This window comes from Fibrobacter sp. UWH9 (genome assembly GCF_900129715.1).
In the GTDB taxonomy this organism is placed as follows: Bacteria; Fibrobacterota; Fibrobacteria; order Fibrobacterales; family Fibrobacteraceae; genus Fibrobacter.
In genome coordinates this window covers 1-57229 of sequence record NZ_FQWP01000008.1, presented here as the reverse complement: position 1 = coordinate 57229, position 57229 = coordinate 1, and the positions used below count along the sequence as shown (strand labels likewise).

At 49.9% G+C, this 57229-nt stretch carries 50 protein-coding genes, 1 tRNA gene and 2 pseudogenes (1 of these 53 cut by a window edge); 37 read left to right on the top strand and 16 right to left on the bottom strand.

Going from position 1 to position 57229, the window contains the following annotated elements; all coding sequences use genetic code 11:
• The 5 genes from BUB94_RS08615 to BUB94_RS08595 all read left to right on the top strand — a co-directional run.
• Positions 1-328: the 3' portion of a thioredoxin family protein gene (locus BUB94_RS08615; RefSeq protein WP_088658847.1), read on the top strand. It extends 137 nt beyond the left edge of the window; 328 of the gene's 465 nt are visible here — the last part of the coding sequence; the start codon falls outside the window, past its left edge; the stop codon is at positions 326-328.
• Complete coding sequence (locus tag BUB94_RS08610) at positions 313-1494, top strand: glycosyltransferase family 2 protein (RefSeq protein WP_249269377.1); 1182 nt, start codon at positions 313-315, stop codon at positions 1492-1494. The genes BUB94_RS08615 and BUB94_RS08610 overlap by 16 nt, the downstream gene beginning before the upstream one ends.
• Before the next feature lie 56 nt (positions 1495-1550).
• Positions 1551-2021 carry a hypothetical protein gene (locus BUB94_RS08605; RefSeq protein ID WP_073159769.1) on the top strand — a complete coding sequence of 157 codons (471 nt, stop codon included), beginning with the start codon at positions 1551-1553 and terminating at the stop codon, positions 2019-2021.
• 309 nt (positions 2022-2330) lie between these two features.
• The gene (locus BUB94_RS16435) at positions 2331-2579 is read left to right on the top strand and encodes a hypothetical protein (RefSeq protein ID WP_139258368.1); all 249 of its coding nucleotides are present in this window, start codon (positions 2331-2333) and stop codon (positions 2577-2579) included.
• Between the two features lie 362 nt (positions 2580-2941).
• Complete coding sequence (locus BUB94_RS08595; protein WP_073235998.1) at positions 2942-3463, top strand: hypothetical protein; 522 nt, start codon at positions 2942-2944, stop codon at positions 3461-3463.
• A gap of 82 nt (positions 3464-3545) precedes the next feature.
• Here the strand turns inward: BUB94_RS08595 and BUB94_RS08590 are convergent, their stop codons facing one another.
• Both BUB94_RS08590 and BUB94_RS08585 read right to left on the bottom strand, forming a co-directional pair.
• Entirely contained in the window at positions 3546-4619 is a 1074-nt protein-coding gene (locus BUB94_RS08590; protein ID WP_073235996.1) for a glycoside hydrolase family 5 protein, read from the bottom strand.
• Positions 4620-4673: 54 nt separating this feature from the next.
• On the bottom strand, positions 4674-4964 hold the full coding sequence (locus BUB94_RS08585; protein WP_073159777.1) for a hypothetical protein: 291 nt from the start codon (positions 4962-4964) through the stop codon (positions 4674-4676).
• 90 nt (positions 4965-5054) lie between these two features.
• On the opposite strand from BUB94_RS08585, the gene BUB94_RS08580 reads away from it, so the two are divergent.
• Entirely contained in the window at positions 5055-5879 is an 825-nt protein-coding gene (locus tag BUB94_RS08580; RefSeq protein WP_073159779.1) for a menaquinone biosynthetic enzyme MqnA/MqnD family protein, read from the top strand.
• 84 nt (positions 5880-5963) lie between these two features.
• Entirely contained in the window at positions 5964-6830 is an 867-nt protein-coding gene (locus tag BUB94_RS08575; RefSeq protein WP_073159781.1) for a GGDEF domain-containing response regulator, read from the top strand.
• A 212-nt stretch (positions 6831-7042) separates the two neighbouring features.
• Here the strand turns inward: BUB94_RS08575 and BUB94_RS08570 are convergent, their stop codons facing one another.
• The 4 genes from BUB94_RS08570 to BUB94_RS08555 all read right to left on the bottom strand — a co-directional run bounded on the left by BUB94_RS08570 (position 7043) and on the right by BUB94_RS08555 (position 13110).
• Positions 7043-7684: a bifunctional 4-hydroxy-2-oxoglutarate aldolase/2-dehydro-3-deoxy-phosphogluconate aldolase gene (locus tag BUB94_RS08570; protein ID WP_073235993.1), complete on the bottom strand. Its 642-nt coding sequence runs from the start codon at positions 7682-7684 to the stop codon at positions 7043-7045.
• A gap of 164 nt (positions 7685-7848) precedes the next feature.
• The gene (locus BUB94_RS08565; RefSeq protein WP_073235990.1) at positions 7849-11055 is read right to left on the bottom strand and encodes a glycoside hydrolase family 9 protein; all 3207 of its coding nucleotides are present in this window, start codon (positions 11053-11055) and stop codon (positions 7849-7851) included.
• A gap of 64 nt (positions 11056-11119) precedes the next feature.
• Positions 11120-12325, bottom strand: a complete 1206-nt coding sequence (locus BUB94_RS08560) for an ABC transporter permease (RefSeq protein ID WP_073159785.1) — start codon at positions 12323-12325, stop codon at positions 11120-11122.
• Positions 12325-13110: an ABC transporter ATP-binding protein gene (locus BUB94_RS08555; protein WP_073159787.1), complete on the bottom strand. Its 786-nt coding sequence runs from the start codon at positions 13108-13110 to the stop codon at positions 12325-12327. The genes BUB94_RS08560 and BUB94_RS08555 overlap by 1 nt, the downstream gene beginning before the upstream one ends.
• A gap of 151 nt (positions 13111-13261) precedes the next feature.
• On the opposite strand from BUB94_RS08555, the gene BUB94_RS17375 reads away from it, so the two are divergent.
• The gene (locus BUB94_RS17375; RefSeq protein WP_073235987.1) at positions 13262-13993 is read left to right on the top strand and encodes an OmpA family protein; all 732 of its coding nucleotides are present in this window, start codon (positions 13262-13264) and stop codon (positions 13991-13993) included.
• Here BUB94_RS17375 and BUB94_RS08545 read toward each other — a convergent pair.
• Positions 13980-14399: a GtrA family protein gene (locus BUB94_RS08545; RefSeq protein ID WP_073159790.1), complete on the bottom strand. Its 420-nt coding sequence runs from the start codon at positions 14397-14399 to the stop codon at positions 13980-13982. The two genes, BUB94_RS17375 and BUB94_RS08545, sit on opposite strands and share 14 nt — an antisense overlap.
• Positions 14400-14430: 31 nt before the next feature.
• On the opposite strand from BUB94_RS08545, the gene BUB94_RS08540 reads away from it, so the two are divergent.
• From BUB94_RS08540 to BUB94_RS16755, 12 genes are all read left to right on the top strand, one after another.
• The gene (locus BUB94_RS08540) at positions 14431-15918 is read left to right on the top strand and encodes an acetyl-CoA hydrolase/transferase family protein (RefSeq protein WP_254793710.1); all 1488 of its coding nucleotides are present in this window, start codon (positions 14431-14433) and stop codon (positions 15916-15918) included.
• Between the two features lie 107 nt (positions 15919-16025).
• Entirely contained in the window at positions 16026-18239 is a 2214-nt protein-coding gene (locus tag BUB94_RS08535) for a histidine phosphatase family protein (protein ID WP_073235984.1), read from the top strand.
• Positions 18240-18449: 210 nt separating this feature from the next.
• On the top strand, positions 18450-19289 hold the full coding sequence (locus BUB94_RS08530) for a hypothetical protein (RefSeq protein WP_073159795.1): 840 nt from the start codon (positions 18450-18452) through the stop codon (positions 19287-19289).
• A gap of 55 nt (positions 19290-19344) precedes the next feature.
• A complete protein-coding gene (locus BUB94_RS08525) occupies positions 19345-19716 on the top strand; it encodes an acyl-CoA carboxylase biotin carboxyl carrier protein subunit (protein ID WP_073159797.1) in 372 nt (123 codons plus the stop codon).
• A gap of 24 nt (positions 19717-19740) precedes the next feature.
• On the top strand, positions 19741-20901 hold the full coding sequence (locus BUB94_RS08520; protein ID WP_073159799.1) for a sodium ion-translocating decarboxylase subunit beta: 1161 nt from the start codon (positions 19741-19743) through the stop codon (positions 20899-20901).
• Between the two features lie 169 nt (positions 20902-21070).
• Positions 21071-21349 (top strand): hypothetical protein, encoded by a 279-nt coding sequence (locus BUB94_RS08515; protein WP_073235981.1) that lies wholly within the window; start codon positions 21071-21073, stop codon positions 21347-21349.
• Positions 21349-21618: a PIN domain-containing protein gene (locus BUB94_RS08510; protein WP_073159803.1), complete on the top strand. Its 270-nt coding sequence runs from the start codon at positions 21349-21351 to the stop codon at positions 21616-21618. Before BUB94_RS08515 ends, BUB94_RS08510 begins: the two co-directional genes overlap by 1 nt.
• 171 nt (positions 21619-21789) lie before the next feature.
• Positions 21790-22104: a hypothetical protein gene (locus tag BUB94_RS08505; protein ID WP_073159805.1), complete on the top strand. Its 315-nt coding sequence runs from the start codon at positions 21790-21792 to the stop codon at positions 22102-22104.
• 268 nt (positions 22105-22372) lie between these two features.
• Positions 22373-23671, top strand: coding sequence for a hypothetical protein (locus tag BUB94_RS08495; RefSeq protein ID WP_073235975.1), 1299 nt, complete (start codon positions 22373-22375; stop codon positions 23669-23671).
• A gap of 221 nt (positions 23672-23892) precedes the next feature.
• Entirely contained in the window at positions 23893-24726 is an 834-nt protein-coding gene (locus tag BUB94_RS08490) for a TIGR02147 family protein (protein ID WP_073235973.1), read from the top strand.
• Between the two features lie 10 nt (positions 24727-24736).
• Positions 24737-26434, top strand: a complete 1698-nt coding sequence (locus tag BUB94_RS08485) for an FISUMP domain-containing protein (protein ID WP_073235970.1) — start codon at positions 24737-24739, stop codon at positions 26432-26434.
• A 37-nt stretch (positions 26435-26471) separates the two neighbouring features.
• Positions 26472-26618, top strand: coding sequence for a hypothetical protein (locus tag BUB94_RS16755; protein ID WP_175547666.1), 147 nt, complete (start codon positions 26472-26474; stop codon positions 26616-26618).
• Positions 26619-26862: 244 nt separating this feature from the next.
• On the opposite strand, the gene BUB94_RS08480 is transcribed toward BUB94_RS16755, so the two are convergent.
• Both BUB94_RS08480 and BUB94_RS08475 read right to left on the bottom strand, forming a co-directional pair.
• A tRNA-His gene (locus BUB94_RS08480) sits at positions 26863-26936 on the bottom strand.
• 102 nt (positions 26937-27038) lie between these two features.
• The gene (locus BUB94_RS08475; protein ID WP_073159815.1) at positions 27039-27404 is read right to left on the bottom strand and encodes a hypothetical protein; all 366 of its coding nucleotides are present in this window, start codon (positions 27402-27404) and stop codon (positions 27039-27041) included.
• 110 nt (positions 27405-27514) lie between these two features.
• Between BUB94_RS08475 and BUB94_RS08470 the strand changes: the two genes are divergently transcribed.
• On the top strand, positions 27515-28645 hold the full coding sequence (locus BUB94_RS08470; RefSeq protein WP_073159817.1) for a ComEC/Rec2 family competence protein: 1131 nt from the start codon (positions 27515-27517) through the stop codon (positions 28643-28645).
• Between the two features lie 353 nt (positions 28646-28998).
• On the opposite strand, the gene BUB94_RS08465 is transcribed toward BUB94_RS08470, so the two are convergent.
• A complete protein-coding gene (locus BUB94_RS08465) occupies positions 28999-29955 on the bottom strand; it encodes an acyl-[acyl-carrier-protein] thioesterase (RefSeq protein ID WP_249269379.1) in 957 nt (318 codons plus the stop codon).
• A 92-nt stretch (positions 29956-30047) separates the two neighbouring features.
• Here BUB94_RS08465 and aroA point away from each other — a divergent pair, with 92 nt between their 5' ends.
• From aroA to dacB, 3 genes are read left to right on the top strand one after another with little or no spacing between them, the layout of a single operon-like run.
• Entirely contained in the window at positions 30048-31379 is a 1332-nt protein-coding gene (gene aroA, locus BUB94_RS08460; protein ID WP_073159818.1) for a 3-phosphoshikimate 1-carboxyvinyltransferase, read from the top strand.
• A 24-nt stretch (positions 31380-31403) separates the two neighbouring features.
• Positions 31404-32996, top strand: coding sequence for an extracellular solute-binding protein (locus BUB94_RS08455; protein WP_073235968.1), 1593 nt, complete (start codon positions 31404-31406; stop codon positions 32994-32996).
• 21 nt (positions 32997-33017) lie between these two features.
• Positions 33018-35222 carry a D-alanyl-D-alanine carboxypeptidase/D-alanyl-D-alanine endopeptidase gene (gene dacB, locus BUB94_RS08450; RefSeq protein WP_083538189.1) on the top strand — a complete coding sequence of 735 codons (2205 nt, stop codon included), beginning with the start codon at positions 33018-33020 and terminating at the stop codon, positions 35220-35222.
• On the opposite strand, the gene BUB94_RS08445 is transcribed toward dacB, so the two are convergent.
• The 3 genes from BUB94_RS08445 to BUB94_RS08435 all read right to left on the bottom strand — a co-directional run bounded on the left by BUB94_RS08445 (position 35209) and on the right by BUB94_RS08435 (position 38456).
• On the bottom strand, positions 35209-35988 hold the full coding sequence (locus BUB94_RS08445; protein WP_073235962.1) for a hypothetical protein: 780 nt from the start codon (positions 35986-35988) through the stop codon (positions 35209-35211). The two genes, dacB and BUB94_RS08445, sit on opposite strands and share 14 nt — an antisense overlap.
• A 138-nt stretch (positions 35989-36126) precedes the next feature.
• Positions 36127-36582 (bottom strand): hypothetical protein, encoded by a 456-nt coding sequence (locus BUB94_RS08440; protein ID WP_073235959.1) that lies wholly within the window; start codon positions 36580-36582, stop codon positions 36127-36129.
• An 83-nt stretch (positions 36583-36665) separates the two neighbouring features.
• Positions 36666-38456: a collagen-like domain-containing protein gene (locus tag BUB94_RS08435; RefSeq protein WP_217653116.1), complete on the bottom strand. Its 1791-nt coding sequence runs from the start codon at positions 38454-38456 to the stop codon at positions 36666-36668.
• Positions 38457-38659: 203 nt separating this feature from the next.
• Between BUB94_RS08435 and BUB94_RS08430 the strand changes: the two genes are divergently transcribed.
• From BUB94_RS08430 to BUB94_RS08385, 9 genes are all read left to right on the top strand, one after another.
• A complete protein-coding gene (locus BUB94_RS08430; RefSeq protein WP_073235952.1) occupies positions 38660-40165 on the top strand; it encodes a hypothetical protein in 1506 nt (501 codons plus the stop codon).
• 43 nt (positions 40166-40208) lie between these two features.
• A complete protein-coding gene (locus tag BUB94_RS08425) occupies positions 40209-42026 on the top strand; it encodes a PEGA domain-containing protein (protein ID WP_139260173.1) in 1818 nt (605 codons plus the stop codon).
• Between the two features lie 151 nt (positions 42027-42177).
• On the top strand, positions 42178-43272 hold the full coding sequence (locus tag BUB94_RS08420; RefSeq protein ID WP_139260172.1) for a hypothetical protein: 1095 nt from the start codon (positions 42178-42180) through the stop codon (positions 43270-43272).
• A gap of 8 nt (positions 43273-43280) precedes the next feature.
• The gene (locus BUB94_RS08415) at positions 43281-43907 is read left to right on the top strand and encodes a hypothetical protein (RefSeq protein WP_073235944.1); all 627 of its coding nucleotides are present in this window, start codon (positions 43281-43283) and stop codon (positions 43905-43907) included.
• 88 nt (positions 43908-43995) lie between these two features.
• A complete protein-coding gene (locus BUB94_RS08410) occupies positions 43996-45639 on the top strand; it encodes a glycosyl hydrolase family 8 (protein ID WP_073235941.1) in 1644 nt (547 codons plus the stop codon).
• 104 nt (positions 45640-45743) lie between these two features.
• On the top strand, positions 45744-46310 hold the full coding sequence (locus BUB94_RS08405; protein ID WP_139260171.1) for a hypothetical protein: 567 nt from the start codon (positions 45744-45746) through the stop codon (positions 46308-46310).
• A gap of 485 nt (positions 46311-46795) precedes the next feature.
• Positions 46796-48613 carry a S8 family serine peptidase gene (locus BUB94_RS08395; RefSeq protein WP_073235935.1) on the top strand — a complete coding sequence of 606 codons (1818 nt, stop codon included), beginning with the start codon at positions 46796-46798 and terminating at the stop codon, positions 48611-48613.
• A 129-nt stretch (positions 48614-48742) separates the two neighbouring features.
• Positions 48743-50647 carry a hypothetical protein gene (locus BUB94_RS08390; protein WP_073235932.1) on the top strand — a complete coding sequence of 635 codons (1905 nt, stop codon included), beginning with the start codon at positions 48743-48745 and terminating at the stop codon, positions 50645-50647.
• A 2-nt stretch (positions 50648-50649) separates the two neighbouring features.
• Entirely contained in the window at positions 50650-51936 is a 1287-nt protein-coding gene (locus BUB94_RS08385; RefSeq protein WP_139259216.1) for a hypothetical protein, read from the top strand.
• Between the two features lie 83 nt (positions 51937-52019).
• Here BUB94_RS08385 and BUB94_RS17495 read toward each other — a convergent pair whose 3' ends face one another.
• Positions 52020-52937 carry a TolB family protein gene (locus BUB94_RS17495; RefSeq protein WP_371328337.1) on the bottom strand — a complete coding sequence of 306 codons (918 nt, stop codon included), beginning with the start codon at positions 52935-52937 and terminating at the stop codon, positions 52020-52022.
• 300 nt (positions 52938-53237) lie between these two features.
• Positions 53238-53966, bottom strand: a pseudogene (locus BUB94_RS17490) (Gfo/Idh/MocA family protein); the annotation flags it as partial.
• A 160-nt stretch (positions 53967-54126) separates the two neighbouring features.
• On the opposite strand from BUB94_RS17490, the gene BUB94_RS08375 reads away from it, so the two are divergent.
• The 4 genes from BUB94_RS08375 to BUB94_RS08360 all read left to right on the top strand — a co-directional run bounded on the left by BUB94_RS08375 (position 54127) and on the right by BUB94_RS08360 (position 56621).
• On the top strand, positions 54127-54549 hold the full coding sequence (locus BUB94_RS08375; RefSeq protein WP_139258380.1) for a hypothetical protein: 423 nt from the start codon (positions 54127-54129) through the stop codon (positions 54547-54549).
• 113 nt (positions 54550-54662) lie between these two features.
• Positions 54663-55064, top strand: a complete 402-nt coding sequence (locus BUB94_RS08370) for a hypothetical protein (RefSeq protein ID WP_073235924.1) — start codon at positions 54663-54665, stop codon at positions 55062-55064.
• An 85-nt stretch (positions 55065-55149) separates the two neighbouring features.
• Positions 55150-56268 (top strand): GGDEF domain-containing protein, encoded by a 1119-nt coding sequence (locus BUB94_RS08365; RefSeq protein ID WP_175549697.1) that lies wholly within the window; start codon positions 55150-55152, stop codon positions 56266-56268.
• The gene (locus BUB94_RS08360) at positions 56268-56621 is read left to right on the top strand and encodes a hypothetical protein (RefSeq protein ID WP_073235919.1); all 354 of its coding nucleotides are present in this window, start codon (positions 56268-56270) and stop codon (positions 56619-56621) included. Before BUB94_RS08365 ends, BUB94_RS08360 begins: the two co-directional genes overlap by 1 nt.
• Positions 56622-56662: 41 nt before the next feature.
• Here the strand turns inward: BUB94_RS08360 and BUB94_RS16750 are convergent.
• Positions 56663-57229, bottom strand: a pseudogene (locus tag BUB94_RS16750) (hypothetical protein); the annotation flags it as partial.

Here is a 57229-nt window from a genome sequence, read left to right as displayed (position 1 = left end):
GGACTTATATGCGGACTGGTGCGTTCCCTGTCGTGTCATGGACAAGAACGTGTATATGAATCCTATGGTGGCTGATGCGCTGAACCGGTACTTCTACCCGGTGAAGCTTGATGCGGATTCCCAGGATTCCATTATGTGCGACGGTCAGAAGAATACCGTGCAACGTTGTTATTTTGATGTGTGGGAGCTGAACGCATTGCCCGCCTTTGTGTTGGTGGCTCCGAAAGGCATGAGCATTCTGACGGTGACGGATTCCATGTCGCCCCAGGAGATGCTTGAATTGCTTCTCAAGTTTCTAGAAAAAGAAAAGGAATGGATATCCCGATGAGCGAATTGATGGGTGAAAATTTCCTCTTTGGTGTTCAGATTGTCTTTTGGACGATGCTGGTGCTGTTGATCCACTGCTATCTGCTGTTCCCTGTAACGCTTCCTTTTGTCAGCGAGCTTTTCAAGCGCAAGAAGTCCTGCGATGCCTCTGACGGTGAGCTGCCTACGGTGTCTATCCTGATTTCTGCCTACAACGAAGAGGCTGTTATCGAACGCAAGATCCAGAACATTCTTGAGATTGATTACCCCAAGGAAAAGCTGGAAGTTCTGATCGGCGATGACGGTTCTGCGGACCGCACTGCAGAAATTGTCGCCCGCTATGCCGACCAGGGAATCACTTTGGTGAAGGCTCCCAAGAATGCAGGCAAGGCCGCCATGCTGAACCGTCTTAACGGAATCGCCAAGAATGACATCCTCTTGCTTTGCGATGCCAACACCATGTTTTTCCCTAACGTAGTCCGTAAACTTGTCCGCGCCTTCCAGGATGAAAAGATCGGCTGCGCCTGCGGTCACCTGATTCTTTCTGACAAGAGCGGAAGCGTTCTTGGCCGCGGCGAAAGCTCCTACTGGGATCTGGAATCTGAAATCAAGAAGTTCGAAGGTGTGCTGGACCGTCTGATTGGCGGCAACGGCGCTCTCTATGCCATCCGCCGTAAACTTTATACGGAACTGCCGGTGAAGAAGAGCGTCATGGATGACTTCTTTATTGCCACCAAGGTCTTGCAGAAGGGTTACTATTGCACCTTCGTTTCTAGTGCTATCGGCACGGAACAGACCTCCAAGGAATCTACAGGTGAATACCGCCGCAAGGTCCGTATCGGCCGCGCCAATTTCAACTTCCTGTTCTCCTACTTGCCTTTGCTGAACCCGTTCCGACCCCTGACCGCCTACCTCTTCTTTTCTCATAAAATTCTGCGTTGGTTCTCTGCGCACATCTTTATCTTGCTGTTTATCTCCAACGTTCTTCTGCTGACCAGCGGCCTGGTGTACCAGATTTTCTTTGGTGCCTTTGTCCTTGGACTTCTTGTGGCGATCTTCAAGATTGTTCCTAGCGGATACTATTTCCTCTTGATGAACTTCGCCATGCTTAAGGGATTCTTTATGGCCTTTGGTCGCGAGAAAAGTGGCGGCTGGGCACGCGAAGCCCGAAGCGATGATGAAGCCTAGTTTTTTGTGGAATCGCTAGATCGGAACGTCTGATTTTAAAACGAGAAGGAATTTGTATGAAACGTCTGCTTGCGAGTCTTGCCTTGGCGCTCACACTGGTTGCCGGATTTGGCGCAACTCCTGCCCGAGCCTTTACCATGGATGTGCAGGGCGGTGTGGTAAACGCCTGGAGCGACATTACCAGTTTTAACCTGAACATTTACGGCCATTTCTGGTTCCCCATCGATCAGATGCTTTTTGTGGGTGTCGGTAGCGGCTATCAGGAACTGGACAATGTGTCCCTTGTGCCGATTGCGGCCAGTGCCTGGGTGCGCTTGCCTATTGGCAGTCAGATGCTTCCTGTGGCAACGGGCGATTGGGGCTACCTGATCGGATCGGACCATCAGATGTTCTGGCGCGCAGGGGGTGGCGTTGACATCAAGAATGGGGACTATTCCTCTATCATGCTGATGGGCGGCTACCAATTCCTGGAACACGACGGCCACGGATACGTTTACGTGCAAGCCGGCATTCTCATTGAACTGTAAGCTGCGCTCCGCTAATCGGTAACGTTATTGCATTTAAAAAAGGGCTCCCGTGGGGGAGTCCTTTTTAAGTTTATAAATGCGTGTGAAAAATTGCACTATTGTAAACAACTTAAGAAAAATTGTGCTATATTCTTTGGGCCAAATGATAAGGAGAACAAAGAATAAAAAAAATAGTTTACTCTATTATGGCGTTATTGTGGTTATGATAGATATGGAAATTTTTCATGTGCAAAAACTTCCCATGAAACTGACCTGGACAAATGTTGTGATACGGAAGATATTACTGTAAGATGTAAAATTACACCTTTTGTGGAATTTTCAACGGGGGGCAGTCCTTCAAATCCGAATGAAGATTTAACTGGTTATAACCCGAATGCTAATACGCAATTGACTGGGAACGAAAAGAATACGAATTTTACTAAAGCATCTGAATACGGAGTGATTGGATTGCATTATGTAAAACATAAAGATTTGGAATTTAAGGCTAAAACAAGCAAGAATTTAACAAGCGAAACTCGTAAAGCGATTGTTTCAAAGTATACTCTTTCTTATCGCTGAATAATGTTGTGCTGGTGAGACTCTATGATGAAACCTATACAGATCTATTTTATGCTTTTGGTAGTTCTTTTTTTTCAAGGAATCTGCCTTGCGCAATTAATTAAAGTCGCTCCAAAAGAGGCTTCCGTGAAGTCGGATTCGTTGTCCGTAAATCTGTCTGGATTTTCTGATACGATAAAAGAATTTGTTTTTGATAGTTCTACGGTTATGGCTAATCAGCCCAAAAATGAAGCGAACTTATTACTACGCATGGGAATATGCGCGGCTTCGGCTTTTGCGTACAGGCCAGGAGGTACTCCAGCATTGTGTAACATAGTTCCGTCTTTAAAGCGTTAGTGGAAAAAATGAATAGGAGGTTGTTTATGAGGAAACTTGTTTTCTTGCTATCGGTTCTTGCCAGTTTGAGTTTTGCCGGAATTGAGGCTTCTCTCGGTTTTGGACCTTATCATGGAATAGTCGGTGTCGGGTACACCATGATGGATGATCATTTTTCTGCGAACATCCACTTGTCGAACTTTAGCACCGATTATGATTTTTTTGGTGGAATGGGTGTCGCCTATCGTTTCAGTGGACTGTCCGGCGCCTATGTATTCCATTCCTCCGATTGGATGACCGGTGAAGTGGAGGGCTTTAGGATTAGGTTGGAAGATGGTGAATTTGCCGATGTGGAGGAAACCTGCAGAAGGTTTGACTACTGGCGTCTGGTTTTCGGCCTGGGTTTTCAGTACCTGATAACAAAGCATCTGGGAGCCTATGTTGAAGTTGGGTTCCAGTTCCTTGCTGGAGATGGCGGCTACTATACAAATTTTGACGAGCTTTATGGCAGACTCGATAATGATAAACTTGTTTTCCCCGTGGGTCTAGGTATCGTTGCTGACTTTTAAAAAAAAGACTCCAGTTTAACTGGAGCCTTTTCTATGCGGCCTGGCGCCTGATACCTGATACCTAAATCCTGACGCCTGAATTCTAGCCCTTTGCCAGCAGTTCCATGAGTTCGCTGTCGAGGCGTTCCGGATTGTTGTACTGGGCCAGGTTGTTATGCAGGGATTCGCCCTTGGATACGATACCGAAGTCCAGGTTCTTGTAGTTCCAGTAGCTGTAGCCAACGTCGGCTTCGCGGAGGATGTCCATGAAGTCGCGCATCCAGGCCATCTGATACTGACGGGGCACCTGGACGTAGACGCCGAATTCGTTACAGGCGACGGGCAGGTTGTACTTGCGGCGGAAATCCAGGGCGTTCTGGATGCTTGCCTGCAGGCGGGCCTTGTCCCATTTGCCATATTCAACGTCGAGGCGGGTAGTGCCGTCGGCGCTGGGGGCGGCGTAGTCACCGGGCCAGGGGCGTTCCATGTGGAAGAACGGGTCCTTGATCCATGCGGCACCCTGGTGGGTGAATGTCACCGGAGTGTAGGTATGGAAGCTATAGATAGCGTTGTCGTCATCCAGCGGAGTCAGGAATTCAAATTCGCGGGCGCTGTTCCACTTGTTGGCACCGACCACGATGGTGTTCTTGGGGGCGTGCTTACGGATGGTCCAGAAGATTTCATCCTTCACCTTGTCCCAGACCTTGGAGTCGCCTGCTGCAGGTTCGTTCAGCAGTTCCATCATGACGCGGGATTCACCGCTGTAGCGTTCTGCCAGATAAGACCAGACCTTGTTGGTGTCCTTGCGGGCGTCGGCGCTGACAAAGAAAGCCTGTTCTTCGTAGCTGGCCAGGTGGAAGTCATGGCCGGGGCACTTGTGCAGGTCCAGGATGACATCCAGGTCTGCAGCCTGGATTTCCTTGAGGGCCTTGTCCAGCAGGGCGAACATTTCTTCGTTGGGCTTCAGTTGTTCGCCGTCGAACATGTTGAAATAGTCCACCGGCAGACGGACGTGGTTGAACCCAGCATTGCGGATGCGCTTGAAATCTTCCACACCGAGGAAGGTCTTTACGTGTTGGATGATCCCAGGGAAACCCACGGGATCTTTTTCCTGGATGCAGTCTACCTGACTGAACCAGCCGCCCAAATTAACTCCCCGCAGTCTTTCTTTAATCATGTTACCATCCCATTTAAGTTGTGGCCGTCGGAATTGACGGCCGATTGAGAAACTTTACTCGTTAACGATATTCAGGTCTTCGTCTGCAATGTTCAGACCGAGAACTACTTCCATGTCGTCGGGAAGTCCGTTAAAGTCAACGATCAGGCCAACCTTCTTTTCGTCGTCCTTCTGCTTTTCGAACAGGGCGACATCATAAATCTTCATCTTTACCACAGCTTCCTGGGTAACGGGAATTTCGATGGTCATCCCCTTGCTGATGGGGCCTTCAATAATCTTACCCTTGAACACCAGAGTATTCTGGTCTTCGCCAAGGGAGGTTTTCTTTACGTGAAATACAGCCATTGTACTTTAGCCACTATTTATACTTCAGTTAATCCTCAGTTTATTAAATCCAGCCTGTTGTAAGGCTTTGGGAAAAGTTAATTTTTTTATATGACTTTGCGAGTAGGACGAATTCCTTTTTTGGTCTGTGCACCCTTTTTTCACGACTTTTTGGGCCGCGAATCCGAATTTGGCGATGTAGATTTTGTGGATGGGCCACCTAGCGCCCATTGTGCGGGTCTAAAAGATGGATCTATCCACCTTTCCCCGGCATCTTCCATTACTTTTGCCCAGAAACCGGGGGCTTTTGTGCTGTCTCCGACGCTCTGCACTTCCTGCTCCTTTGAAGTCCGTTCCGTTAAGTTGTTTTCAAATCTGCCGGTCCAGGAACTGTCGGGGAAACGGGTGCGTATGACAGCCCAGAGCAAGACGTCCGTGACGCTTTTGCGGATCTTGCTGGAGACTCGCTTCGGTCTGCGTCCTGATTATGTGGATGGGGCGTATCAGCCTGGGGATGACGCCTGCCTGCTTATTGGCGATCAGGCCCTTGAAGAAAATGAACGTCGCCGGTTCGCCTACAGTTACGACCTTGGAACCTTGTGGCAGGACTGGCAGAAATTGCCCTTCGTCTTTGGCGCCTGGATTATTGCCAAGGAGGCTTTGTCCGACGAACTGCGCCCGACTCTCCTGCGGTACATGGATGCGACCAGGAACAGTATCGAAACATTTAGCGCTAGGCCTTCTGCGGCCCTAGATAAATGGCTTGCCCGTTATCCTGTCAACTTGCCCCGCCCCGTTATTGAAAGTTACTACTCGGCCCTGGATTACCGTTTTACCGAGGAACGCAAGGAGTCCCTGAACCTTTTCTTTAGGTATGCCGCAGATTTGGGGCTTGTTCAGGCCGCTCCGGTATTGGAATTTTTACAAGAACGGTGATGACTTTGGTCCCTTGAAAATCTATTTTTAGTATGTCTCTGTTGGTGTGTGTGTAAAAGGTTAAGAGACAAAGATAGGGATAAAATGGTCGAAGAAAAGATTCTCATCGTTGATGATAGTGCGGAAGTTCTTGAGCGTACCCGCAACCTTCTGACTCACGTGGGTTATAATGTTACTGCCTGTACCTCTGGCGAAGAGGCCCTGGAGTATTTGGAATTAAACTGCGTTGACCTGGTTCTTCTTGACATTAACATGCCTAGCATGAACGGGTACGAAGTCTGTCTTCGAATCCGTCAGCGTTATGCCTTGGATGATCTGCCGGTGATTTTCTTGACGAGCCGTGAAGATACCGAAAGCGTGACTAAGGGATTCCATTCAGGTGCGTCTGACTTTGTGAGCAAGAATGCCGTGGAAGACATTCTGTTGGCCCGCGTCAATGTGCATATTCGACTGTCCCGTTCCCTGCGCTATCTGCGCGATATTTCCCTGACGGACGACATGACCGGCTGCTACAACAGACGCCACGGCATGAATTCACTCCGCGAACTTTTCTCTCGCGCACGCCGTTATGGAACGCAGTTCTCCCTGATTTATTTTGACTTGAACGGACTTAAGCAGGTGAATGACCGCTATGGCCACCAGGCTGGCGATTTGATGCTCCGTTCCGTGGTGAATTCCGTCAAGGCTTTGCTCCGCGATTCCGACTTGTTCTTCCGCATGGGCGGTGACGAGTTTATGATCCTCTGCCCCGAAACCGATAAGAAGGGGGCCTTCATTTGTGTCGAACGTATGGAAAGGGCTGCAAACGCAATTACCATCGTCGATCAGAAGGTGACTTTCGCTTATGGTATCGCACACTCTTCTGAAGACTACTCCGAAATGGACGACATGCTTCACAGTGCAGATGTATCTATGTACGAATGTAAAAAGAAGATGAAAAGTGAAAAATAGCGGAGAGCTTATAGCTGACAGTTTAAAGAAGGACTCGGAGAAATCCGGGTCCTTTAATTGTGGGATGATATAACTAGATATGAGTTATGAGTTAAAGTAAGGCGCCGTTGGCGCGATTATCTAGCTCACTGCTCACTGCTCATAGCACACCGCTGAAAGGAGTCGCAGGCCCGAGCTCATACCTCATACCTGAAGCCTGAAAGCGCGCTCCCTCACTTAAGGGCTGCGCGTACAGCGTCCAGCAATTCTGTCAGGCGCTTGCCGATTTCTTCCCAGTTACCTTCTTTCATCAGCTTGGCGCTGAAGATGCTTCCGCCGAATGCCAGCAGGTTGGCGCCTGCCTTGATGTATTCACCGGCATTTTCGGCGTTCACGCCGCTACAGGCCAGCAGGGGTATGTCGCGGAAGGGACCGCGCAAAGCCTTGATGTACTTGGGACCGCCAACGCAATCTACCGGGAAAATCTTGACGGCCGTTGCGCCCAGGTCGTAGGCCTTCTGCACTTCGGTGGGGGTCAGTGCTCCGGGGATAATCGGGGTCTTGGAGCCTGCCGCCGTGCGGATGATGTTGCTACGGGTGTTTGGGGTTACGATGAAGTTGGCGCCTGCGTGCATGGCCCTTTCCAGGTCGCTATCATGGCGCACGGTGCCTGCGCCGACGGTAATGCCGTAGGGCTTGCAGGCGGCCTTCAGTGCCGTAATGATTTCTGCGGCATTGTCGGTGTTCATGGTGACTTCAATAGCCTTAAGACCGCACTTGGCCGCAGTCTGTGCACAGAGTTCTTCGGATCCCCGGGGGATATCGCGAAGGATGCCGATGACCGGCATGTCTTTCAAAAATTCAAGTAGTTCCATGGCAATAAATATAGTGCAAAAAAAATTGGATTGGATTTTTTGCATGAAAAATCTCACATGGGTCTAAGGGAATGTGGTTGTCGTTTTCTGCGACTTTTCCGCAAAATGAAAAACGCCGGCTTTTTTGTAGCCGACGTTCTTTACGCTTGATGTAATTTGATGGATTACTTCAGTTTGAATGCCTTGGTGGCAAGAACCTTCTCGCCGGACATGAGGCGTGCAACCATGGCGCTACGATGAGGAAACTTTGCGAGGCTGACCTGTGCGGAAGTCCCTTCGAAGGTCTGTGCCATGAGCTGGTTGCCCAGCATGTCGAAGACCTTCAGGGTCTTTGTGCCCTGTGCAGGTGCAACTACATAGAGGCCTCGGCCGTTGACGATCATCTTTGCATTTGCGGCAGGAGCGGCAATCTTGCGGACTCCTACGCGGTCGCTGGTTTCGTCTGCGGGACCATAACCCCAGATGAGTTTGCCCTGGCTGCGGAGTACGATGTAGGGTGCATCAGGCGCTTCCTGGACTTCGATGTAATCCTTATCCTTGTCGGAAATTCCTTCGTAGGCGGGCATGCTGTTGCTTGCGGTATGCGACTTGAAGCTCCAGCCCTTGGTGAAGTCTACCTTTGCGGGCTCAAGAGCGTATTCGCAGGCTCCGCTAACCTTTGTACCGGAGGTTACGCTAAGGTCGAGACGGACATATCGGCCGATGCCTAAGGAGTCCAGAACAATGGGAAGTGCCCAGGTGTAGGTCTTGGATTTCTTGTCGTAGGTATCCTTGATCTTCTGGGGATTGTTTTTTCTCAGTTCCTTGCGAATCTCGTCTTCGTTGCTGCAAGGCCTGTTGAATCCGCCCTGGTCGTAGGCCTGGCAGATTGACAGGTTGAACAGTACGTTGCAGTTTTCGACGTCATCTTCGGTTGCGTCAAAGTAGACGTATGTAACAACGCTGTCCATTCTCTTCAGGGTGCTGTTGCTGAAGCTGATGGTCAAGTAGTCCAGTTCGTTGAACTCGTAATGGTATGCACCGACGTGAATGTTGTCTGCCTGGAAAATGTCGGGATTCTTGTTGCAGTTGTCGCACTTCTTTTCAAAGTAGTCGTCGCCGCCGTTGCTGACGATTGTCAAGGCAGAGACAAGTGCAGCAGATCCATCGAGGCAAGTCTCGGAAAGATGATAGTCTTCCCAGCTCAATGCGCTAGGACTAATGGAATTTTCTGCACCAGGAATGATTCCTCCGAAAAGACCTCCAACGGGTCGTACGTACTTGTATGCGACGCTACCTCGTGCATTACGTCCTTCGGGGTTTGATATTCTGTGGTGGGGATGGTTGTCGTTCTTGTCGCCAACGCCGTAAATGAAGGAAACGTCCCAGGGGTTGACGCCTAGCATGTAGTTCAGCTGGTTGATACCCAACTGATGCAGTTTTTCGGAGTTCCAGTTCAAGGTGCCCAATGTCGGAAGCTTTACCTTTTCCAGGTCCTTGGCGATATCGGCAAGGGCGAGGACTTCAAAGATATTTCCCGCTTGATAGCGGTTATATATCCATGATTGATCCGTTTGCATGCTATACCATGCACCGTCATAGCTGATGGCTCCGGATTCGCTTGAGAGTAGGCTGACAGGAAGTTCGATGCTACTTGCGCCGGAGTTCGAAAGATTTTGCAGGTTGATGGCCATGGTGCTTGCCACCTTTTCTGCATATCCCAGACGTTTTTCATCGGAGATGCCGTACTTGGTTGCGGTCTTTGAATCCTTCAGCAACAGTTTGTAGAAAGCATAGAGTGTCAGCGTGTTGACGTTTGCCCAGCTGGTGTTCCTGCTGGACTTTAACATGCCGTTTCGACCATGGGCCATCCAGCCGCCATTGAAGGCGAAGCTTCTGCTCATCTGATCTGTCCCGATTTCCGTATCTTCGACGGCGTCGTTCAGGTAATCCATTTTGCCGGACTTTTCGTAAGTGGCATAGTGGAGGGCGATCGCTGCCAGGGCGAGATCGTCGTGATATTCATTATTGCCGTTGTAGGCTGGGGTACTCCATCCTGCGGCCATTGTGTTGTAAACAAACTTCTTCCCCTTGTCATAGGAGTCGTTGCCAAGTGCCAGGTTCTTGGCGAAGTCGTACATCTTTTCGGCGACCATCAGGCAGGAGTCGGCGAAGTCCTTGTCGTATTTGGCGTAGTCCTTGCTCAGGATGGCAAGGCCAGCCGCGATTTGACCGGAAATATTGGAACCCAGTTCGCCGAGACGGACGTCGCGATCTGCGGGACCGCCGCGCATCGAAATGACGATGTAGTCCTGAAGTTCAGGGCGAACCCATAAACCGTGATCGCTACCGAAGTTACCCACGGAAACGGCCATGTTGTCGACAACGCCATTGGCAGCCTTGAATGATCTCAGGAAGAAATCCGCACCGTGCTTTGCTTCGCGAAGAACGTCAGGAACGTTGTCGGTCTTTACGAATTCCCCGTGGTTGTATGCATAATGGTCAACGTCCTTGGAGGGGTTGGAGACCGCGGCGACGGCAAGATTTGCAAATGCGTAAGCCTGGGTCTGGGATTCCTTCAGGTAGTCACCGCAGTCGTACCAGCCACCCTGCAGGTCACCTTCATTGGTTGTTACACCGGAGACTACTTTTTCGTCGAAGACCACCTTGCCTGCGCCGTCCTTGACGTGGCTCGGGCCATGGAACCAGGAATCGGAATTGCCGCTGCGCTGGATGCCAAAGAATTTAATGGCCGCATCCTTCACCATGGTGTAGACGTCTTCGCTTACGATGAAGGTGCTGGAGATCTCGTCACCGACCTTGATGCGGAGGCGCTTGTCGGTGGGGACGGACTGGGGAATGTTTCCGACGAGGATACTTCCGGAGGGGCCGTTGAACTCGACAGAGTAGCGTTTATGATCGCTAATAGTTGCGTCAGTGCCTGCGACGATAAGCCAGCTGGAGGTGGTTTCTTCGGAAGTCTTCGTGAGGGTCCCGGTAATTTTCTTGCTTAAGGACTTGCCGTTCTCATCGACGACTTCGAATTCCTTGGCGGTGCCGATAAAATAGAACTGACGTTCCGTATCGCTCTTCAGGTAGCCGGCCTGGTTTACGCGAATGGGAGAGATGGTCGTGTTGATGACGTCAAGATAGGCCTGGTCCAGGGTGTCAGGCATGAGGGCTCCGGCCTTGAAGTTTGCCGGGGTCTTTTCTTCGGGCAGGACGTTATCCTTTTTTGCATTCGGCTCGAAATTGTCGAGAGCCTTGGCGTCCCAGGTCAGGGGCCAGGTGGGGCGAATCAGGTCATAGGGGGTGGTGGCTGCAAAGGCGGTTGCAGAAAGTGCTGCAATGGCGGAAGCGGCTATCAGGGTTTTCTTTTTGGGGTGACGCATTAATACCTCGTTGTTCACAAGGTAATAATAGCTAACCTTTATAAGAATGCAAGTAAAAAGTATGTTACTCGAACCTTAAAGCATCTATGGGGTCCAGGCGGCTTGCCTTTCGTGCAGGGTACCAGCCGAAGAATACTCCAGTCACAAAACAGACGCCGAAACTGACCACCACGCTGGTAATGGAAACGCTCATGGGCCAGTTCAGTATGGACTTGACTGCCTGAGAGGCTCCGATGCCGAGACCGATTCCGATGAGACCGCCCAGCAGGCTGATCATGACGGATTCAATCAGGAACTGCAAGAGTATATCGCGACCGCGTGCGCCAATAGCCATGCGCAGGCCGATTTCCTTGGTACGTTCCGTAACGGAAACGTACATGATGTTCATGATGCCGATACCGCCAACCAGAAGGCTGATGCCCGCAATTGCCGTAAGGACTAAGGACAACATATCGGACGTGTTGGTCATCATGGTAATCATTTCTTCCTGGGTGAAAATTCGGAAGGGGTCCGTGGGCTTTGTCCAGCTGCGACGTTCCTTCAGGATACCCATGATTTCTTCTGTGGCCTGTTCCGCGTAGCCTTCGCCGATGGAGTTTGCGTAAATCTGGCGGATTTCCGTGGTGGCGTTAAAACGTTTCATTACCGTCTGGTAGGGCGTGAAGATGACATCATCCTGGTCCTGCCCGAAATCACCGCTGCCTTTGGCCTTTAATGTGCCGATGACCTTCAGCGGGATGCTCTTGTATCGGATGGTCTTTCCGATGGGGTCTGTATCGGGGAACAGGTTCTTGATGACAGATTGGCCGATGACGCAGACTTTGGACATCCGGTCCGCTTCGTCGTCGAACATGACGCCGTCCTCGATTTCGTAGTTGCGGATCTTGAGGTAGTCGCTGGAAATTCCGCTGAGTTGGGTGGGGGAGTTGTTGTTTCCTGCAATGGCCTGGCCGTTGGCGGTAATCATGGGCGATACGCCATTGATGAACTGTGCCCTGTTGCGGATTTCGATAACGTCTTCTTCTTCTAGGGAGACCGCGGATTCCGTTTGCACGCCGCCGCGACGGTCGCGATTAGGCATGACGATAATGGCGTTGGTGCCCATGCTGGTCATCTGTTCCTTGATGGACTGCTTGGATCCTTCGCCCATGGCTACCATGGCAATCACGGCGGCCACACCGATGACGATGCCCAGCACCGAAAGGAAGGTTCGCATGCGGTTGCGGAACAGGGCCTTCACTGCAATTTTAACAAGGGTTATTGGACCCATTATGCGCCCTCCCCGCGACGATCTTCTGAATCATCGTCAAAAACTTCCGGCGGGGGCAATGCCTCAAGGGCGGCCCTTGCGTCGGCCACATTCTCGTTGATGACGTCTTTTTTTAGAAGGCCATCTCGCAGCGTAATGGTGCGTCCGCTGAAGGTGGCGATATCCGGTTCGTGGGTCACGAAGGCGATAGTCTTCCCTTGCCTATGCAAGTCCTGGAAGATGCTCATGATTTCGTAACTGGTACGGGTGTCCAGGTTACCGGTGGCTTCGTCGGCAAGGATAATGACCGGATCGTTGACCAGGGCGCGGGCAATGGCCACTCGCTGCTGCTGACCGCCGGACATCTGGTTGGGCAGGTGATTCATGCGGTCGGAAAGCCCTACCATTTCAAGAGCGCGGACGGCTCGCTTGCGACGCTCCGAAGCAGAAACTTTTGAATTGTACAGGAGGGGCAGTTCCACATTTTCGAGAGCTGTAGTTCGGCTCAGCAAATTGTAACTCTGAAAGACAAAACCCAGCTTCTGGTTTCGGATTTTTGCCAGGGCGTCCCGCTTCAATTTTTCGGTATGCTCCCCGTCCAGAATGTAGTGGCCTGCGGTGGGCTTATCCATACAGCCAAGAATGTTCAACATGGTAGACTTGCCCGATCCGCTGGTTCCCATGATGGTGACGAACTCTCCCTTGTGAATGTCGAAGCTTACTCCGCGCAGGGCGTGTACAGTTTCATCGCCCATCTTGAAGTCGCGACGTAAGTTCTGTATAGAAAGGATAGGGGAGTTGTCCATAGTCGTAATTTTAGATGCTTTTACATTCCACGGGGTTGCAGCGGACGATAAAATACTAAATTTTGGAAGGCGAGTTAGTTTGGGTTTACTTAAGTTAAGTAATGGATTTTGGATGAAAAGACTCGTTTCAATTTTGTTTGTATTTTGCGCCATGGTTGTAGCACAGCCTTTAGATGGCGATAGTGATGGTGTACCCAACGATATTGATCAGTGCCCCAATACAAGGCCGGGCACTCCCGTTGATTCCCTAGGTTGCCCCTTGGATTCTGACCATGACGGTGTTTACGATACCAGGGATCTGTGCCCCGGTACGGAACCGGGAACTCCCGTAGATCAGACTGGCTGCCCCCTGGATACTGATGGGGATGGCGTTCCCGATTATCTGGATAAGTGCCCCAACAGTCCGGTAGGTGCTTTGGTGAATGAACGAGGCTGTGTCCGTGATGATGATGGGGACGGTGTTCCCGACCAGTTGGACAAGTGTCCCAATACACCCTACGATGCCATTGTAGATTCCGTTGGCTGCCCTGTTTCCAGGAATTCAACTCTGGATTATCTGAGGGGCCGAATTGATTTTCAGACTGGCTCTGCCAAGCTGACCAAGGCAAGTTTTTCTGCCTTGGATTCCCTGGTAGACATCCTGATCGGCGCTCCCACCATTAAACTTGAAATCGAGGGCCACGTGGATAACGCCGGTCCCGAGAACATCAACTTGATGCTGTCTCAGGAACGTGCCCAGTCTGTGGTTGACTACTTGGTTGGCAAGGGGATTGATGCCCGTCGCCTGAAAGCGGTGGGGCTTGGATCTAGCCGTCCTGTTGCCGACAATGGAACCTTGCAGGGCCGCAAGGCGAATCGTCGCATCGAATTTATTGTTTGGTAAAGACCCACTTCTTGTAGAGGGTGAAACTGGCCAATACGTAGACTACGTTTGCAACAATGTTTGCGAAGTAGCTGGGTTTCATGAACTTGGAAATCAAGTTTGCGCTTGAGGCCAGCGGACCCCAATTATCAAGGGCGTAGACGCATCCTTCCAGAACCAGAAGGTTCAGGCCGTAGGCACATAAAAATACAATGAGGAATCGGGTAATTTCCGCAGACTTCTTGTTGGAACTTTTGAAATTCCAGATGCGGTTCATGATGTAGCTGTTGCAGCCCCCGGCCACAAAACCCAGGAAGTTGGAAAGCTCCAGATTCCAGTCCAGCAGCTGATGCAGCACCCAGACGACTGCCAGGGTAATCAAAGTGTTCATGATTCCGATCAGATTGTATTTGATAAAGTGAAGCATGGCCCGCAAAATAATTATTTTTGACCCCATTATGTCATGGATCGAATCTAGAAAGTGCTCTGCGGCGGAAGCTGCCGAAATGATCAAGGATGGGGACGTTCTTGGCGTGTCCGGTTTTACCTTGGCGGGTTACCCTAAGGTGGTGCCGACCGCTCTTGCCGAACGTGCCGAAAGACTCCACGCCAATGGCGAGCCTTTCAAGATTACGCTGTTCTCTGGCGCATCGACCGGCGATAGCTGCGATGGTGCGCTGGCCCGCGCCGATGCGGTCAGTTTCCGCATGCCGTACCAGTCCAATCCGGCGTTGCGCAAGGCGATTAATGGCGGTTCCATCAAGTATATTGACGCACACCTTGGAAAGATGGGCTACTGGATCCGTACCGGTGCGCTGCCCCGCCCCACGGTAGCTATTGTGGAGGTGACCTGTATTCTTCCCGATGGTCGTGTATGCCTTTCTACGTCTGGCGGTAATTCCGTAACGTACCTGGAAATGGCAGACCGTGTTATCCTGGAACTGAATACCCGCTTTGGCGATGCTTGCGTGGGCATTCACGACGTGGCACTTCCGGATTTGCCGCCCCATGCCAAGTCCCTGGCTATCGATGCGCCCGGTGATCGCGTGGGCGAGGCCTTTGCCTGCGTCAATCCCGAGAAGGTGGTGGCCATTGTAGAACAGTCCCGCTTCGACGAAGTGACTCCCTTTGTGGAGCCCGATGAAATTTCCCGCAACATTGGCGAACGCATCCTGGACTTTGTCCGCTTTGAGGAAAAGCGTGGCCGACTCCTGAAGGGGCTTGCTTACCAGAGTGGCGTAGGCAAGGTGGCTAACGCTGTTCTTTCTGCCATGGCGGCGGATGATCGCCTGAGCAAGATTGACCTTTATACCGAAGTGATTCAGGAAGCGGTTCTTCCGCTGCTGAAGAATGGTAAGCTGGGGATTGCTTCCGGAACGGCTCTTACTTTGTCTGAAAGTACCCAGAAGGAATTCGTCGCCAATGCCGAGGAATGGAAAAAGCATCTGGTGATCCGTCAGCAGGAAGTGAGCAACAGCCCCGATGTTATCAAGCGCATCGGCGTTATCTCCATGAATACCGCCCTTGAAGTCGATATCTTCGGCAACGTGAACAGTTCCCTGGTGGCAGGCTCCGCCATGATGAACGGTATCGGCGGTTCCGCTGATTTTGCCCGCAACTGTCTGCTTGGATTTTTCATGACGCCCTCTGTGGCCAAGAATGGAACCATCAGTTCCGTGGTGCCTTATGTGAGCCATGTGGACCACCCCGATCACGATACCATGATTTTCGTGACGGAGCAGGGCTTGGCTGACCTTCGTGGCCTCCCCGCCGAAGAACGTGCCCGCCTGATTATCAAGAATTGCGCCCATCCCAATTTCAAGGAACCTCTGGCCGATTTCCTGGAATTCAGCCTGAAGCATGCCAAGGGCGTGCATGTGCCGCTGGCTCTTTCCCGGGCTTTCGAAATGCACGAGAAATTCCTGGAAACGGGAAGCATGCTCTAAATTTGCTGTTTTTGCCAAATTAGCACGTTTTTTTTGACAGCGGATGTAATCATTGTAAGTAAAAATTGATTTGGAAACATCGGGCTCACTTTTTTATATTAGGCCTGATGTATCGTTTGGCTTTTTTGATTTTTCTGTCTGCTTTGTTCGTTGCCTGCGGCGACGATTCCTCGAATTTTACCCCGTCCGGAAACGATGATGAAATTCCGAATTCCGCAGATTCCCAGAATGGTAGTAGCGGATCCCAGAGTGAAGTTTCTGGCAATAGCTCCATTGGGGAAGTGGTTCCGGGGCCCGTGATTAGCGATGATCCCCCTGTAGAAGATTCCACCGTGGTCTCCGATTCCGATGACCTGCCTAAGTGTACTTCGGAAAATCAGGGTGAAGCGATGATGGTCGCTTCCGAGAATGCAATCTATTTCTGCTATGAAGGCGAATGGGTTACTGGCGTTGTGGAAGACATTGGCGTTTCTTGCGAAAACGGTTCTCTGATTGCGGGCATGCGGATGCCTCTGGATACGGTGTCTTCCATGTTCGGTTATGATACTGTTTCTGGCGAGTTCGTCTACCGCCGTCAGGATGTTTCTGTGGTTGGCATCGCCGAAAAGGGTCCCTTCCGTTTTGGTACCTCGGTGAAGGTGGTGGAACTGGATAGCATGAACCGTATGGCCGATTCCGACCGTATACATGAAACTTGCGTTGTTACTGCCGACGGTTCCTATGGCTTCGATGCCTTTGACGTGGTTTCCCCCTATGTTCGAGTGGAGGCCGAAGGCTATTATAAAAACGAACTGACTGGTGGCCTGTCTTCGGAATTGATTAAGCTGAGGAACGTTACCGACCTTACGGAACGTGATTCCGTAAACGTGAACATCCTGACTCATATCGATGCCGTCGTGGTGATGAAGCTTGCGGAACAGGGTGGTTTCAATACGCCGATCCGTATGCTCAAGGAACAGTCCCTAAAGAAGGTGCTTTACGCTTTCGGCATCAAGATTGAAGGGTTCAATGACGACCTCTTTATGCAGGGCCAGGGTGGTATGTTCGGCCCGGGCACTTCTACAGTTTCGAAGATTTCCGACGAAGTCAACCTGTTTGACGGAGACGAATTCAGTGCCGCTCTCTTGGCTGTATCCGTAATGCTGCAACGTCATGGTTCTGGCCAGGAAATGCTCCTGTTTGCAGATTCCATTGCCCAGAAAGTCGCCAATACCGGAAACTGGGACGACTGGACTTCCAGGGCTCATTTGGCTGACTGGCTTATGTCTCTTGACATTAATGGTGACTTTGAAAAAATCCGTAAGAACGTGGCTAGCTGGAAGCTGGGGGATGTTCCCGATTTCGAAAAGCACTTGCGCAATTTCTGGACAAAGGAATTGAAGTTCCCCGAATGCAATGCGTCTACTGACGGAATGGTGTCTCATATTTCTGAAAGTCAGAGCTCTCTTTTTGGCTGTGATTACAGGGATACAACCAAGACCAAGCTCCGCTTTACCTGCGATGCTGAATTGGGCCGCTGGCGTGCCGCTACCGATATCGAAAAGGATACGGTGGGGCTGGGAGCCGATACCTCCAAGTACGATGGCGCTATTCGCCCCGGTGTGATCAACAAGGACAAGAATTACATCTATGAAACTTCTACCGGAAAATGGCGTGTTGCTACCGGCAACGATATCATGGATTTCTCTGACGTGGCCGATGTGTACCGCAATCTGGGTGCAGGCGAGTCCGTGGTGTTTGTACTCCGTCATGCAGAACGTACCAATGAAACTGGCTCCAAGGGGCATCTGACCGACAACGGCAAGGCTCAGGCTAAGAGTGTCGGTGCCAAGTTTAGTGGCGTCGGCAGGATTTACTTTGCCTATTCCGGTTACACCCGCACCCTGGAAACCTGCGAAGGAATTGCCGATGGGGCTGGGCAGGGTAGCATTAACCCCGATGTTCTTGATGGCCTCGATGGGGAATGGTATGTGAAGTCTGGCGACCCCTCCATTATCGAGTTGTCTAGCTGGGCTTATAGGGGCGTGCCTGCTGGAAACTTCTACGACTTGGAAGACCGCACCAAGGAACTGGTGTCCGATTACATTCTGGCCAACCGCAGCAAGTTGCAGAAGGTCAACTTCTACATTTCCCATGACAGGATGGTCTTGCCCCTTGCGGTTTACGCTTCCCAGAAGAAGGTGGACCTGCGTTACTTCGATGAGCAGGGTAATCGAAACTGGGTGAACTTCCTGGCCGGTGCCGCAATCATTTTTGACAATGCAGGCAACGTCCGTTACGTTCCTGTCCGCGGTCTGGAATCGGGAGTCATGAAGCTCTAGTCCCGGATTTTATAGGACGGTTTACGTCTGATGTAAAGAAATGTTTATCAATGGGCGCCTGGTAAAAAAGGGCGCTTTTTTAGTCTAAAAATTTCCCCCTCATTTGCCCTTATCTTTAACCTTTAACCTTTTCGCTTTCCGCTAATTAATTAAATTTCCATCGTTGATTTTTATCAAAATGTTCACCTAAAAGAATGGATAAAATCCAATATGAATGAAACGCAAGAAATCACTGCAGAATCCCAGGTAGCTCCCGCTGCCGAAGAAGCTGTAGTTGCAACACCGGCTGCAAAGGCTAAGGGACGTTTCGACGAGCAGATCGCCTTGATGTCTCCTACTGATGCCGCTAAGGTTCAGGCTCAGCTTGACCTGACTCCTGGTGCCGATTCCGCCGTCTTCGAAATTGTCGAAGCTCATGGTGGTGGATTCCAGGTGCTCTACAAGACTTACGATCAGTCTGTGACCGCCCGTAACGCCCTCAAGGCTAAGGACGATGCATCTGCAAAGGTGCTCCCCATTGCCAAGGCTACTTTGGGCAAGGAATATTGCAATGGCGACGTTGTCGAAGGCGTCTGCCAGGGCGAAAAGGAAACCTTCACTATTGGCAAGCTGGCTGAATTCCAGGCTACTGGCCTTATCGTAGTGATGGCTGTTATTATCGGCCTCTGCCTGCTCTGCTACTTGATGAACTTCATCATGGCAAAGCTTGGCCTCAACGTGGACAAGGCACCTGCACCCGCAGTCAAGCCCGCCGCCGCTGCTCCTGCTGCCGCTCCCGCTGCAGCCCCTGCCGCCGCTGCACCCCGTACCATTGGCCCCGCTCACTGCGACTGGGATCCCAATGCCAAGAGCGTTCATCCGGGTATGACCAACAAGCAGCTCCAGGCTTTCCTGTCTATCGCTGCTATTGCCGCCCTCGAAGAACATCCGGGCCTTACCAACGACGAACTGGTGGTGATCATGACCGCAGCTGCAACTCAGGTCCTGGGTCAGCCCTGCCGCGTCACCGCTTACAAGAATGTTAACTCCCCTGCTTGGACCATTGTCTAAGATCTAGGAACAACCTTTAAAAATTCAACAGGCTATAAAGCCAGGAAAAAGAAAAATGAAGAAGACCGTACGTATCAGTTTCGAAGGCAAGAGCTACGATGTAGAAGTTGAAGTTCTTGATTCCAATGTTGCCGTTGCTCCCGCTGCCGCTCCGGCTGCTGCTCCCGCACCGGTTGCCGCTCCTGCTCCCGCTGCTGCACCTGCTGTCGCTGGTGGCACCGAAGTTAAGAGCCCCCTCGCTGGTTCTGTGTTCAAGCTGAAGGTCAAGGTTGGCGACAAGGTCGAAGCTAACCAGGAAGTTGCAATCATCGAAGCTCTCAAGATGGAAAACCCGGTTGTCGCTCCTTGCGCAGGTACCGTGAACTCTGTTTCCGTTAAGGAAACCGACACCGTCGTTGATGGCCAGACTCTCCTCACCATCGCTTAATTTAGCCTACTGAGGTACATATAAATGAGTTCAATCCTTAACTCCGTTGTCCAGTTCGCTGGCGACACTGGCTTTGCCTACATCACGCCGTCTATGATCGTGATGTGGATTGTCAGCTTCGTCCTGATGTACTTGGCAATCGTGAAAAAGTTCGAACCGCTGCTGCTCTTGCCGATCGCACTGGGCGCTCTTGCGGTGAACATCCCCACCAAGGGATTCTATGATGGTGGCTGGAGCATCGAGGGCATGTTTGTCCCGACTGAAGGCCTCTATTACTACATCAGCCAGGGTATCCATCTGGAACTCTTCCCGCCCATCATCTTCCTGGGCGTGGGTGCCATGACTGACTTTGGACCGCTGATTGCAAATCCGCGTACCCTCCTCCTGGGTGGTGGTGCTCAGTTCGGCGTCTTCGCAACCATGTTCTGCGCCGTTGCTTTCGGTGGCTTTACTCTGGGCGAAGCAGCTTCCATCGGTATTATCGGTGGTGCTGACGGTCCGACCTCTATCTTTACCGCCAACAAGCTGGCTAAGCACCTCATCGGCCCCATCGCCGTGGCTGCTTACACCTACATGGCTCTGGTGCCGCTGATTCAGCCGCCCATCATGCGCCTCATGACCAACGATGCAGAACGCAAGATCCGCATGAAGTCTCTCCGCAAGGTCTCCAAGGCCGAACGTATTGCCTTCGCCGTCATGGTTATGATCGTCTGCATCCTGGTTGTGCCCGATGCATCTGCACTGATCATCATGCTTATGCTTGGTAACATCTTCAAGGAATCTGGCGTTGTTGATCGTCTCGTCAAGACCGGTCAGAACGAACTCATGAACATCGTGACCATCTTCCTTGGTACTTCTGTGGGCCTCACCATGTCTGCCGACATCTTCCTGCGCCCCCAGACCCTCATGATCATCGCTATGGGCGTGGTTGCCTTCGGCTTCTCTACTGCCGCAGGCCTCTTCCTCGCAAAGATCATGAACAAACTTTCTCCCAAGAATCCGGTGAACCCGCTCATTGGTTCCGCAGGCGTTTCTGCAGTTCCCATGGCTGCCCGCGTTTCTCAGGTTGAAGGTGCCAAGTACGATCCGCAGAACTTCCTGCTGATGCACGCTATGGGCCCCAACGTGGCTGGCGTGATCGGTACCGCAGTTTGCGCTGGTTACATGATTAGCCGCTTGAGCTAAGTCATCCTGGAGCTGTCATCCTGGAGCGTAGCGATAGGATCAGACAGGATCAGACAGGATCCAAGAAGACCTCGGTGATGAACCGAGGTCTTCCTTTTTTTGTACAATGTCATTTTTCTGCCACTTGCTCCAATTTATATGTGTTTGTATATTAGAAGGACAAGTCAATATGGAACTCACAACTGTAGCAATCAAGGTCCCGGAATCAATGCATGATTTCATCACGGAAAACCAGTGCCGTGACGAGTTGGTGCGTAATGCCTTGATTTTATACCCTTACATTAAAGATTTGACTATTTCCCACGGCCGTGCTGCTGAAATTTTAGGAATACCAAAGGAAAGGCTAATTGCTCTCTATGGAGATATGGGAATTCCGTATATCGATGGTGATGCGAATATGCTGAACGAAGAATTGGCGACCTACGATGCAGTGCGGAGGAAAGGGTAATGCTCGTTGTATCCGATACCACTCCGTTAATATCTTTCCTGAAAATCAATCGCTTGGATATGTTGCAGCAGTTGTTTGAAACTGTTGTTATACCGCATGCCGTTTATCGCGAATTGACCTGCAATGAAGACTTCGTTGACGAAATTCAGCAGATAAGGGAAAAGTCTTTTATTCTTGTGGATGAATCTATTGCTGTGGATGCTGTAAACCAGTTGCAATTGGAAACGGGACTTGAATATGTGGATGTAAAAAATCGTGGAATAGCCTAGTTGGGGCTAACTCCATGGGCAGTCAATGGCCGCCATCTAAGAAAATCGCTGCGCCTGCGACGGATCAAAAGCCGCGTCCGCGAACGTTGGTAAGAATATACAAAAAACGAGGTTGCATAATTTGTCAGGAATGATTATTTTTTTTGTCTGTTAGGAATATAGGAGAATGATATGAAGACAATTGCGATGCTAATTGCAATGACGTTCCTTGTCGCAGCTTGCAATGATGAAGAACGTAAGGCATTGACCCATAACCATCCTGAAACCTCAAGAATTCAAGATTCGCAAATCCTGACGGGTCCGAATGAATTGCATCTCCAAAGACCGTTGGAAACGCAAGAGCGTTTTTTAAATGCTGCTCCTCCTAAGCCCATTACAAAAGGTGCCTACGATTTTAGCGAATGTAAGGAGAAGTATGGTTCCGGCACGAAGGAATTCCGTAAATGCGTTCAGGCGAAATATCCTAACATGAAATTCGTAGAGTAAAGGGCTGGAGTGGTGAAAAGATAATTTTGTTGGCTTGTTTGTTTTGGCTTAACACGTCGTTACTTGCTGATTGCATTGTTTATGAAAATAGAGCTTATGCAGAGAAGGCGGCAGAGACGTTTTGGAAACAAGTAGAGTGGAAACTTCAGTCGCTTTTTGATGCTCAAAATGCAATTGATTACAATGATAGCCAAGGCCATTTGAGCTATCCTAGTGTTCAGGATACTGTGAATAAATACCACGATATGCAAATTGATAGGTGTAAGTTATGATGAAAATTCGATGTTTAGGATTGGTTTTTACCGTTCTTTTCTTTTCTCATGCGATTGCCGAAAACAAGAACGGGCAAGTTGCTGAATTTTGTGCGAAAATCGGAACTGATAACTCGTATGAATTGTATTTGCTGAAAAATATTAGAATTCCTACGGACTCAAACTGGATTATTCCGGATTCTGTTGAAGTGGGTTGTTCTGACTGGTACTACAATTACTTTGTTGATGCCCCAGAGGATGAGAAAATGGATTCTCTGCTTAGAATGGGTTTTCATGCTTGTTTTGGGGGGCTTAAAGATGTTAAGAAAAAAACTGAATCTTTGAAAACAGAGCTAGTCAAAGGTTCTTCCTGTCTTTGTTATTATCTAAAAAATGCTAAAAAATCGTTGAAACCGTATTATGGAAAAGAATTAAAGGGAACGTGGTTTGCGGAACTCTACAATACAGAAGTGAAACTCTCCTCGGATTTTATGGCTGTCATAGTGGGAGAGTGCTCTGTTGAGCCGGAAACATTTGAATTTTGTGTGGAATCTAGGTCTGCGGATATGTATGGTCTTCACTTGGTGAGAGAGGGGGTTATAGAACCATACGCTTCTGATATGGGAGAAATTTATAAAACTAAATTTGTTCTTGATGCTCCCTCAGATTCTTCTGGTGATTTTCAGGCGCGTATTGTTGAGTCCTTTGATGCGCCATCATTATCTGATACTTCTTGTAGAAATTTAAAAATGTCTGCAATGGAAATAAGTCCTGTTGATCGTGATAGACTGCATTTTCATTTGAAAGATGCGTTGAATTCAATTGTCCGGTATTATTGGAAGCCCTTTAAGGGCATGTGGGAATTTAAATCGAATGGGGGTTCTTGTTTGTATCGTAAATCTTTTGATGCGGTTATTGTTGGCCCGTGTGCTAAAAATAGGGTTGTTGCTGAGTATTGTTTTGATAACAAACGTCACAGCCTAACGTTAAAGAAGGAACTTGACTACATTCCTCGACATGCTTTTCAGTCTGAAGGAAAATGTATTTATTGTGATGATAGTGTTAAAAGAAGGATTATGACAAAGATTGATTATGGGAAAGGATATGTCTCTGTTAAGGACGGGGTATTTGAAAGAAAAGGTGATGATTATTTACCTAAGGAATGGTTTTATTTGCCGAATAACGTCAAAAATATGAAATCACTTAATGACAAAATCTTGCCTGCTAAATTAGTCTTAGAGATTCAGGATGGGAAAAAATTTTTCAGTGAATCCTATGATTTTAGTATTCGGGTGAGTGGCCCCTGCGAAGAATAAAACGGAAGCTGAACTTTAGAAGTCGTGCCGTGCTTTTTTGTTGTCATGCCGGGCGCGATCCGGCATCTCCTTTATTATTTCTGTATCGTATTTTTGCTTAGAAATTTTCACGATACAAAATTTTCTTAATTCTTGTTAAAAATTTTGATATTCTGTGTTGCGAAATATTGATTTTTCTTTGTAACAAGGTAAATTTGGGGTCAAGGGAATAGGAGGTCCCAATGAAAAAAATTATTGAGTACACGGATTATCGCAGGTACATCGCTGATTACTATGCGGATCGCAAGGCGCGAAAGTCCTTTACATGGCGTGACTTTGCCAAGAGCGCGGGTTTTTCCTCGCCGGTCTATCTTAAGCTGGTTGCCGAGGGCAAGTACAACCTGAGCGAAGCCGCCGTTGAGCGAGTCGCAGAAGCCATGGGGCTCAGGGACTGGGAGGTGGATTACTTCAAGGTCCTGGTGAATCTGAACCATGCCAAGGATAACGAATCCAGAAGGACTCTTTTCAATGAGATGCTCGGTATCGCTGCGGCCCACAAGGCGACCGTTGTAGAAGGCGATTCCTTCCGTTATTTTAGCGACTGGAAGAATCCTGTAATCCGCGAATTGGCACCGGCCATGCCCGGCGCAAAGCCCTTGGAAATGGCCAAGGCCTGCATGCCTAAAATTACCGCGGCAGAGGTTTCCGAGGTTCTCGCCTTTTTGACAAAGTCGGGACTTCTCAAAAAGGAATCCGATGGCAGCTATCGTCAAACGGAGCAGTTCGTCACCACCGGCCCCATGGAAATCACGCCACTGGCTGTTCGTCAGTTGCACCGCCAGATGGGCGAGCTGGCCATAGATACCATCGAGAACGTGTCTCAAAAGGAACGGCATTTTTCTGGCCTTACCATGGGGCTTTCTGAAAAGTCCTACGAAAAGGTGGTGCAGAAAATCGCCGAGTTCAGAAAGAGTGTGGCAGACATCGTCATGGCTGACGATAAAATGGAAAGAGTCTATCGCTTGAACATGCAGCTCTTTCCCATGTCTCAAAAAATTTCAGGGGAAAAGAAATAGGAGGATTATCATGAAGAAGTTGTTCAAAAAGATAGGTGCAGGCTTTGCTGCCGCAAGTGGCGCAAGCTTGATGACTGCTGCAGTCGTAGCAATGATGGGCTGTACAGACAACGGCGGCAATGTGGCCAATGGAGTTTCAGAGGAAACAAGTGTTGCCTTGAAGGTACACATTGATGCTCTTGCTAGAATTGCCACGGAGGAAAATTCAAAGGTGGTTGAAGTTTCCGGTTTACCCTTTGTTCCTAAAACAGTGAAATACTGTAAGCTAGATGAAGTTTCATTTTCTGAAACGGAGTCTTGCAGAACACTTGACTTGGATAACGATTTTGACTTTGAATTAAACATTGACTTTCCTAAATGGAAATATGGTTTACTGACTGTGGCTGGAGAACTGAAAACTCATTCTACAAGCGAAGAAGTGAAATACCATGCCATTGTCGATGCAAACGATCTTTCGACCATAAATGTTAATGTCTTGACGGAATGGAAATATGCGGAAGTTCTTCGCCTTATTTCTCAAGGAGTAAGTGCTGTGCAAGCCTTAGATTCTGCGGAACAGGTCATTCTAAGGAAATTAGGCGTTTACGGAGAATATGAAAAATTTGAAAAAATGACTATCTCTGGAACGACCAGGTCGGATGCAGTCTTAATTGCGGCAAGTTATCTTGCCGAGACGACTAGGGAACTTGATCATTGTTCGTTTGATGAAAGTTGCCTTTTGAGGATGGCGATTTATGATTTTGACAATCAGTATTTGCTGAATGGAAGTTGTTTTGAAGAAGCCGGATTTGCTAGACCTTCCAAGGAAATGCTTCAGTTGGCAAGTAATTACGTGTCTAACTATATAGCTGTTTTGTTGGAACTCGGTCAATGTGACAACTTGAAAGAAGGCGAATTCCATGAAGTAGGCTGGTCTACCGCTGGCCCCGTATGGGGTGAGTTCGCCTCCAACACAATGTTGATGTGTCACGACGGGTTGTGGATCCGACAGATGAAGGAATATCCTCATACGGTAGGATTGATGACGGATGCTCGCGATGGACGTGTCTATAAAACGACATCTTTTATTGCGAATGGGGAAACGCAAACATGGATGTCGGAAAATTTGAAATATGCATTGAATGGAAAATCCAGGTGTCCTGAAAAAGATCCGAAAAAATGTGACGACGAGGGAAATCTTTATACCTGGCTTGAGGCGATGAATTTGGATACGACAGGCTATGTGCAGGAAGGGAATTTAGACTCCTTTTTGGGAGATTTGGCGGAGATGCTCGGTGATGATTACGCCTCAACTTATTTGCAGGAATGCGTTGAAAGTCGTTTGGATGAACTAGATAGCCTTGTAGCTTACCAAGCTTGTTCCTTGGCCGAGCTTCGGACTGATGAACTTCTTGAGACGATAGATGTTCAGAATCATCAAGGAATATGTCCCGATGGCTGGAGAATCCCGTCTAGAGAGGATTGGATGACTCTGCTGAACTTTGTTGGTTACCCAAGTGTTTATGGGGCTTGGCCGGATGTCGTGGAATTTGGGCTTGCGTCTTACGATGAATTCGTATTCATTCCTGAAAAAGAACCTAATGCTTCTGATGACAGAACCTTTATAGAAAATGATGGAAATAGAATAGGATTTGCATATCCTAGGGTATATGCCAACCATACGAATGAATTTGGTGTTCCTATGTCTGTCCGTTGCATCAAGAACTAACGCGTTTGGGGGTTCAGGGTTAGGAGGAGTCTTGGATATGAAGCGTAAGGACTACAATCCTCCTCGGATGAAAATGGTAAAGCTGAAGGCTCGCCCTCTGCTGTATTCCGGCAGCGGCCTGGACGCGCCCCCAGTAACGCAAGTCGGCTTCAACAGCCAACCCGAACTCCCCAAAGACTGTTAAGAAAGCAAGGCATCGCCTTGCTTTTTTGCATCCATCAGCAACCATCAGCATCCGGCAATCGCAGGGCGATTGCCCAGGGGGGGGGGGCAAGGGGGAGTATCTCCCCCTTGTATGAAACAGACTAAATGAAAGCGGAGTCTACAGTCAGCAATCGCAGGGTGATTGCCAGTGGGTTCCAAGGGGGCCTCGCCCTTGCATGAAAAAAAAGAAGACCTCGCATTTCTGCGAGGTCTTCTTTTATTCGGGTGGATGACCGGACTCGAACCGACAACATCCAGAATCACAATCTGGGACTCTAACCAATTGAGCTACATCCACCATGAATGTGGCCCAAATATAAAAAAGCTACCCCGAAATTCAAGGGTAGCTCCTAATTTTTTTTATAAAATCTGATTTTTTTGGCCCGCGGGCCCCAAAAAATTAGTCGTTCTTCATCTTGGCCATAATGCGCTGGAAATTGGCGCGCTTAAAGTCATTGCGGTGTTCTTCGCAGAAACGGGGGTAAATGTACTGCTTGGGGAACACGCGGATGCTAAAGGACTCGCCGCAGCCGTCGAGGCAGCACTTGAAGGTCAAGTCCATGGACTCGGTGTAGTTGTGGCGGAAGATGATGTTCTTGGATTCGATGTTTTCCACATCCTTCTTCTGCTTCTGGCGCTGCTTGATGTCGCGGTGCAATTCGCAGTACTTGGCGATCGGGTGACCCCAGAATTCGCGGCCGCAGCCGGGTTCCTGGCAGACTTTCAACTTGATGCGCTTCTTCTTTTTGTACTTGGGTAATTGCATAACAAACCTCGTTTAAGGGGAAAGATAGTAAAAAAAAGGCGGAAAAATGAACGTTTTGCGTTTTCGTGCGTGTATAAGTACATGCTATTCCTTAATTTGGAGGTCTGTTGATGAAAAAATATGGCTGGTTTGGTCTGTTTTGCGCAATTTTGACGTTTTTTGCCATGGTTTCCTGGGGCTGTCAATACGTGTCTGGGGGAGGGGCTGAAGAGGAGGTTGGCCGGGTGACTTTTTTGGATGTGGGCCAGGGGCTTTCGGTGCTGCTGGAATATGGAGGGCGTTACGCCCTATATGACAGCGGGCCGGATTCCGCAAATTTTATAGAAAAATTGAGGGACCACGGGGTGGATTCGTTAGACTGGGTTCTGCTGAGTCATAATCATCGGGATCATTTGGGCGGGCTGCTGGAACTGCTGGCAGATCCGTCTGGTCCGTCGCGCGATTTGTCGTCTGGTCCGTCGGACAATTCGTGGTCTGGTCCGTCGGACAATTCGCGGTCTGTTTCGTCGGACGGTCGCCGGGCCATTCCGGTGGGGCGCCTTATGGTAGGGCCGGATACCTCGGGAGGCATTCTGGTGGACAGCGTACTGCGCTCCGCCCGCCGGCGGGGCATTCCCATAGACACTTTACACCGCGGCGATCAAGTGTCGTTGGGCAAGGTGCTGCTGACGGTGCTCTGGCCGGTGGAATATCTGCAGGTGGGCGAAAACGGGGCCAGCGTCGTTTTGCGGGGCCGCCTTGTCGATGATGGCTCCGGGGAGTCTGCTGGGAACGTCGGGGTGTCCGCCGGCGGTACTGACGAAGGCTCGTTTCTGCTGACGGGTGATCTGGATTCGCTGGGGGAGTGCCGCCTGCTGGAGGTGACCTCGGATGTGTCGGCGGATCTTTTGCAGGTGGGGCACCACGGTTCCGTCCACAGTTCCACCTTGCGATTTTTGAGCGGGGTGTCGCCCCGGTATGCGGTTATTAGCGTGGGGGCCCGCAATAGTTACGGCCACCCCGCGGAACCTGTCCTGCGAAAGCTGCAATACGTGCTGGGCTCCGCGGCGATCTCCAATTCCGCGACTCCCTCCGCAGACGCGACAATCTCCGCGGCCGATACCGCGACGTCCCCCGACTCCGCGGATGCGGAAATTTCTGCGACAACTTCAAACTCCGCAGACGTAACGAATCTTTTCCGCACCGACCGGGAGGGCGATGTTACTTTCATGCTGGTGCCTGGCGTAGGCGTTGTACCATAGTCCCCGCGACTCTGCAACCGCCACTCCCGCGACTCTGCAACCGCCGCTCCCACGACTCTGCAACCGCCGCTCCCGCAACCTTGAGAATGTGTTTTTTTTCGGATTTTACTAACCAAATGGCCTTTTTACGAGCGCTTGGTTAGTAGTTTTGTGGATAAATTAACTGTTTTTGTGGCGAAATTAAACGTTGTTGCGGGATATATGGCCTTTTTTGAGGTTTGTGGGTGGTAAAAATCCCCAATTTGCTTGTTTTGCTTGCGAACAAACTAAATATTTACTAACCGAAAGCCCTTTTTCCTTCATTTGGTTAGTACTTTCCCCAAAAAATGCCTTTTTGAAAAGCCTTTTCGCGTTTATCGTAAAAATCCTACGCGGGCCTGGAAGTGGCATTTGGCCTTGAGAGGGTTTTTCTTCATTTCTTCGGCGTTCATGCCAAAGAGTACGGCGTGGTGCTTGGAATCCCTGAAGCGGACGATGTCGACCTTTTCGTCAAGGGGAATCTGATGGATGTAATTCATCTGGATGGAACGGATGCCGCGGTCCTTGACTTCTTCGCGGGTCAAGGCGTCCAGAACCCAGTCCACATAACGGCAGTGGTTGACGTGATGGTTGATGTCCAGGTCGGTGTTGCGGCCCTGAACCTGGTCCACAACCTTGGGGAACAATCCCATAGAAAGGATGTCCAGCTTGGAGGGCAGAGCTTCGCGGCCTTCTTCGATGGGCAGGGGGAAGGGGCTGGTAGATGGGGGGACTGCCTTGCCGGTTTTCAAGTCCACCAGCAGCCAGGAGGAGGTGCCTTCGACCAGGATGTTGCCGCGGCCATCGCAGACCCTGTAATCCTTGTATATTACTTTGTCCTTGTAGTTCTCCTTGGCCCAGGTGCTGACCAGCAGTTCTTCGCCTAAAACGGGAGTGTGGTTCAGGCGCAACTTCATGCGGGTCACGACGCAGCCGTAGCCGGCCTTCATCATGTTCCATAAGCCATAGCCCTTGCGTTCGGCATCTGACAAGGCGGCTTCTTCGGTAAACTGAAACAGCCTAGAAAGTTTGAGGCGATTGTGTTCATCGCAGTCCGAAAAGCGTACGGTAAATTTCAGCTCGGTGATTTCGTCGGTGTCGTCTTCGTCGGAGTTTGGGGCGGTGCGGGTGGCGTTTGCCATGAGCTCCGGGCTGATGGGGGTTACGGCGATGGACGAGGCGTCAAACCCCTGGGATTTTTTCGCGGCGGTACCTGCGACTTCGACGGCACCATCTGCTGTGTTTGCGGTACCGGCCTGCTTTTTTTTACCAAATAGCTTTTCAAAAATCATTAAATCCTCGCAGTGTGACGTCGCTCTCGTTAGACCCTTAAATGCTTGCAACATCACAGAAAAATTCCTTCACAATTTATAAATTTGTGCCCATGGTAGAAGCATTTTCTCGTCCCAGTTCGTTACAGTTGCCGGCACTCAGTTCTTACAATGGTGAAGTTCGAGTCCCCGGATCCAAGAGTATTACAAACCGTGTTTTCCTTATTTCGGCATTGGCCCGCGGAACCACAAAGCTGCATAACCTTTTGCGCAGCGATGATACCCGCTACATGGGCGAGGCCCTCAAGGAACTTGGCATCAAGATCGAAATGTCCGACGACTATACCGAAGCCACTGTGGTGGGCAACGGTGGTCCTATGGATGCCCCCGAAAATGTAGATGGCGATTATGTGGCAGACCTTTATTTGGGTAATGCCGGTACCGCCATGCGCTCCCTCTGTGCGGCCCTTACCTTGGGCAAGGGCGAATTCCACCTGAGTGGTGAGCAGCGCATGAAGGAACGCCCCATCCGCGACCTGGTGGATGCCCTGGGCAGCCTTGGCGCCGACATCACCTACATGGAAACGGTTGGATTCCCGCCGGTATGCATCCGCTCCAACGGCCTGAAGAGCGGTTCCGTAAGTGTTCGCGGCAATATTTCTAGCCAGTATTTGACCGCCCTTCTGATTTGCGCCCCCTACGCCATTGGCGAAGAAGGTTCCGAACTCCACATTCATGTAGAAGGTCAGCTGATTTCTGCCCCCTACATCCTGTTGACTCTGGATGTGATGAAGCATTTCGGCATCGAAGTGCGTCACGATGGCCTGACTGATTTTTACGTTCCCAAGGGCGTTTATGTAAGCCCCGGTGACTACATGGTGGAAGGCGATGCCAGTTCTGCCAGCTACCCGCTTGCCGCCGCCGCTATCGCCAAGGGCAAGTGCCGCGTTCTGGGCGTGGGCAGCGAATGCCGCCAGGGTGACGTGGCCTTTGTGGAAGTGCTCAAGAAGATGGGTGCTAAGATTACCATGGGCCCCGACTGGGTGGAATGCGAAGGCGCTCCGTTGCATGCCTGCGATATGAACCTGAACGACATTCCCGATGCCGCCATGACCGTTGCCGTGCTGGCCCTGTTTGCCGACGGCCCCATGACCATTAGCGGTATTGCCAGCTGGCGTGTTAAGGAAACCGACCGTATCGCCGCCATGGCTGCCGAACTTCGCAAGGTTGGCGCCCAGGTGGTAGAAACCAACGATTCCATTACCGTGACCCCGCCGGCCAAGCTCAACGAGAACGTAGCTATCGAAACTTACAACGACCACCGTATGGCCATGTGCTTTAGCCTGGTGGCCCTGGGTGGTGTGCCGGTGAAGATTATGGACCCGGCCTGCGTGAACAAGACTTATCCTAAGTACTTCGAGGATTTCAAGAAGTTGGCTAAGTAATTCGGTGTGTTTGGATTAGAAAAAGTGAATAAGATCTTTGGATTATTTCTGCTGGTTGTTTTCTCGGTAGCGGCTTTTGCCGATCCCGAGCTGCATGCGGTGCCTGCCAAGGATACTCTGTCTCTGTGGGTTATGGACGACGGTGTCAATTCAGGGTTTGCCCTGCAGAAGATTACCCGTAAGTATTCCCAGCAGACAAAGAAGCCTGTAAAGGTTCGCTTCCTGAATTGGGGCGAGGCTTTTGACGAATTGCAGCGCGTGTTTGCTATGGACTCTTCTGAGGTGGAAGCTTCTGGTGCCGAAGTCCCTGACGTTGTGCAGTTGGGCTCCAGCTGGGTTCCCTACTTTGCCGATGCTGGTATGATTTCCTCCATTGATTCCCTTCTGGATGTTGTGGACTCCACACGCTTCTATAGCGAGGCTATGAAGGCGACTCACGTTGGACGTGGCAAGGAAACTTACGCCCTGCCATGGTTCCTGGATGTGCGCGGCTTGTTCGTGAATGAACGTCTGTGGCTTTCTATGGGCTTTAACGATGAAGATGTAGAGAACTTCCCTGAATTCTATGGAACATTGCGTTCCGTGGCCAAGGCTCAGCTTAAGAATGGTTACGGTCGTCCTGTGACAGCTTTTGAATTTGGTGTACGCGAAGACTGGACGGCTCAACAGCAGATGGCTCCGATCCTGTGGAGTTTTGGTGGTGACCTGGTGGTGGAATGCGAGGTCCACGAGAACGATTCCTCTAGATTCTCTGGCTATCGCAGCGCCCTGGTGGATTCTGCTTCCCTGGTAGGTTTGCGTCATTATCTCAAGTTTGTCCGCGACCAGGAAATTTCTCCTAACGGTCTTCGCGAAAATTCCAGTCAGATTGCCGACCGCTTTGTCCGTTCCGAAATGCTCATGATTCACGGGACCTCCGAAATCATCCGCAAGATGGAATTCGGTAGTGATGTGGGAGGCCTTATGGAAAGTCCCCTGGCTAAAGATGGCATTGCTGTCATCCCTTCTCCTAAGGGACCTGCCGGTCGCTTTACCTTCGTGGGCGGAAGTCATCTGGCTCTCCCGAAGCTTCTGTCTTACAGGTCTGCCCAACGTCAGAAGGAGGCTGCGGATTTGTTCCTGTTCCTGCTCCGCGCCGACAACGTGGACCAGTATTCCCGCCAGATCGGTTTCTTGCCGGCAGACCGCAGCCTGATCCACCTGTGGGCTCAGGACTCCCGCTATTACCAGTTGATTAATGGTCTCGAAAAGGATGGCCGCAGCTTCATTAACATTCCTGAATGGCGTGAAGTTGAAGTGGTCATGAACAATATGGTGGGCCGCATTGCCAAGTCCCTGGCAGACACCAGCAGTGATGAGTCCGATGAAATTCCTCGAGTGGTTCTTGCCGCACACGAACAGATTGATAGCCTGCTCCGCCACGAAAGCGGCCTAGACCGAGATTCCTTATGGGCTTGTATCCGCCTGGCGTTGATGCAACCTGTAGAAGAACATGAAAATGAAATCCGCGAAGAACCTCAGGAAACAGAACGTCCCCTGTTTGTCGTGTTAGTTGCTGCCGCGGCTCTTGTCCTTGTTGTTGTCGTTATTGTTGTTGTCTTGCGCCGCAAGCGTTGATGCCTGTACGGTTCCCTGAATATGAAGCTTTTCTCTAGCCTTAAGAATTTTTCGATGGCCCGCAAGATGACGGCGCTCTCGATGTTCCTTTGTGTAAACGCCCTTGCCGGTTTTGACCTGGCCCCTTTCCAGTCTTATGTGGATTCTGTTGTGCCGGGTTCCCGTTTCGGTCTTTCGATCCGTTCTGTGAAATCCGGTGTGGAACTGGGTCAGATTCGCGGCTCCGAAAAGTTTACTCCGGCAAGTACATTAAAGACTTTGACTACGGCTACGGCCCTGCATTTTCTGCCTCTGGATTATGAACCCAAGACCGAGATTTCTCTGTTGGGCAGTATCCAGAAGAACAAGGGTATGGATGGCTATGACCTGAAGCCGGTTTTCGTAGGAACCGTAAATGTTCGTGGAGAAGGGGATCCAAATTTTTCGGGACGCTATTATGCGGATCCCTTTGACGCCCTGTATGCCATGGCTGATTCTATCAAGAGCCTTGGGATTGATACTATCCGCGGAAACTTGAATTTGGATACCAGTTATTACACTGGCCCCTGGAAGGCTGAGCATTGGCGCAAGAATTTTTATGATGCCTGGTACGGTGCAGAAATCGCTCCCCTGAACTTTAATGACAACTGCACCATGATCCGCTTTAAGCCCGGTGCAAAACCTGGTGATCGTGCTATTGCCGAAATCGTTCCCGATGTAGGTTATGTGGTTCTCAAGAATGAACTGCAGACGGTTAAGGGGCGTTCCAAGAGATGGACATGGGCTCTGGATCCGGTAAAACCCGAGATAGTCCTTGGCGGTACCATTGGCACTAGCGTTGATTCCAATCAGCTGGTTCTTCCTGTGCGAAATCCGGTGGCTTATTTTAGGGCAGCCCTGATGCACGCCTTCAAGGAAAAGGGCCTCAGCTACGTTCCCGATAGCACGGTTACTCCCGGTATCGAGATCAAGAAATTCACCTTTAGCGCCGCTCCACTGTTGAGTATCCTTGACGAAATCAATCAGCGCAGCCAGAACTTCCACGCCGAAGCCTTGTTCCGCAATCTTGGCGCACAGATGGCTGGGGAAGGAAGCGTCGAAGGCGGCAAGGCTATGGAACGCAAGTTCCTTGCCGAAATGGGAATAGACTCTACCCACTTTGAAGTGTGGGACGGTTGCGGACTTTCTCCCAAGAACAAATTGCTGCCCTCTACAGAAACTTTGTTGCTGACAAAGATGGCTCGTCATCCCAAGGGCAGTTATTATATCAACAGTTTTGCTGGCCCTGGCGCTGGTACAGGTAGCAAGCGTCAGCTGGATAATCCCTATCCTTGGCTTACCCGCTTCAAGACAGGATTCATTGGTGAAGCCCATGCCTTGGTGGGTTATGTGTTCCCCATGGATGGCGATACTCTGGCCCTGGCCATGTACCTGAATGATACCGGTAAGAACCCCGATGCCAAATTGAAAGATGTGTTGGATACTCTGTGGACCCGCATTGTCATGCAGACCAACGACAGTTACGCCTCCCTCATGGAAATGAAATCTTTGTGGTTGTCAGCCAGACACATCAAACCTTTCCATGAACGTCTGGATTACTTCTCCAAGGCTATGATCGGTAAGCCCTACTTGCTGGCCGCTATGGGCGAAAGCTATCTGGATACCATCGAGAATAAACCCTTGGTGAACATGGATTCCGTGAACTGTGTAACTTATCTGGAACATGCCTTGGCTATGGCAAGGGCCGCGGATGAAGATTCAATTTTCAATACCCTTCAGCGTATTCGCTACTACAAGGGCATTATTGATTTCGCTCATCGCAAACATTACATGATTGTTGACTGGGTGAATGGCAGCAAGTATGCCAGGGTTCTGCCTCTGCCTGGCGATACCATTATTCAGCGCACCATGCCCAAAAAGGAATTCTTTAAGGCGAAGGGCATTACCCGTAAGAGGGACGACGAACCCACAGACCTTCGTTACCTGCCTTATGACAAGGCTATGGTTCTGATGTCTCGTGCCTACGAGGGTCCCTTTACTGTGGTTGGAATTGCCTTTGTGGCCAAGTCCGAAAAGATCGACGTGACCCACACCGGATTCGTTGTGTTGCGTCCCGGTCAGTTGCCGCAGCTGCGCCACGCCTCTTCCTTGCAGAAGCAGGTGGTGGAAGTTCCCCTTACAGATTATCTTGAAAGTCGCCGCGGAAAGCTTCCTGGCATAGTTCTCTTCGAATTTATTCCGCAGTAGTTTCGGTTGCCTTTTCGTAGCTGGTCAGGTTGATCTCTTCGTTGGCGAAGAGGCCGCGCTGGGCCATCAGTTCTTTCTGCAGCCTCTTGGCTCCAGGGAGGAATGTGGCTACGGTAATGCCGCCTGATGCAAGGGCCCCGATAAAGGGAATTGCCTTGCTGACGGCCTGGGCAAATCCCTTCTTGGTTAGCTTAATTCCCAGCATCTTTGCAATGGGTTTTGCCATCTGGAAAATGGCAGTCTTGGTCAGCGCCTTCTTGGGGAGCTGTTCCAGGGCCTGCTTGGCCAGCTTTTGCGCCAGGGAGTGGATGGCCTGGGATGCCGACCCTGCGCCCATGACCGTTCCCACGAAAATGGTCATCATGTCGAGGGCCACGTCAGAAAGTTCGCCGCTGTCGTTGTCAACCATATTGGGGAATCCATACAGGTAGGCCAACTTCTGCGAGAGTACCAGCACATGAAAATAGTACTGTGAAAGGTCGGCGGGAATAGTGCCCAGCATGGCGATGCCGCCGGGGATTCCTGCAACAGCCGAGGCGGATGTGACGGCGATGGTGTGGTTACGGATGCATGCCGTTGCAACGCGATCGATCACGTCTTCGTTGACAATGGCGTAAGGACGTTTCGAAGGGATCATGTCCAGCTGTTCCTGGGTGCAGTAAAGCTTGAGTTCCTTGGTCAGGTACTCGTTCCTGTCGACCCTGATTCCAGGGAGACTTGCTGTTTTCTGCAAAAATCCATTCCAAATTGCGACGGCGTCGGCCATTGAATCCTCCGAGTTAATTCACTAGAGAATAATAACTATGTGAACGCACATTTTGAACGTCTAACGGTAAAATAAATGATAAGAGTGTTTTAGAACACTATAAAACACCTTTAAAAGGCGGGGGGGAGAAAAAATCCGTTAAAAATCGAAGGCCAGAATGGCCACCATCTCGTGGAGGGGGCTTTCTTCGCTGTCGTTTTTGGTGGCGCCGGATTCAAAGGCAGTCCATGCATCGGGGGCCCAACCGTAGGCATTCATGGTCAGTTCCTTGCCCATGGCAATTTCGGCGTTCTCGATTTCTTGCCATTGGATTTTGCCTGCGGGGGCCTTGTAGTACCTGAGCATGCCCAGTGCTTCCATGGATTCGGGGTAGTCATCTACCAGCTGGTAAACGCAATCCTTGTAGGATTCGCCCTTCAGACGGATCACGCGGTATAGCCTTTTGCGGCCCAGGAATTTTGTCAGGTCCGCCTGATTTACCATCACCTTGGCGCTGCCTCCGAAAAAGAAGGCCAACTCCCGAAATACTTCGGAAGATTCGTCCATAAGGGGCGAAAGTTTCTTGATGAGGGCTGTGGCGTCGTTGATGCTCATATCACAAGGATAGAAAAAATCCGCTCGCCGGATTTGAAATGCAGCGAGCGGACTTTGATTTGGAGGAGTAGACTTGTTTTGTATTAGTAATCGCAGTGGACTCTGAAAGAACCGGATTTCAAGATGAAGGCGATTGCGGAGCCGGATGCGTTCTCGTTGGAACTTGCGTTGAAGAATCTGCTGTAGTTTACGTTTCCGTAAAGGGTGTTGGAAATCGTGCTGTAGTTCACTTCTGCGGATGTCTTGCTCGTGACCCACATGCCTTCGCTTTCTTCGTTCTGGGCCCTGAATGTTACAAAGGAACGACCAACCTTGTTGCACATGTAGGTCAGGTAGTAAGTGCCGGGGCGGGTGAAGGTATATCCGGTCATGTTGTCCAGAATATAGCCGCAAGCCACTTCCTTTACCGTATTGTCGGAGTTCTTCAGGGTCACCCTCGTCTGACCTTCGTATTCGTAGGGGGCCAGGGCACTCATGCCGTCGGCAGAGGTGGATTCCACACCATCCCAGGTATAGCTGGTAATGGGGGCGTAGGACTGGCAACCGCTCAGTTTCCAGGCGCGATGGGTATCGGTGGTGTTTTCGGTATCTTCGGTACAGGCACAGTTTCTGATCTGGGATGCCTTTACCTCTACATAACCGCCGCATCTTTCGTAACCATTTCCGTTGATGGAAAGCTTGGAGTAGAACGTTCCGATGGTGTCGTAGAACACGTTGGCGGTTACAATACCGTCGTTGCCGGTAGCATCATAAGAGGCCATGGTGGCACCGGGGAACTTCCATTCGTAAACGGAATTGAGAATGTCTACGATAGAGGAAGTTTCGTTGGCGTCGAACTGGAACTTGACGGAATCTCCATGGTATATAGTTGTCATACAACCAACGCATCCAGGATAGTATGCTCCGCAGTATCCGCTTACGACTCCCGGTTCCACGCTGTAGCTGTAGGCGGGCTGGGGGTTCACCGTCACTTGGGCAGCGCTACTGGTGGGAGCCTTGGAACTGGAGGAAACATATACGATGACCGGTTCGTAGGTGATGCTGGTCTGGGTTCCGTTGGTGTAGTTGTTATAGATGGTGGCTTTGATCATGCTGGTATCGGTACCGCAAACAACGGTAAGGGTGGAGTCCGAGGAATTCAGGATGCGACACCCAACGCCATCCGTTCCGTTGACTCCATCTTGGCCATCCCTGCCATCCTTACCGTCTTTGCCGTCGGCACCGTTTGTGCCGTCCTTCCCATTTACACCATCTTTACCATCGGCGCCGTCTTTACCGTCAACGCCATCCTTGCCATCTACGCCGTCGCGGCCGTTCAGACCGTCTTTACCGTCAACGCCATCCTTACCATCTACGCCATTTGCGCCATCAAGGCCGTCGCGACCATTGTAGACCGCCACCACGGAGGTGTCGCAAATGACGTAGATGCCGGAGCCATCGGGAATAGGAGTGGTCTGGCAGGAGGTGCCGTCCTTACCGGCTTTGCCGTCCGCCCCATCTTTACCATCCTTCCCGTTCAGGATTACTCCGGACTTGTTGCCGCAAGTCACTGTGTAGCCGAGGTTGCTCTCGAGCTCCATCAGGTCGCAGCCCGCCAACTCCTGATTGCCGGTATTTGTTCCAGACGTATTCACCTGGCTGTTAGTCAACACTCCGACTAGGGTTCCATTGCAAATGACATGGATGCCGCTAGACACACTAACCATGGAACAGGTGGGAACGCTCTGGACATTGGTTGCGGTCGAGCCGGAGACTGTGCCCGATGCCGTAACGTTTGCCGTAATCTCGCCGTTGGCGTTAACTGCCTGTTCTGCGTTGATCAAGTCTTCGTTAGAACAGGCTGCAAGGAGCATGGCCGAAGGCAATGCTGCCATCAGCACTTTTCGTGATGTTAAAATTGGGAAAATCATGAAAGGCTCCCTGTCAAAAGTATGCTATGTAATATATGCTGACATAAAGCCCTTTATAATGGAAAAGTCCCAAAGCCCTATTCTCAAGTGGAACAGTAGCTGTAAAAAATGAAAGGTTTACTTGACACCGCTCACACTCAAAACGATAATGCTTTTGAGGTGCGTGTATGTCTGAAAGCTTTCGCCGGTTTAAGTTCGGGTCAAAGAATCTCTATGGCGTCTGGAGACTTTTGAGGGGCGTGGGTATCGTACAAGGCTGTCTACCTGGAGAAGACATAATGAGCGTCGGTTTCTACAGCGAGGTTGTAGGACATCATACGAAGCGAAACATTGAACGCCTCGTAAGTCAACTGGTTGATTTTCGTCTAGGTATGGCGCACCTGTACAATATTCAACAAGAAATCAAGGGCGATTGGAATGGCTTTATGGAGTATCGCTTTTCGGAAAAGTGGAAGCGCAAGCGAACTGCAAGCTATGGGGACCTTCTCAAGGTCGTTGCCCCCCATGAACGAGGTCAGCGGTTTGTACGAGATTTTCCGGAATATGAACGCATCTCGTTTCTAGAATTTAACGATTCCTTTTTATTTCCGGGAATCCAGTCTTCTGATTATTGGGCGGAACATAAGGCGGGGCGAATTGACGGTTATACTTTGGGTGATTCAGAAACCTTTTCTGCCTATGGTATTTTCCATCGCTTGATGGAGACGGCTGCGTACCTGCCTAATTGCCCTATGGCAAAAATCTTGTACCCTAGGACCTATAGTTTCCTGTGTGGTCAGGAAATCAAGTCGACCAGTCGGTTTAGACTCAAGTTTGTAGCGACTTGTAACGACACCTCTCCGCGGGGCCTGCTAAAAATGGCCCGTCATTTTGTGGAACACTACTATGCAGATACTGGAGATTCCCGCATAAAAGTTGAACATGATTTAGATACGGTACAAGTGTCTGATGTCTGTTTCTATTCCTGTGATCCATATGAAGGAAATCCTGCAGATGAAAATGACTTTTGGGGTGACTTTGTCAATTATTTTGAGTGGGATTACGATGCCGACGGTAATATTACCTTTGTTGAATTCGTCTGCTCTGTTGAAAGTCGTGGTTACCTGGTAGGCGGAACCGAACTTTCCAATGATTTAAGTCGATATAAAGGCGGGGTATATATGGACTTTTCGAAGGCGGATGTTTTTCAGTTTTTTCGCGATCTGTTTGAACATCCTCTTGAACTTTGTGTGAGTGACTGTTTCCTGATGACCGTTCCGACCCTAGAGGAATATAGGGATTTCAAGTACAAGCAGTACTTTGGTGACGTATGGTGTCTTGAAAATATGCTGAGATGTTTCTGTGATTTTGGGACAATAAATGAGTGGAATCTACTTTCGCCCTTGCTTAAGATCATGCAGGCCGGTGCGCCTAAAAATTGCCACCTGAAAATTGATTATCGGGGATGGCATAGCCCCGGTGTTTTGAGTTCTCCTGGGGATTATGAGACGTTCTTTGAAACAGTGGATTCCTGGATCCATATTTTGCAATCTCTTTTGGATAATTGGGATCTTGTTCGCTCCAGCAAGGAACTTGCGAAAAAAATCACAGATGTGGTATCGCTAGATCCCTTGATGTATACGGATTCCGACGTCGAAGAGGTTGTAATATACGCTAACGGTCTGATTGAATAAAAAGTTTTTATCTTTTTTGCAATCATCGTTATTGCGTATTATTATGAGTGCTCGTATAAAGTTTACTGTTCTCTTTTTGCTTTGCCTGGTGGTAAATTCCTTTGCAACCTATGTGGCTGTTCTGGAGACAATGTCTAGTTCGGGTGCTCTTGGCCTGTCCGAAAGAATGTACCTGACCGATAAGCTCCGCGAAATTGCCAGTCGTACCTTGCCTGCCTATATGGATTACACCATCATGACTCGCGAGAACATCAACGCCATGCTGCCTCCGGGTAAGACGATTGAGGAATGTGAAGGTTCGTGCCTGGCTGAAACTGGCCGAAATATTGCCGCTGACTTTATTGCCCAGGGGCGTATCGGAATGTTCGGTCAGCAGTTGACCTTGACTGTGGAACTCTACGAAACCGCATCCAATAAACTGGTGGGGAGCTTTACCGCCCGTAAGCCCGATGCGGAGGGCCTCATCGAAGATATCGAAGAAAAGGCCCCAGAACTTTTTGAACTGGTGAAGGGCGGACCCGCAGGTGTGCCGGCTTCCAAAGCCGACGATTTTCGTAGCTATGTGGTGGATGTGCAAACGGATCCGGTTGGTGCCTTGCTCAGTGTAGATGGAAAGCCTCAGGGGTCCTGTAAGAATACTCCCTGTAACGTGTATTTGACTCCCGGACGTCATCGATTCCTTTTTGTTAGTGAAAATTATAAGGATCTGGATACGGTCGTCGATGTAAGGCAGGATAATCAGAAATTGTGGGCTTCTATGGAGGCTAACTTCGGCACGATTACGGTGGCTCCTGTGTTTACGGATAATTACGAGGCTGCAGGCCATTTACGGGTGACTGTAAATGGCAAGACTCAGAGCGGCTCCAAGTTTAGATTGGCTCCCGGCAATTACAAGATTGCAGTTTCTCATCGCTGTTACGAAACGCGTGAATCTACGGTGAACGTGTCTAACGGAAGTAAGCTGAAGTTTAGCAAGGCTCTAGATGTGGCCATGGCTGATATTACTATCGAGTCTGCTGAAAATGGAAATTGGGATGATCCGGAGCCTGTGTACGTGAATGGGGTTCAAGTGGGTGTAACTCCTTATACGGGGCAGGTTCCCGTTTGCGCCAAGATCCAGATGGGCGTACGCAAGGAGACCATGGTTACTGACCTTAAACCGGGCCAGAAGAACCGCTATGTGTACAAACCCTCAAAATACTCGTCTGTTTACGGAAAAGAAGACTACCAGGCTTCTCACCTGGACGCACCGGTAAAGGCTTCGACCTTTGATGGATCGGGTATGCCCAAGGATACAATCGGTCGTGAAACCAAGTTGTTCTTTAACGTTTCTTTTGGTGGATTGCTTTATACAAGCAACGGAGAGGAGCGTTCTGACACGGATTTTAAATTTGGCTTAGGTTTTGAATATGACCTGGCCACCAGCCGCCGCTTTGTTTTTGGCCTCGGATTAGGCATGTCTTTTGAAACGCAGAATATTCAATACGATATCTACAATAGCAACAGCTCCTATTATGGCGACTACTATTATTATAGCGACTATGTTAGCTATAGTGATGATGTGCAACTGATAAACATTGATGCCTTCTGTGTGCTGGGCGTGGGTTGGGCAGGTTTTAAATTCTTTGCGAGGGCCGGCTTAAGCTTTAATGTAAGTATGGAATATGGAGGCATGTTGGATCTAGAGACAGTCCCTGCGGTGGGCATGTTTGAATTGGGTTTCAGGTTTGCAAGGAACCATGAATTCTATGTGGGTGTTAGTGGAGGTATGCTTGAAGACACTGCCCAGAACCTTACTTCCGACAACAGCATATTTTTTGGCTACCGCTACGCTCCTACCGTGGGTAGAAAGGCCTTTTAGGCCGCAATCCATCCTTGGCTGAATTTGACAAAATGGTCCCGTGTACACGATATAATGGTGTATGCGGGATCTTTTTCACATTAATGATTATATCAGGTTGAATTCGTCTGACTTTAAGGGGGAAATTAAAAGGAGACGGATCAGTTTCAACATGCCCACTCGAAATGTGCGTTACTGGATGAATCGGGCCAAGACGCCTGAGGGCTTCCGTTTCCGTCGTCTTCTAGAAGGGGAATCCTTGCTGGTTGTGGACAACAAACTCATGGTGGAACTGCCTGAATCGCTGGCTCGCGAAGAAATTGTGGCCCAGATGGTGCAATCGATTTTTGGCGAGGGTTGTACCTTGCCGATTCCCAAGACTGTGGCAGGGAACATCAAGGTTTCGCTGAAAGTGGATTCTTCCAGCGTAAAGTGGGTGTTTAGCGGCCGCGTGGTGACCGTGACTTTTGATTCCTCGGTTTCGCTAAATCAGGCTGTTTCCAGATTGAACTCCGATGAACTGGATCGCGGCCTTAAGATTAGTTCCAATGAATTGTTCGAGGCGGGATCGTCTTCGCGGGTGCTGTACGAGGTGATTGTAAATCCGGATGGGATTGAATGTATTTGTACCAAATCCGGTTATTACATCATCACTAAGTCTACCGATGAAGCGATACTTCGTCGCAAGTTCTTTCTGATGTATGGTAGAAGGTGTTTTGGTTCCATGGAGGTACTCTACAATTACGCACAGTACTTTAAGTACGGCAAATCCACCACGGATCAAAGGGGTGTTTTTGAAGGCCTGAAAAGACGCCAGACTGTGGGTTGGCTACAGAACAAAAATTACTATGAGGTAAAACAGCGGGTAAAGAGTGACCAGACATTGGGCGATATGTGCAGGTATGTCAAGTCCCTTGATGGAGCGCTAGCACAGTGCCAGAAAGCTTTTGATTCGGGAGAATGCTATGGATCCGAAATGCGCTTTGCCACAACCCATGGCTATGTTGAAATTTCCTTAGAAAATAATCCTGATTTAAATGATCGGGATTACTTGCACGAAGGTCTAGAAACATTGCGCAAACGGGTTTCCCAGATGTTGAAATTTCTTGAAGAGGATCTGGCTCCCTCTGTACCGAAAGCAACACTTCTAGAGAATGCACTGCTGAATTACGCCTTTACGAAGGTGTGCGCCGATCCCTTCCTGTATACAGATTTCTCTGGGGATTATCAGGTGGATTACCATGAGTTTGCAGAAGGATTGATTTAGGGGTGATTATGAGGTTGTTCTGTGTTGTGATGCTCTGTGCCGTATGGGTCTGGGCGGAGGGGGCTGAAACCGTACGCGGGGTGGAATTCTCCGACTTGCTCAAGGAAATCGCCCTCCCTAAAAGTTGCCGCTGCACCGTACACGACGAACGCTTTTTGGCGGAGCCCGGCACCTTCGTGGACTGGGAAACCGACGGTGTGTCCGAGGTGCCTTCGAGCAGTATCGTTTCGGGGCTTGGAGGCCTTGGTCGCATAGGCTCGCTTTACATCCGCTTCGACGGAAAATCCATGACCAAGGTATTGCACAAGGTGGTGGAAGAAGTCCCCTGGGGGATCTCCTGGTCGGGAACTTTTCACCTTGTATACGGAATCTACCTGTCTGCGGCAGTATCTTCTAGGGATTACGTCAGCATCGTGAATTACATCGAAAAGAAAAAGTGGGGCAAGGTCATCAAGATTCCCGAAGTCTCGGGAGAAGAGTGCAACTCCACCTGGGTCGAGATCAGGATCCCCGGTTATAGGACCATGTGGATGAACGACCTTGAGGATTTTGGGAATAGTTGCGGGTCGGTACATCTAACCTTTGTATTCGAAAAGCCGGATGAGAGTCGCGCCTGCCGCCTGTTCGAGGGGTGATTTTCGTCTAGGGGTGTTGTAAAACTTTACAATCCTTTTTTCGCTAAAACCCTAAACACGTCCTTTTTTTGGGGTTATCATTAAGGGCATGAAAAAGAAATTGACCTCTCTCTCTCTTGGCCTGTTGCTGGGTGCCTCTGCAGCCTTTGCAGCAGAAACGATTTACACTGCTCCGTCTTTCTTCGATGAAAACGGTGGCTACTTCGGTCCCGACTGCGACCAGACCAACTATTCTGGCGCATACTACACCGGCGACTACACCAGCCCCTTCAAGACTTTCTTGGGCAAGACCGATGCTGAAATCCAGGAAAAGATGGATCAGCTTTGGAACCATTACTTCAAGGGCGACAACAACTCCAAGGTCTACTACGATAACGGCAACGAAGCCTACATCAAGGATATCAACAATAACGATGTCCGTTCCGAAGGCATGTCCTACGGTATGATGATCGCCGTTCAGACCAACCACAAGGAAGAATTCGACAAGCTCTGGAACTGGGCCAAGAATCACATGTGGCACAAGTCTGGCGACTGGGACGGCTACTTTGCATGGAAGCGTGGCGACAACGGCCAGGGCGGCGACGACAACTGCGCACCCGATGGCGAAATGTACTTCATGATGTCCTTGCTCTTCGCTGCAAACCGCTGGGGCGATAGCCAGTACATGGACGACGCCCAGTACATCTTGGACAAGATGTGGAGCAACTATAACCATCAGCTGTTCAACACCTCTTCCTACATCATTACCTTCCAGCCCACTAACGGTAACAATACCTGGTCCGACCCGTCTTACGACCTGCCGGCCTACGTAGACCTTTTCGCTCGCTGGTCCAAGACTCATACCGACAAGTGGACTGCCGCTACTAAGGCAACCCGCGATCACCTTTACAAGTCCTCCAACACCTCCTCCGGCTTGTTCTCTGACTACAATAACTTCGATGGTACTCCCCACGCCGTTAGCTTCAATAACGACGCTACCAGGTATATGTACGACGCCATGCGTTGCGCTATGAACTTCGGTATGGACTACTACCTGTTCGGTTCCGACGCAAAGCGCGAAGAAGAAATGGCAAAGCGCATTATCGACTTCTTCGAAAAGGACGGTTACCAGCACGCCCGTTTCAACTGGGATGGTTCCAATCCCTCTGAATCCTACACCCTGGGCGAAACCGGTGCCAACGCTGTTGCCGCCATGGCATTGGCCAACAATCCGTCTTACGAAAAGGCTATCAAGACCAACCTGGAAAAGGCTTGGAACGCAAGCTTGATGACCGGTCAGTACCGCTACTACGATGGTCTGGTTCACTACCTCTCCATGCTCCACCTGTCTGGCACTTTCAAGATTTGGAAGCCCAAGCCCACCGTGGAAAAGAAGACTGTTGAAGGTACCGAATACAATGGCGTTACCTATGACAAGGAAACCACCATCAACGCATTTGAAGGCTGCAAGCTTTACGAAGTCACCATTACCGGCAAGCAGAGCGCTCCTGTCGTCGACGCTGCCATTGCGATTACTTCTGTCAAGGCTATGAACGCCGCCCGCGTATGGTCTACCAATAGCGCCATCGTTATCGAAAACGTTGCCGCAGGCACCAACTTCTCCGTGACCGACATGAACGGCCGAGTCATGATGAAGTCCAAGGTCAGCTCCGCTTCCCATGAAATCCCCATGAGCAACAAGGGTGCTTTCCTGGTGATGGTCGGTAACAAGACCTTCAAGGTAATCAAGTAAGTGTAGATCCGCCGACGCCCGCGCATCGGTACGACATTTGCATGGCCTCCCTTTTACGGGGAGGCTTTTTTCATTCTATATTTGGATCATCTGGTTTGTGTCTTATGAGTGATATGGTAAAGACCGGGATCCTGGCTGTTGAGGACCCTTATTACATTGAGAAGAATATTGTTCCTATGAACGACAGGGGCATTTTGCGCCCGCTGCCATTGACTGAAGATGATGCTCCGTTCCTCAAACCTTTTGTAAAAAAAGAACGCTTTGACAGGTACGTTTCTTTTTTGTTTGACTGCGGAAATGTGAGCGGCAGACTTGTTTTAGAAAAGAGGGACTATAGTCACCTGCTTACTGCATTTTCTGTAAAGTTCTTCCCCAGAGATGAAAAATATACCGATGATGATTTGTACAGGACCTGCAATTTGCTTTCTCAAAAATTGCATGCCTATGTGCAGGTCAAACTTTCTACCAAGAAGTTGCTCAGTTTTACCAAGGGTGTGGAATTGAAGTCCAAGACTCCGAAAAAGCAGGATTTTACGTTCCACAAGTTATATGAACACGCTGCCAGATCTGCTGAAGAACCTCTACAGAAATTTGTGGATGGACAGTTCGATTATTGGCTCGCCTGCGCCGAAAACGAGGCGGCAGAGACCGCTGCTGTATTTGACGTGTAATTGAGACTTCTAAAGTCTGTCGTTCGTTACCTGAATAGAACTTTTGCATAAAAGTATTTGACAAGTCAGCATCAAGATCCGATAACTGTTATGAAGATGTAACAGAGAAAAGGAGCCGAGGTGCTGTTTAACTTTAAAATGCCTGTGCTGTTCATCTACTATTTTGGTATGGCCTGTTTTGGGTACGAAGGTGTTTTGGTTCTGTTGCGTTATAAGTTGTTTTTCTTTGGAATTCTTCCTTTTCGTCTGAACTTGACTAGTGACTATTCAGTGTTGCTTATTACGTCCTTGAGTTTCTTGGTCTTGCATTTTATTTTTTTTGTTCGAAAATTGAAAAAACGTGAGTGATGTGCGTTTTTACGTGATTTTTATCATGCGATTTTTCCTGAGACAATATTTTATTCTTGTAGGCCTTTGAATAAAAGAATCTCTATCTAAATTTTGTTCGCATTTTCACAATGCGTAGGGTTACAAAGAGGAAAACGATGAAAAAACTTACTGCCGTTCTGGCTGTAGGTGTAGTTGCCGCTAGTGCCTACGCTTCTGCAGAAAATACAGTCACCCTTAAGCGAGATGTTCTCGGTCGTGCCATTGGCGCAGATCAGAAGCAGCCCGTCCTTCTCAAGAACGCTACCGTTCAGAAGACTGCCGAACCCCTGGCAGCAACTTCTACAAGCAAAGTATACTCTTCCATGAAGGATGTGTACAAGGACAATCCGTTCAACGATGGTAGCGACAATATCGAAACCGTCTATGGCGCATTTGTTTCTAAGGGTATGCTTGCTCGTCCGGGTTATAGCGAACAGTATTACCTGTACGATAAGGGTAATGCCGTGAGCAAGAAGTCTTACGAATCTGACGTAAATTCCATCGAACAGCGTTACCGTTCTTACTATCGTAATTACGTGGCTCCCAAGGTTGCTATTCCTAGCTCCTTTACCCTGTATCCTCCTGCTCCGACCTATAGTGTTCGTGCCTCTAATACTGCTCCGTACGGCAGCGAGTATTATGGTTACCATTATGGTTATTACCTTAATATTGAACATGCTCACGCAAATACCGGTGTCGGACTATACGCTCACAATAATGCCGCCTATGGTTATAATGCAAATGTTTTTGCTTTTGACAAGGGCAATACTTATAGCGGTCTTCAGAATAAGATGAATGGTTATACTTGCTCTAAATCCTCTTCTCACGATGCTGAAACTAGGATTAGGACCACTCGTCGTGCCGGAACGGTTTCTCATGTCGCTCCCGAAGCACTTGTCTACGTTTATGATGAAGGTTGCTACGAAGATCAGAAGAGATTTGCAGTTCTTCCCGAAAATCCAGAAAACAAGAATCTTGCTGTTGGTCTTATGAATGCATCTGCTTATAAGAATAACACTGGAAATCTTAATATCTATGGTGAAGAGTCCGCTATTCTGGATGACTACATCTACTACAACCGTGTGGTAGGCGTTGCTCCGATGGAAATGGCAAATAATAATGCTGCCGCCTTGAATGCGATTACGGTTGGTGCAATCAAACCTATGCAAAAAAAGGTGTTTTACCCATCGATTTCCAATCCGACGTTCTCTGCTTCGGGTACCAATTTTATCAAGCCTGAAATTTCTGGTTACGGATATTTGTACATAGATCAAGACAAGACCTATGATATTTATTCGGGCAATACTAATCTTAGCGTTGGTGATCCGTATGTTCCGACTGCTTATGGATCTGAAGTTGCTGCTGCTTATACCGCAGGCCTGGTTTCTGACTTGATTTCCTTGAATTCCTTCTATAGGTGGCATCCGGAAGTGGTTAAGGCTCTGTTGCTGACTACTGCCACTGACGCTTCCGACGCTAATATAATTAAGTATGCCTACGAAAAGGATTGTCGTGTTTCCAACGATGCCGGTGACATTGGCATGGGTCTCCCCCAGTTCGATGAAATGATTACCAACAACCGTTCCCGTTACTGGATGGGTAAGAACTCCAGCCACTTCAGCAACTCCAACACTATCGAATTTACCGAATCTGGTATCACTAAGGGCAGACGTTATCGTATTGCTATCGCCTGGCTCATGCGCGGTGATAACATGATCAGCAGGAACACTGTTCATCAGGATATTGACCTCAAGGTCATTACCAAGGATGAAATGGGTAATCGTGTGGAATATAAAAGCGAATCTAGCATGAATGGCTATGAAATGGTTGACTTCGAGGCTAAGTCTTCCGATGACATCCAGATCGTCATTAAGCGTTACCGCAACGACGGTGGCCGCGTGCTTCTCGGTTATAACCTCCATGAATCCTGGTAATTTGGCTTTACTCCTTAGCTAAAAAAGAAAAATCGTTCGACTTTCGGGTTGAACGATTTTTTTTGCTTACAAATGTGCTATATTCCTGTTCGATATCTTTTGGGTAGTCGTTAAATAGGAGGATTTCCCATGAAGTTTGTGAAGTCTGCAGCGATTGCTGCATGCGGCCTTGCCATGTTTGGTTTGGCTGGTGTTTTTACAGGATGCTCTGATTCCGATTCCAGTTCCGACGCAGTTGCCGCTGGCTCTAGCGACGTGCAGAGCTTTGATGTTGCTAGCTGTAACTCTGACATTGATGCGGGTTCGGTCTATGCACTGGAACAAAACAAGGAAGGCCTGGTTGAATATTTCAAGGCTCTGAGCGATGGTGATTTGCAGGGGGCCCAGCAGAAGGGTGCCTCTGTCAAGAGTTCCTACGGCAACATTCTTGCAGGCAATCCTGCAAACTGTGAAGCCCAGGTGGGTTACGCCCTTGCCTCTATCGCCAACATTGTCAATAACGATGGCTTGAAGGCCTTGATCGATACCTTGAGGGGCAATGGTACCATCGAGACTGGCGACAATTATAGCCTCTACAAGATTTCTAGTGAACAGACTGCTCAGGTGGTGGTGGGTTCCCGCGCCCTGGCTAAGGAAGCCTCTGGCAAGTCCGTAATCGTGCGCGTGCAGGATGCCATCGGCGAAAACCTGCTGCCTGTAACGGATACCGCCATTACCTACCTGACCAACGTGGTTCGCAATGGTAACGTGACGATTCAGTATAACGGTGGCAGCCGCCCCGTGGAACTTGACAATGGTGAATTCGCCCCGGCCCTCGGCGCCCTCTACTTGATGCGAGCCTTGTTGGTTGGCGTGGCCAGTGTCAATGTGGACATTACCGAAAACGGATCCTTCCGTTGGATTGAGACCCTGGATTCCATGGACATCTCCAACTACAAGACCAATCCCGGTGTCAAGAAGTTGCTGAGCCTTATGGATGCAGACAACAGCTTTGGAACCATCAAGGATAACTGGGCCGAAGCTTATGGAGCGATCCCCAATATGCTGGATAGCGCCATTACCTATGTGCAGCTTGGCTTGCAGTATGGCATTAACGAAGCCGCCAACGGTCTTGCCACCCAGATGAATGATGTCTATGTGGTGGGCAATGACGAAGATGCCGATGTCAGCGTGTCTGACTTGCAGATGGTTATTGATTCCTTGAACTTCTTCAAGAATGCTCTCCATGGCGACATGGAATTCAAACTGGGCGAACGCAGCATTGTCGTGAACCTGGGCAAGTTCTTCAAGATTACCAACTTCAAGAAGTATCTGCCTTACTACAAGATTGTGGATCCGGCTGACTGGTATAAGGATCTTCCTGGCAGCTTCTGGGAAGAAGGCTTGGATGGAAATTCCTTTGGTGCCTCTGAATTGGAATTTATGGCTGAAAACAATGTTGCCTCTACTTCTGGCCCGATCGATAGTCGTTCCGCTTATATTGTGGACAAGAAATATTACTTTGACGATGAAGCTGCCGATGGCCTTATGGTTATGGTCTATGGCTATTTAGGGTCTTACACCTATGCTGATGCCGCCTATGATGTGGTGGCAAACGGCTGCGACGTAACCCTCAGCCTGATGGATTACTACGTGCCCTCTTACTACGAGATGAAGGACAGCCTGATCCTGAAAAAGTACGCATATACCATCAGTCCGGAATTCTGCAAGGTGGAAGACGGCGTGGTCAAGTTCTTGAAGACTCGTGGAAGTACGCGGCCCAATATGTTCTACTTTACCGATGCCAAGGGAAACAAGACTGCTTCTGTGATTGAACTGGACAATTTCGACTCCGTAGAAGAACTGAAACAGGTAATCATCTTCCCCGATGTAACTTTTGGCGGTGTGTTCCCCAAGATGACCACGGATGAATTGTGGGACTGGGTCGGAGCATTCATGGAAGACGATGATTACGACGATGATGATTACTACTATGACTATTATCAGAGCGGCTATGATGAATCCTACGGTTACGACTACGATTACGACTATTAATCGTGAGTAAGATTCTCGCCATTTGCCTAATGGCCGTAAGCCTCGCCTGCAGTGCAGAAATTGCCTGCAGCGGGCTTTTTTTGTCTAACCGGGATTCGGTACATGTTGGATCCCATACCTTTTTTGGCGGCATTGACTATCTTCAGCTGGAATTTCAGTGGATAGAAGGTTGGGATTTGGATGTCGGGTGGAATACCGCAAACTTTATGGCCGGGTTCCAGAGCGAGTTCGACCATGTGCTGCTGGGTGCCAGTTTCAAGGGGATTTCCCTTGGGGTGGGCCGTATGGTCTGGACCCCGGAAGAGGGGACGGGACTGCCTGTAATTGATGCGGGCTGGGAATCGTCCCTGTTGCAGAAGGACGCATGGGCCGAAGTCGAATTCGGCGGATATCGTCTGAGAGGTTCCCTGGGGAACGTCAGCAGCAGTCCGGTGAACCGCGACGAAGAATACTACATCAGGGATTCCCTTGGCGTCTGGATTCTGGGCGCTGGGTTCGGCCTCGATCGGCTCGGTGCGGAGTTGAACTACACTTACGTCACCGCAGATTTGTTCATGCAGGGAATTCGCTCCCAGGACGGTAATCGCAAAAGGTTCCTTTATTTGCCATTCTCGGGTTCATTCCATCTGATTGATTTCGGGATTGACATAGGCCCCGTAAATGTTTCCGCCGCTGCCGCCCGCATGGAATTACATCTGACCAACTCGGGCAGCCGCTTCTACGAATCTCTGGCCCCTAACCGCGCCCTGCCCAATTCCGTACTGCAGGTGCTTTCGTTCAGCTTCTTGCAGAAGAATTTCAGAGAAACCGCTGACATGGAAATCTCTGCCGTCATGGTGGGTGCCGCTTACCGCAAACCTTTCGGGCTCGGTTCCGCAGGAGGTACCCGCAGCCTTACGCTGGAGCCTGTCGTTTCGGCGGATTTCTTTTACGCCGACGGTTCTATCGATGGCAAGCAAGTTGAAGAGACGACGGTACTTTTTGCTACAGCCTCCAAAGAAACGGCGTTCGGTCGCGAGGCCAGCTGTTTTGGAACTTTTGTCGGATTGGGCCTGAATCTTAAATGGTGGCGTCTGGCTCTTTCGCTACACGCTCGTCAGATTGTGCCCCTCTACATTGACGTGCAGAAGACCGCAGATGGCATGAACTCAGTAGAAGGCGGAGAAATTTCAGATCCTTCCGCAGGAGGAACTTCCGGCGGACCGTCCATTATCTCTGATGACAGCCGAGCCATTGCCCGCTTCGGAAACGGAATGTTCGTGACGGCGTCCCTTACATTCTCTATCTGATTGCCGTAGCGGTTTCTGAATGCAGAACTTCGCCAACCATCAGTCTGAAATTGAATGGTGAATTGTCACCACTAGCCAGAAAATTAGCGGCCTTTTTCGTAAACGACGAAAGCGAAGTGCTTGCTGTCGGGAGCCCAGGAATTCACGTTGATGGTTCCCTGCCCGCCAAAGAGTTTCAGGATAGTCTTGGGAGTGTCTAGGGTTCCGTTCTCGGATTTGTTGGCGCTCATCAGTCGCAGTTCCACCATCTTGTTAGGCACGTGTTCGCCGGGGCGAACATCAGTCTCGTGGTAGGCCACCATGACGATCTTCTGCAGATCTGGCGAGATGTGGGGGAACCATGTATTCCGATGTTCATCGAAAGTTAGCTGTTCCTGTTCCGAGCCATCCACCTTCATACGCCAGGCTTGCATGCGGCCAGTGCGCACGGAATTGAAGTAGATGTATTCGCCCTTGCAATCGTATTCGGGACCGTCGTTAAGGCCTCGGGCGGTTGTGAGCTGGGTTTCGTTTCCGCCTTCGGCAGGAATGGTGTAAATGTCGTATTCGCCGTTTCGTTCGGCACAGTAGGCCAGGTGCTTTCCGTCGGGGGTGATGCCGTGGAGGTAGCTGGGGGCCAGGGGAGTCACCAACTGCGGCATACGTCCGTCAAAGAAAATCTTGTAGATACGGGAAAGTCCGTCTTCCTTGGTGTGGTGGCTGACATAGAGGCCGCTACCATCGGGATCCAGCACATGATCGTTGTTGCAGTTGTTTACGTAGTAGCTGGGAACTTCTTCGATTTTGCCGGCGGCGAGGTTGCCGTCGCTATCGCGGATCAAGTCCATCTTGTAGATTCGTCCGTTGCTGTTGTAAGTCAGGTAAGTTCCGTCGGCACTCCAGTTGGGGGCCTCGATGACGAAGTCGAATCTTTTCAGCGAGGTGATGCGGCTGGTTTCAATGTCGAATACCTGCAGTATGGACTTGTCGCCATTGCGGTTCCAGGTGTCGCCCGGCGAAATTTCAAAGGGGTAGCTGACACCGAATCGTTCCCGCAGGGAATCCATCAGCTCCATCATTTCCATGGTCTTGTTCAGGGGCATTTTCGCGCATTCTCCCGCTTCGATGTCCTGAACAAGCAAACCTGCGTTTGTGTCATCCTGAGCAAGCGAAGCGCGTCGAAGGATCTGGCTGCATGCGAGGACTTCATATTCATAGCAATTGCAGAGGCATTCCGGTTTCACGCTTTCTACCAAGGCACCGGTGGCGTCATAAACCTGCAACTCTTCCATGTTGTTCAGGTTCACCACGCGGATACGGCCCTGGGTTCCGTAGATGGTTCCTTCGTTATGCCACGGTTCCGTAATGGATGTTTTCAGGTAGGCCTTCTTGCCGCTTCTGTAGGTAATGTTGATCCAGTCGGTGGCATCCACACCGGTGTCTGTCTTGATACAGCGGGCATCCAGATTAGCGATGGGTCCGCCCAGGAACAGGTCGGCGAAGGTCAGGCTGTAAATACCCAGGTCCAGCAATGCGCCGCCTGCAAGGGCGGGGTTCACCAGGCGTTCCACATGGGTCAGGGGCTGCGAGAAATCGGCCTCGACGCTTTGCACTTCACCGATGCGTCCTGCGGCAATCCACTGACGCACTGTCTGCACGGCTGGCAGGAATCGGGTCCACATGGCTTCGCAAAGGAAAACGCCCTTGTCGCGTGCCAGGGCGATGATTTCGGTGGCCTGCTTGGCGTTGGCACAGAATGCCTTTTCTATCAGCAGGTTCTTGCCGGCGTTGATGCACAGCTTGGCCTGTTCATAATGGTGGGAGTGGGGCGTGGCGATGTAGACCAAATCCACATCCTTGTCATTGACCAGTTCCTGATAGCTTCCATAAAATTTGTGGGCTCCGTGCTGGGAGGCGAAGGCCTGGGCCTTTTCCTTGTCCCTGGCGGCTACGGCGTAAAGTTCTACGCCCATGCCCTTGTTTTCTAAAGTCTTTACGGCCTTTGCCATCAAATCGGCGATATAGCCGCACCCAAGAATCCCAAATTTCATGTTTTCCATGTACAGAAATATACTTCGGCCCGGGGGCGGTCGGGTGGGTGGCGGTAGCAAAAACTGTTTACTTCTGTAAAAAGGGCTGTAGACAAAAAAAATCGCCTTTTTTCTAAAAAATTACAACTGACCGGCCCGATTTTTTTGTAGTTTATTCGTTATGAACTGGCTTAGGCAAAATATCTTGATGCTTTTGGTAAACGCGATTTTTGCGTTGTTCCTGAGCGTTAATGTCGGTGCCTATGTTTCAGATAAAGATGTGGGGACGTCTCAGGAAGTACTGCAAACCGGTATGGTCCATCAAGACGGAGCCGCTGCAATCCTTGACGCACAGGATGACACTCGAGGATTGCTTCCCCGCACTTCGATCAGGGGCGAACTTCTCAAGAGGCTAAGCTCCCGCAAACTTCAGGGTGGCCTTGGCAGACGAGCCCTGCTCAAGATTGCAGGCCCCTGGAGCGATTTGCTGCATGGTGCAGTTACGTCGGATGCAATCCATTTGCAGCAGGGGATTCCTCCTACCCGAACCTCTAACGTTTCTAAGGATTACTTTGTGTACACCTTAGAACGTATGCTCTGTTAATCTTTCTTTCTCAAAAAAAATTAGACGTTCATCGCGGTCACTAACCGCGGTTTTCGCGCTTGCCTTCCCGAGCGAGCGAACCCCCTTTTATCCACTCAAAAAAGAGAAAGAAAATGGAATTTATAAACAACATGGAACTGGCTTGTGGCCTGTTCAAGAATTCTCATATCCAGGTCAAGAAGGCTTTCTTCGGCCTAAAGAAAAACGTCATTTACACCCTGACCAACTCCATCGTGAGGGGCTCGTATATGGAATACGATTTTACCAACGGCAAGAAGGTGGCCATGCTCCTGGAAACGCCTTGGGAGTCCCTGGAGGCAGTCCTTGGCAAGGTGGGGCGGCCCGTTCCCGCCGACAACGGGATGTTCTGTCTTTCGATGTGCTACTCCCAGGATCGCAAGTTTGCCGCCATGCAACTTTGCCGGTATGTGAGTTTCGATTACGTTCCCACATGCGACATCCGTTTTGCGGAAGGCGACGAGGCTGAAATCCTCCTGCGGCCCTTTGTAAAGTAGATCGCTGCGGTTTAAAGCGGCCTAGAGTGTGGGGCGGCTGAAAAAGATTGGCCGCCCCTTTCGGTTTGTATTTATATTAATGTCAATGACCCCTCAATCTGTAAGAGTCTTATTTTTCTGTATTTTCATTTTGCTGCTGGTGCTGCAAAGTGCCTATGTGCCTATCCGCCATAGCGGCGTCCGGGCTCTGTTTGTACGTAGCGTGCTGGTGGCCATCACTTCCTGCCTTCTCTATATCGGAACCTATCCAGGCTTCTTTGGTGCTGATGGAATTTTTCTGACCCGGGCTTTCAATGGACTTTATTTTGCGGTGACGGCCTTGCTGCCCTGGATGTGGCTTGTCTACATGGTGAGACGCGTGTTCATTAAGCCAAGTCTTAGCACCTGGATTCGTATTTTGATTTCCTTGCCGGTGGCGTTCTTCGCGGTGGCTAGCGTTCTCTCTATTTGGAATGGCTGGGTCTTTTATGTGGATGCGGCCGATGGCTATATGCGCGGTCCCTTGTACTTGCCTTACGTGGCTATTCTTGGCGTTTACCTGCTTGTTCCCATGTTTGGCTGCTTGAGCAGGGCATTCAATAAGCGCTTCTATGTAGACCGCTCCATGTATCTTTCCCTGTCGTCCTTCGGCTTTTTTACCATTGTGGGCATGACGTTGGAAGTGTTCTTTCCGGATCTTCCCAGTTCTGCCATGGGCATGGCGCTGACCTTGTTGACCAACCATCTGTCGGATCAGCGTGGGCAGGTTTCTGCGGATCCCTTGACCAAGCTGAATAACAGGAACCAGTTTAACATTTATCTGGATCGTCTTATCCAGAATCCGCCTGTCGAAGGCAAGGCTTACTTGTTCGTGCTGGACATGGACAAGTTCAAGCATATCAACGATGACTTTGGCCACATGAAGGGTGACGAGGCCTTGCTCATTGTTTCCAATGTCCTCAAGAAAGTCTGTGGTCCGAAGGGGCATTTTATTTCCCGTTTTGGCGGCGACGAGTTTGTGGTGGTGGCCAAGTACAATGGCGAGCAGGAGTGCGATGGCCTTGTGCAGGAAATCAAGGATGCGCTGACGGCGGAGTCCGCTAACTTTGTTTGTCCCCTGTCCGTAAGCATCGGCTATGATGCGGTCAAGGAATCTGGCGAGACCATTCCCGATCTATTTGATCGTGCCGACAAAAAACTTTATAGAATCAAGAAGTCTCGCTAATGCAAATTTCAAACAACAAAACCTTACTAGGCCTTAAGGAATCGATTTTCTCCAATACGACGAAATCAGATGTTGATGGCGTCGAGCTGAAATTGAATTCCGAAGATGGCGATAAGATCAAGGAACTGCTGGAACTGCCTGACGAGACCATCTGTGAAATGGCTTCAAAGATGGATTGCCTGTCATCTGCAGAAGATGGAACGTATGAACTTTCCGTCTGCTATTCTCGGGACCGCAAGTTCGCTGCCCTGCAACTTGCAAAGTACATGGCCTTTAAATATAGGCCCGTGACAGGCGTCCGTTTCGTTGAAAATGAAACGGCAGAATCTCTCCTGAAGATTCTGCTGAAGTAAAGCTAAATCTGAAATTTAGCGCAGCCTTTTTTTATTTGAAATTATAGCAAGCCGTGCTGCCTGAGAATCTCGGCGTATGCGTCTCGTTCCTTGGCGTTTTTGTCGGCTTGGGCTTTCACTGCTTCTAGCTCTTGCTTATTCGCTGCAAGCTCCTGTTTGTTCGCAGCAAGTTCCTGTTTATTCGCGGCAAGCTCCTGTTTGTTCGCAGCAAGTTCTTGCCTGTTGGCTTCGATGGCCTGCTTTTGCTCTGCGATTTCCTCTTCCTGCTGTTTGATCAGCTCTTCGGTGTACTTGCGGGTAGAAATCGCATCCAGCCTACGGCGTTCTTCCATTTCCTGGCGGTAGGCTTCGATTTGCTCTGCACTGAATGCCATAAGATCCTCGTACACGTCTTCAAAAGGTTCAACCCGGGTGGGTTCCGCGATAAATTTACACAAATCCAGAAGGTTTTGCAAGTACTTGTTACCGTGTCCCGCATCCTCGCGGATTGCCTGCTCCAAGTAATTCAGCTGAATAATGCACCAGTGCATGGTGTCGAATTTGAACATGCGATTTTCCTGTGCGGAAATATCCAAATTCAGGAGCCAGGAGGTATGCGGGAAAATGCA

Excerpts from the sequence above, each read along its gene's own strand:
- BUB94_RS08415 (WP_073235944.1), top strand. The coding sequence starts at position 43,281 with ATGAGGTTGTTCTGTGTTGTGATGCTCTGTGCCGTATGGGTCTGGGCG.
- BUB94_RS08440 (WP_073235959.1), bottom strand. The coding sequence starts at position 36,582 with ATGAGCATCAACGACGCCACAGCCCTCATCAAGAAACTTTCGCCCCTT.
- dacB (WP_083538189.1), top strand. The coding sequence starts at position 33,018 with ATGAAGCTTTTCTCTAGCCTTAAGAATTTTTCGATGGCCCGCAAGATG.
- BUB94_RS08465 (WP_249269379.1), bottom strand. The coding sequence starts at position 29,955 with ATGATTTTTGAAAAGCTATTTGGTAAAAAAAAGCAGGCCGGTACCGCA.
- BUB94_RS08610 (WP_249269377.1), top strand. The coding sequence starts at position 313 with ATGGATATCCCGATGAGCGAATTGATGGGTGAAAATTTCCTCTTTGGT.
- BUB94_RS08520 (WP_073159799.1), top strand. The coding sequence starts at position 19,741 with ATGAGTTCAATCCTTAACTCCGTTGTCCAGTTCGCTGGCGACACTGGC.
- BUB94_RS08545 (WP_073159790.1), bottom strand. The coding sequence starts at position 14,399 with ATGCTTCACTTTATCAAATACAATCTGATCGGAATCATGAACACTTTG.
- BUB94_RS08485 (WP_073235970.1), top strand. The coding sequence starts at position 24,737 with ATGAAGAAGTTGTTCAAAAAGATAGGTGCAGGCTTTGCTGCCGCAAGT.
- BUB94_RS08360 (WP_073235919.1), top strand. The coding sequence starts at position 56,268 with ATGCAAATTTCAAACAACAAAACCTTACTAGGCCTTAAGGAATCGATT.
- BUB94_RS08505 (WP_073159805.1), top strand. The coding sequence starts at position 21,790 with ATGAAGACAATTGCGATGCTAATTGCAATGACGTTCCTTGTCGCAGCT.
- BUB94_RS08605 (WP_073159769.1), top strand. The coding sequence starts at position 1,551 with ATGAAACGTCTGCTTGCGAGTCTTGCCTTGGCGCTCACACTGGTTGCC.
- BUB94_RS08510 (WP_073159803.1), top strand. The coding sequence starts at position 21,349 with ATGCTCGTTGTATCCGATACCACTCCGTTAATATCTTTCCTGAAAATC.
- BUB94_RS08420 (WP_139260172.1), top strand. The coding sequence starts at position 42,178 with ATGCCCACTCGAAATGTGCGTTACTGGATGAATCGGGCCAAGACGCCT.
- BUB94_RS08475 (WP_073159815.1), bottom strand. The coding sequence starts at position 27,404 with ATGCAATTACCCAAGTACAAAAAGAAGAAGCGCATCAAGTTGAAAGTC.
- BUB94_RS08495 (WP_073235975.1), top strand. The coding sequence starts at position 22,373 with ATGATGAAAATTCGATGTTTAGGATTGGTTTTTACCGTTCTTTTCTTT.
- BUB94_RS08490 (WP_073235973.1), top strand. The coding sequence starts at position 23,893 with ATGAAAAAAATTATTGAGTACACGGATTATCGCAGGTACATCGCTGAT.
- BUB94_RS08405 (WP_139260171.1), top strand. The coding sequence starts at position 45,744 with ATGAGTGATATGGTAAAGACCGGGATCCTGGCTGTTGAGGACCCTTAT.
- BUB94_RS08530 (WP_073159795.1), top strand. The coding sequence starts at position 18,450 with ATGAATGAAACGCAAGAAATCACTGCAGAATCCCAGGTAGCTCCCGCT.
- BUB94_RS08515 (WP_073235981.1), top strand. The coding sequence starts at position 21,071 with ATGGAACTCACAACTGTAGCAATCAAGGTCCCGGAATCAATGCATGAT.
- BUB94_RS08560 (WP_073159785.1), bottom strand. The coding sequence starts at position 12,325 with ATGGGTCCAATAACCCTTGTTAAAATTGCAGTGAAGGCCCTGTTCCGC.
- BUB94_RS08590 (WP_073235996.1), bottom strand. The coding sequence starts at position 4,619 with ATGATTAAAGAAAGACTGCGGGGAGTTAATTTGGGCGGCTGGTTCAGT.
- BUB94_RS08575 (WP_073159781.1), top strand. The coding sequence starts at position 5,964 with ATGGTCGAAGAAAAGATTCTCATCGTTGATGATAGTGCGGAAGTTCTT.
- BUB94_RS08445 (WP_073235962.1), bottom strand. The coding sequence starts at position 35,988 with ATGGCCGACGCCGTCGCAATTTGGAATGGATTTTTGCAGAAAACAGCA.
- BUB94_RS08565 (WP_073235990.1), bottom strand. The coding sequence starts at position 11,055 with ATGCGTCACCCCAAAAAGAAAACCCTGATAGCCGCTTCCGCCATTGCA.
- BUB94_RS08410 (WP_073235941.1), top strand. The coding sequence starts at position 43,996 with ATGAAAAAGAAATTGACCTCTCTCTCTCTTGGCCTGTTGCTGGGTGCC.
- BUB94_RS08470 (WP_073159817.1), top strand. The coding sequence starts at position 27,515 with ATGAAAAAATATGGCTGGTTTGGTCTGTTTTGCGCAATTTTGACGTTT.
- BUB94_RS08525 (WP_073159797.1), top strand. The coding sequence starts at position 19,345 with ATGAAGAAGACCGTACGTATCAGTTTCGAAGGCAAGAGCTACGATGTA.
- BUB94_RS08430 (WP_073235952.1), top strand. The coding sequence starts at position 38,660 with ATGTCTGAAAGCTTTCGCCGGTTTAAGTTCGGGTCAAAGAATCTCTAT.
- BUB94_RS08535 (WP_073235984.1), top strand. The coding sequence starts at position 16,026 with ATGTATCGTTTGGCTTTTTTGATTTTTCTGTCTGCTTTGTTCGTTGCC.
- BUB94_RS16755 (WP_175547666.1), top strand. The coding sequence starts at position 26,472 with ATGAAGCGTAAGGACTACAATCCTCCTCGGATGAAAATGGTAAAGCTG.
- aroA (WP_073159818.1), top strand. The coding sequence starts at position 30,048 with ATGGTAGAAGCATTTTCTCGTCCCAGTTCGTTACAGTTGCCGGCACTC.
- BUB94_RS08580 (WP_073159779.1), top strand. The coding sequence starts at position 5,055 with ATGACTTTGCGAGTAGGACGAATTCCTTTTTTGGTCTGTGCACCCTTT.
- BUB94_RS08395 (WP_073235935.1), top strand. The coding sequence starts at position 46,796 with ATGAAAAAACTTACTGCCGTTCTGGCTGTAGGTGTAGTTGCCGCTAGT.
- BUB94_RS08555 (WP_073159787.1), bottom strand. The coding sequence starts at position 13,110 with ATGGACAACTCCCCTATCCTTTCTATACAGAACTTACGTCGCGACTTC.
- BUB94_RS08585 (WP_073159777.1), bottom strand. The coding sequence starts at position 4,964 with ATGGCTGTATTTCACGTAAAGAAAACCTCCCTTGGCGAAGACCAGAAT.
- BUB94_RS08365 (WP_175549697.1), top strand. The coding sequence starts at position 55,150 with ATGACCCCTCAATCTGTAAGAGTCTTATTTTTCTGTATTTTCATTTTG.
- BUB94_RS08375 (WP_139258380.1), top strand. The coding sequence starts at position 54,127 with ATGAACTGGCTTAGGCAAAATATCTTGATGCTTTTGGTAAACGCGATT.
- BUB94_RS08390 (WP_073235932.1), top strand. The coding sequence starts at position 48,743 with ATGAAGTTTGTGAAGTCTGCAGCGATTGCTGCATGCGGCCTTGCCATG.
- BUB94_RS08540 (WP_254793710.1), top strand. The coding sequence starts at position 14,431 with ATGTCATGGATCGAATCTAGAAAGTGCTCTGCGGCGGAAGCTGCCGAA.
- BUB94_RS17375 (WP_073235987.1), top strand. The coding sequence starts at position 13,262 with ATGGTTGTAGCACAGCCTTTAGATGGCGATAGTGATGGTGTACCCAAC.
- BUB94_RS08435 (WP_217653116.1), bottom strand. The coding sequence starts at position 38,456 with ATGGCAGCATTGCCTTCGGCCATGCTCCTTGCAGCCTGTTCTAACGAA.
- BUB94_RS08595 (WP_073235998.1), top strand. The coding sequence starts at position 2,942 with ATGAGGAAACTTGTTTTCTTGCTATCGGTTCTTGCCAGTTTGAGTTTT.
- BUB94_RS08370 (WP_073235924.1), top strand. The coding sequence starts at position 54,663 with ATGGAATTTATAAACAACATGGAACTGGCTTGTGGCCTGTTCAAGAAT.
- BUB94_RS08570 (WP_073235993.1), bottom strand. The coding sequence starts at position 7,684 with ATGGAACTACTTGAATTTTTGAAAGACATGCCGGTCATCGGCATCCTT.
- BUB94_RS08425 (WP_139260173.1), top strand. The coding sequence starts at position 40,209 with ATGAGTGCTCGTATAAAGTTTACTGTTCTCTTTTTGCTTTGCCTGGTG.